Origin of the sequence: Arthrobacter sp. KBS0702 (assembly GCF_005937985.2) — a bacterium.
GTDB lineage: Bacteria > Actinomycetota > Actinomycetes > Actinomycetales > Micrococcaceae > Arthrobacter.
The window spans coordinates 1,936,753-1,993,293 of the sequence record NZ_CP042172.1 but is presented as its reverse complement, the minus strand read 5'-3'; the positions used below and the strand labels follow the sequence as shown (position 1 = coordinate 1,993,293).

The 56,541-nt window shown below is 68.3% G+C and carries 55 protein-coding genes (2 of these 55 cut by a window edge); 38 read left to right on the top strand and 17 right to left on the bottom strand.

Annotation, left to right across the window (positions count from 1 at the left end; translation table 11 throughout):
• Positions 1–25: the 5' end (the start) of a DUF2177 family protein gene (locus FFF93_RS09145; RefSeq protein ID WP_138769187.1), read on the bottom strand. It extends 359 nt beyond the left edge of the window; only the first 25 of its 384 coding nucleotides appear in the window; the start codon lies at positions 23–25; its stop codon lies off the left edge, out of view.
• Positions 26–41: 16 nt separating this feature from the next.
• Between FFF93_RS09145 and FFF93_RS09140 the strand changes: the two genes are divergently transcribed.
• Entirely contained in the window at positions 42–791 is a 750-nt protein-coding gene (locus FFF93_RS09140; RefSeq protein WP_138770455.1) for a lipoyl protein ligase domain-containing protein, read from the top strand.
• 16 nt (positions 792–807) lie between these two features.
• Here FFF93_RS09140 and FFF93_RS09135 read toward each other — a convergent pair whose 3' ends face one another.
• The 4 genes from FFF93_RS09135 to FFF93_RS09120 form a co-directional block, all read right to left on the bottom strand.
• Positions 808–1,314, bottom strand: coding sequence for a DinB family protein (locus FFF93_RS09135; RefSeq protein WP_138769188.1), 507 nt, complete (start codon positions 1,312–1,314; stop codon positions 808–810).
• A gap of 35 nt (positions 1,315–1,349) precedes the next feature.
• On the bottom strand, positions 1,350–1,997 hold the full coding sequence (locus tag FFF93_RS09130) for an MBL fold metallo-hydrolase (protein WP_138769189.1): 648 nt from the start codon (positions 1,995–1,997) through the stop codon (positions 1,350–1,352).
• Positions 1,994–3,079, bottom strand: coding sequence for an S-(hydroxymethyl)mycothiol dehydrogenase (locus FFF93_RS09125; RefSeq protein WP_138769190.1), 1,086 nt, complete (start codon positions 3,077–3,079; stop codon positions 1,994–1,996). Before FFF93_RS09125 ends, FFF93_RS09130 begins: the two co-directional genes overlap by 4 nt.
• Before the next feature lie 111 nt (positions 3,080–3,190).
• Positions 3,191–3,448, bottom strand: coding sequence for a mycoredoxin (locus tag FFF93_RS09120; protein WP_138769191.1), 258 nt, complete (start codon positions 3,446–3,448; stop codon positions 3,191–3,193).
• 196 nt (positions 3,449–3,644) lie between these two features.
• Here FFF93_RS09120 and FFF93_RS09115 point away from each other — a divergent pair, with 196 nt between their 5' ends.
• Positions 3,645–4,385: an SOS response-associated peptidase gene (locus FFF93_RS09115; RefSeq protein ID WP_261375420.1), complete on the top strand. Its 741-nt coding sequence runs from the start codon at positions 3,645–3,647 to the stop codon at positions 4,383–4,385.
• A gap of 8 nt (positions 4,386–4,393) precedes the next feature.
• Here the strand turns inward: FFF93_RS09115 and FFF93_RS09110 are convergent, their stop codons facing one another.
• Positions 4,394–4,816 carry a VOC family protein gene (locus FFF93_RS09110; RefSeq protein ID WP_138769193.1) on the bottom strand — a complete coding sequence of 141 codons (423 nt, stop codon included), beginning with the start codon at positions 4,814–4,816 and terminating at the stop codon, positions 4,394–4,396.
• Positions 4,817–4,830: 14 nt separating this feature from the next.
• On the opposite strand from FFF93_RS09110, the gene FFF93_RS09105 reads away from it, so the two are divergent.
• Positions 4,831–5,157 carry a chorismate mutase gene (locus FFF93_RS09105; RefSeq protein WP_138770456.1) on the top strand — a complete coding sequence of 109 codons (327 nt, stop codon included), beginning with the start codon at positions 4,831–4,833 and terminating at the stop codon, positions 5,155–5,157.
• 15 nt (positions 5,158–5,172) lie between these two features.
• Here the strand turns inward: FFF93_RS09105 and FFF93_RS09100 are convergent, their stop codons facing one another.
• Positions 5,173–5,559, bottom strand: coding sequence for a hypothetical protein (locus FFF93_RS09100; protein ID WP_138769194.1), 387 nt, complete (start codon positions 5,557–5,559; stop codon positions 5,173–5,175).
• A 171-nt stretch (positions 5,560–5,730) separates the two neighbouring features.
• Between FFF93_RS09100 and FFF93_RS09095 the strand changes: the two genes are divergently transcribed.
• The 6 genes from FFF93_RS09095 to pdxS all read left to right on the top strand — a co-directional run bounded on the left by FFF93_RS09095 (position 5,731) and on the right by pdxS (position 14,039).
• Positions 5,731–6,060, top strand: a complete 330-nt coding sequence (locus FFF93_RS09095) for a DUF6504 family protein (RefSeq protein WP_138769195.1) — start codon at positions 5,731–5,733, stop codon at positions 6,058–6,060.
• Complete coding sequence (locus FFF93_RS09090; protein WP_138769196.1) at positions 6,057–9,566, top strand: DNA polymerase III subunit alpha; 3,510 nt, start codon at positions 6,057–6,059, stop codon at positions 9,564–9,566. Before FFF93_RS09095 ends, FFF93_RS09090 begins: the two co-directional genes overlap by 4 nt.
• A 125-nt stretch (positions 9,567–9,691) precedes the next feature.
• Positions 9,692–11,698 carry a threonine--tRNA ligase gene (thrS, locus tag FFF93_RS09085; RefSeq protein WP_138769197.1) on the top strand — a complete coding sequence of 669 codons (2,007 nt, stop codon included), beginning with the start codon at positions 9,692–9,694 and terminating at the stop codon, positions 11,696–11,698.
• A gap of 13 nt (positions 11,699–11,711) precedes the next feature.
• On the top strand, positions 11,712–12,326 hold the full coding sequence (locus FFF93_RS09080; RefSeq protein ID WP_138769198.1) for an HIT domain-containing protein: 615 nt from the start codon (positions 11,712–11,714) through the stop codon (positions 12,324–12,326).
• Positions 12,316–12,954 (top strand): phosphatidylinositol phosphate synthase, encoded by a 639-nt coding sequence (gene pgsA, locus FFF93_RS09075; RefSeq protein ID WP_138769199.1) that lies wholly within the window; start codon positions 12,316–12,318, stop codon positions 12,952–12,954. The genes FFF93_RS09080 and pgsA overlap by 11 nt, the downstream gene beginning before the upstream one ends.
• 158 nt (positions 12,955–13,112) lie before the next feature.
• Positions 13,113–14,039 carry a pyridoxal 5'-phosphate synthase lyase subunit PdxS gene (gene pdxS / locus FFF93_RS09070; RefSeq protein ID WP_138769200.1) on the top strand — a complete coding sequence of 309 codons (927 nt, stop codon included), beginning with the start codon at positions 13,113–13,115 and terminating at the stop codon, positions 14,037–14,039.
• 209 nt (positions 14,040–14,248) lie between these two features.
• Here pdxS and FFF93_RS09065 read toward each other — a convergent pair whose 3' ends face one another.
• Positions 14,249–16,261, bottom strand: coding sequence for a M3 family metallopeptidase (locus FFF93_RS09065; RefSeq protein ID WP_138769201.1), 2,013 nt, complete (start codon positions 16,259–16,261; stop codon positions 14,249–14,251).
• 82 nt (positions 16,262–16,343) lie between these two features.
• Between FFF93_RS09065 and FFF93_RS09060 the strand changes: the two genes are divergently transcribed.
• Both FFF93_RS09060 and FFF93_RS09055 read left to right on the top strand, forming a co-directional pair.
• Entirely contained in the window at positions 16,344–17,711 is a 1,368-nt protein-coding gene (locus FFF93_RS09060; protein WP_261375036.1) for a CapA family protein, read from the top strand.
• Positions 17,712–17,713: 2 nt separating this feature from the next.
• Complete coding sequence (locus FFF93_RS09055) at positions 17,714–18,577, top strand: alpha/beta fold hydrolase (protein WP_186372120.1); 864 nt, start codon at positions 17,714–17,716, stop codon at positions 18,575–18,577.
• 17 nt (positions 18,578–18,594) lie between these two features.
• On the opposite strand, the gene FFF93_RS09050 is transcribed toward FFF93_RS09055, so the two are convergent.
• From FFF93_RS09050 to FFF93_RS09040, 3 genes are all read right to left on the bottom strand, one after another.
• Complete coding sequence (locus tag FFF93_RS09050) at positions 18,595–19,074, bottom strand: GNAT family N-acetyltransferase (protein ID WP_138769202.1); 480 nt, start codon at positions 19,072–19,074, stop codon at positions 18,595–18,597.
• A gap of 10 nt (positions 19,075–19,084) precedes the next feature.
• The gene (locus FFF93_RS09045) at positions 19,085–19,762 is read right to left on the bottom strand and encodes a type 1 glutamine amidotransferase (protein ID WP_261375418.1); all 678 of its coding nucleotides are present in this window, start codon (positions 19,760–19,762) and stop codon (positions 19,085–19,087) included.
• Between the two features lie 116 nt (positions 19,763–19,878).
• Positions 19,879–21,183: a Mur ligase family protein gene (locus tag FFF93_RS09040; RefSeq protein ID WP_138769203.1), complete on the bottom strand. Its 1,305-nt coding sequence runs from the start codon at positions 21,181–21,183 to the stop codon at positions 19,879–19,881.
• 92 nt (positions 21,184–21,275) lie between these two features.
• Between FFF93_RS09040 and pdxT the strand changes: the two genes are divergently transcribed.
• The 9 genes from pdxT to FFF93_RS08995 all read left to right on the top strand — a co-directional run bounded on the left by pdxT (position 21,276) and on the right by FFF93_RS08995 (position 31,276).
• Positions 21,276–21,977, top strand: coding sequence for a pyridoxal 5'-phosphate synthase glutaminase subunit PdxT (pdxT, locus tag FFF93_RS09035; RefSeq protein ID WP_138769204.1), 702 nt, complete (start codon positions 21,276–21,278; stop codon positions 21,975–21,977).
• Positions 21,978–21,980: 3 nt separating this feature from the next.
• The gene (locus tag FFF93_RS09030) at positions 21,981–22,736 is read left to right on the top strand and encodes a YebC/PmpR family DNA-binding transcriptional regulator (RefSeq protein WP_138769205.1); all 756 of its coding nucleotides are present in this window, start codon (positions 21,981–21,983) and stop codon (positions 22,734–22,736) included.
• The gene (ruvC, locus tag FFF93_RS09025; protein WP_138769206.1) at positions 22,733–23,311 is read left to right on the top strand and encodes a crossover junction endodeoxyribonuclease RuvC; all 579 of its coding nucleotides are present in this window, start codon (positions 22,733–22,735) and stop codon (positions 23,309–23,311) included. Before FFF93_RS09030 ends, ruvC begins: the two co-directional genes overlap by 4 nt.
• 132 nt (positions 23,312–23,443) lie before the next feature.
• Positions 23,444–24,097, top strand: a complete 654-nt coding sequence (ruvA, locus tag FFF93_RS09020; protein ID WP_138769207.1) for a Holliday junction branch migration protein RuvA — start codon at positions 23,444–23,446, stop codon at positions 24,095–24,097.
• On the top strand, positions 24,090–25,211 hold the full coding sequence (gene ruvB, locus FFF93_RS09015) for a Holliday junction branch migration DNA helicase RuvB (protein ID WP_138769208.1): 1,122 nt from the start codon (positions 24,090–24,092) through the stop codon (positions 25,209–25,211). Before ruvA ends, ruvB begins: the two co-directional genes overlap by 8 nt.
• Positions 25,212–25,434: 223 nt before the next feature.
• The gene (yajC, locus tag FFF93_RS09010) at positions 25,435–25,863 is read left to right on the top strand and encodes a preprotein translocase subunit YajC (protein WP_138769209.1); all 429 of its coding nucleotides are present in this window, start codon (positions 25,435–25,437) and stop codon (positions 25,861–25,863) included.
• Between the two features lie 107 nt (positions 25,864–25,970).
• Complete coding sequence (gene secD, locus FFF93_RS09005) at positions 25,971–27,731, top strand: protein translocase subunit SecD (RefSeq protein WP_138769210.1); 1,761 nt, start codon at positions 25,971–25,973, stop codon at positions 27,729–27,731.
• Positions 27,732–28,739: a protein translocase subunit SecF gene (gene secF, locus FFF93_RS09000; protein WP_138769211.1), complete on the top strand. Its 1,008-nt coding sequence runs from the start codon at positions 27,732–27,734 to the stop codon at positions 28,737–28,739.
• 143 nt (positions 28,740–28,882) lie between these two features.
• On the top strand, positions 28,883–31,276 hold the full coding sequence (locus tag FFF93_RS08995) for a RelA/SpoT family protein (RefSeq protein WP_395858380.1): 2,394 nt from the start codon (positions 28,883–28,885) through the stop codon (positions 31,274–31,276).
• On the opposite strand, the gene FFF93_RS08990 is transcribed toward FFF93_RS08995, so the two are convergent.
• From FFF93_RS08990 to FFF93_RS08980, 3 genes are all read right to left on the bottom strand, one after another.
• The gene (locus FFF93_RS08990) at positions 31,273–31,908 is read right to left on the bottom strand and encodes a type IV toxin-antitoxin system AbiEi family antitoxin (protein ID WP_222424616.1); all 636 of its coding nucleotides are present in this window, start codon (positions 31,906–31,908) and stop codon (positions 31,273–31,275) included. The genes FFF93_RS08995 and FFF93_RS08990 overlap by 4 nt on opposite strands.
• 191 nt (positions 31,909–32,099) lie before the next feature.
• On the bottom strand, positions 32,100–33,704 hold the full coding sequence (locus tag FFF93_RS08985) for a DUF349 domain-containing protein (RefSeq protein WP_138769214.1): 1,605 nt from the start codon (positions 33,702–33,704) through the stop codon (positions 32,100–32,102).
• 61 nt (positions 33,705–33,765) lie between these two features.
• A complete protein-coding gene (locus tag FFF93_RS08980; RefSeq protein WP_138769215.1) occupies positions 33,766–34,572 on the bottom strand; it encodes a peptidylprolyl isomerase in 807 nt (268 codons plus the stop codon).
• 237 nt (positions 34,573–34,809) lie between these two features.
• Between FFF93_RS08980 and hisS the strand changes: the two genes are divergently transcribed.
• Positions 34,810–36,156, top strand: coding sequence for a histidine--tRNA ligase (gene hisS / locus FFF93_RS08975; protein ID WP_138769216.1), 1,347 nt, complete (start codon positions 34,810–34,812; stop codon positions 36,154–36,156).
• Between the two features lie 12 nt (positions 36,157–36,168).
• On the opposite strand, the gene FFF93_RS08970 is transcribed toward hisS, so the two are convergent.
• On the bottom strand, positions 36,169–37,443 hold the full coding sequence (locus FFF93_RS08970; RefSeq protein ID WP_138769217.1) for an APC family permease: 1,275 nt from the start codon (positions 37,441–37,443) through the stop codon (positions 36,169–36,171).
• A 96-nt stretch (positions 37,444–37,539) separates the two neighbouring features.
• Here FFF93_RS08970 and aspS point away from each other — a divergent pair, with 96 nt between their 5' ends.
• On the top strand, positions 37,540–39,321 hold the full coding sequence (gene aspS, locus FFF93_RS08965) for an aspartate--tRNA ligase (protein WP_138769218.1): 1,782 nt from the start codon (positions 37,540–37,542) through the stop codon (positions 39,319–39,321).
• A gap of 130 nt (positions 39,322–39,451) precedes the next feature.
• Positions 39,452–40,210 (top strand): N-acetyltransferase, encoded by a 759-nt coding sequence (locus FFF93_RS08960; protein ID WP_138769219.1) that lies wholly within the window; start codon positions 39,452–39,454, stop codon positions 40,208–40,210.
• 105 nt (positions 40,211–40,315) lie between these two features.
• Here the strand turns inward: FFF93_RS08960 and FFF93_RS08955 are convergent, their stop codons facing one another.
• Positions 40,316–40,963: an acVLRF1 family peptidyl-tRNA hydrolase gene (locus FFF93_RS08955; protein WP_138769220.1), complete on the bottom strand. Its 648-nt coding sequence runs from the start codon at positions 40,961–40,963 to the stop codon at positions 40,316–40,318.
• 78 nt (positions 40,964–41,041) lie between these two features.
• Here FFF93_RS08955 and FFF93_RS08950 point away from each other — a divergent pair, with 78 nt between their 5' ends.
• The 14 genes from FFF93_RS08950 to nusB all read left to right on the top strand — a co-directional run bounded on the left by FFF93_RS08950 (position 41,042) and on the right by nusB (position 54,667).
• Positions 41,042–42,475 (top strand): replication-associated recombination protein A, encoded by a 1,434-nt coding sequence (locus tag FFF93_RS08950; RefSeq protein ID WP_138769221.1) that lies wholly within the window; start codon positions 41,042–41,044, stop codon positions 42,473–42,475.
• A 181-nt stretch (positions 42,476–42,656) separates the two neighbouring features.
• Positions 42,657–43,283, top strand: a complete 627-nt coding sequence (rpsD, locus tag FFF93_RS08945) for a 30S ribosomal protein S4 (RefSeq protein WP_138769222.1) — start codon at positions 42,657–42,659, stop codon at positions 43,281–43,283.
• A 147-nt stretch (positions 43,284–43,430) separates the two neighbouring features.
• On the top strand, positions 43,431–43,805 hold the full coding sequence (locus tag FFF93_RS08940; protein ID WP_138769223.1) for a DUF948 domain-containing protein: 375 nt from the start codon (positions 43,431–43,433) through the stop codon (positions 43,803–43,805).
• 20 nt (positions 43,806–43,825) lie between these two features.
• Complete coding sequence (locus tag FFF93_RS08935) at positions 43,826–44,080, top strand: DUF6167 family protein (protein ID WP_261375034.1); 255 nt, start codon at positions 43,826–43,828, stop codon at positions 44,078–44,080.
• 147 nt (positions 44,081–44,227) lie between these two features.
• Positions 44,228–46,906 carry an alanine--tRNA ligase gene (gene alaS / locus FFF93_RS08930; RefSeq protein WP_138769224.1) on the top strand — a complete coding sequence of 893 codons (2,679 nt, stop codon included), beginning with the start codon at positions 44,228–44,230 and terminating at the stop codon, positions 46,904–46,906.
• A gap of 7 nt (positions 46,907–46,913) precedes the next feature.
• Positions 46,914–47,528, top strand: a complete 615-nt coding sequence (gene ruvX, locus FFF93_RS08925; protein WP_138769225.1) for a Holliday junction resolvase RuvX — start codon at positions 46,914–46,916, stop codon at positions 47,526–47,528.
• A complete protein-coding gene (mltG, locus tag FFF93_RS08920; protein ID WP_138769226.1) occupies positions 47,509–49,188 on the top strand; it encodes an endolytic transglycosylase MltG in 1,680 nt (559 codons plus the stop codon). Before ruvX ends, mltG begins: the two co-directional genes overlap by 20 nt.
• Positions 49,185–50,057: a shikimate dehydrogenase gene (locus FFF93_RS08915; protein WP_138769227.1), complete on the top strand. Its 873-nt coding sequence runs from the start codon at positions 49,185–49,187 to the stop codon at positions 50,055–50,057. Before mltG ends, FFF93_RS08915 begins: the two co-directional genes overlap by 4 nt.
• 26 nt (positions 50,058–50,083) lie before the next feature.
• Positions 50,084–51,283: a chorismate synthase gene (gene aroC / locus FFF93_RS08910; protein WP_138769228.1), complete on the top strand. Its 1,200-nt coding sequence runs from the start codon at positions 50,084–50,086 to the stop codon at positions 51,281–51,283.
• Positions 51,284–51,342: 59 nt separating this feature from the next.
• Positions 51,343–51,942, top strand: coding sequence for a shikimate kinase (locus FFF93_RS08905; protein ID WP_138770461.1), 600 nt, complete (start codon positions 51,343–51,345; stop codon positions 51,940–51,942).
• Positions 51,939–53,030 carry a 3-dehydroquinate synthase gene (aroB, locus tag FFF93_RS08900; RefSeq protein ID WP_138769229.1) on the top strand — a complete coding sequence of 364 codons (1,092 nt, stop codon included), beginning with the start codon at positions 51,939–51,941 and terminating at the stop codon, positions 53,028–53,030. The genes FFF93_RS08905 and aroB overlap by 4 nt, the downstream gene beginning before the upstream one ends.
• A complete protein-coding gene (locus FFF93_RS08895) occupies positions 53,030–53,548 on the top strand; it encodes a tetratricopeptide repeat protein (protein ID WP_138769230.1) in 519 nt (172 codons plus the stop codon). Before aroB ends, FFF93_RS08895 begins: the two co-directional genes overlap by 1 nt.
• A gap of 145 nt (positions 53,549–53,693) precedes the next feature.
• On the top strand, positions 53,694–54,257 hold the full coding sequence (efp, locus tag FFF93_RS08890) for an elongation factor P (protein ID WP_138769231.1): 564 nt from the start codon (positions 53,694–53,696) through the stop codon (positions 54,255–54,257).
• On the top strand, positions 54,257–54,667 hold the full coding sequence (gene nusB, locus FFF93_RS08885) for a transcription antitermination factor NusB (protein ID WP_138769232.1): 411 nt from the start codon (positions 54,257–54,259) through the stop codon (positions 54,665–54,667). Before efp ends, nusB begins: the two co-directional genes overlap by 1 nt.
• Before the next feature lie 113 nt (positions 54,668–54,780).
• On the opposite strand, the gene FFF93_RS08880 is transcribed toward nusB, so the two are convergent.
• A complete protein-coding gene (locus FFF93_RS08880) occupies positions 54,781–56,070 on the bottom strand; it encodes a PrsW family intramembrane metalloprotease (RefSeq protein WP_138769233.1) in 1,290 nt (429 codons plus the stop codon).
• Between the two features lie 168 nt (positions 56,071–56,238).
• On the opposite strand from FFF93_RS08880, the gene pyrR reads away from it, so the two are divergent.
• A protein-coding gene (gene pyrR, locus FFF93_RS08875) for a bifunctional pyr operon transcriptional regulator/uracil phosphoribosyltransferase PyrR (RefSeq protein ID WP_138769234.1) crosses the window boundary here: on the top strand, positions 56,239–56,541 show its beginning. The gene runs 306 nt beyond the window's last position; only the first 303 of its 609 coding nucleotides appear in the window; the start codon lies at positions 56,239–56,241; the stop codon falls past the right edge of the window.

Sequence of the window (56,541 nt, the reverse complement as noted above, 5' to 3'; positions counted from 1 at the left end):
CCACCAGGAATTGCAGAATGACCATAAGGGAGCATAACAACATGCAGCAGGCGGCGGCCGGACCCCGGACCCTGACGGTGTTCCGGCAGGAGCACTCACTCGGCGCCGCGGAAGACCTGGACTTCGCCCTGGAGTTGCTGCAGCGGGTGAAGACGGGCGCGCTGGGGCCCATGCTGCGCCTTTACCGGCCCGCGCCGACCGTGGCTTTCGGACAGCGGGACACGCACCTGCCGGGCTACGACGCCGCGGCGCAGGCCTGCCGCGAGCTCGGGTTCGAGCCGCTGGTCCGGAAGGCCGGCGGGCGGGCCGCCGCCTACCACGAGGGCACCCTGGTGATCGACCACCTGGAGCCGGACGCCGATGCGATCGCCGGGGCCAAGGGGCGGTTCTCCTTTTTCGGCGAGCTGCTGGCGCAGGCATTGCGCGACGCCGGGGTCCAGGCGGGCGTCGGGGAGATCCCCGGCGAGTACTGCCCGGGGGAGTTCAGCGTCCACGGCACCGACGCCGCCGACGCGTCGCACCAGCTCAAGCTCATCGGCACCGCCCAGCGCGTGGTCGCCGGCGGCTGGCTGTTCAGTTCGGTGATCATCGTGGAGAATTCCGCGCCGATCCGGGCAGTGCTCGAGGCCAGCTACGCGGCCCTTGGGCTGGAGTGGGATCCCGCGACAGCGGGTGCGGTCAACGATCTGGTCCCGCACCTGGACGTGGACGCCATCGAGACGGCCGTGCTGGGCGCCTACGGCCGCTATGCCTCTCTCAACGACGGCGACTTCGGCAGCCTCCGGGCCTAGCGCCTGGCCGGCGGGCTCAGCGGGTGGTGCGTGCCGCGAGGAGTTGCTCGCGCAGAATGTCGGCGTGCCCGCAGTGCTGGGCGAGTTCGCGCAGCATGTGCAGGTAGACCCAGCGCAACGGCAGCGGTCCGCGGCGGTTCCCGGTGACAAGATCGTCCAGCCCGAGGTGTTCGGTCCGGCTGCGGGACTCCGCGCACGCCCGCCGGTAGGCGGCCTGGACGCCGGCGATGGTGTCGCCGTCGGCCAGGATGAAGGATTCGTCCGGCGTCGTCGGAATGCCGATCTCCTGTCGGCTCCGGCGGGTGAGGGCTTCGTCGAACCAGACCTTCTCCACGAACGTAGCGTGCTTGACCAGGCCCAGCAGCGTCGTTCGGGAGGGGACCAGGGAAGCCCGCGCCTCCGGCTCGCTTAGCCCGTCAAGGCAGTCGTGCAGGGCGGCCCGGTGCTCGTCGAGGAAGGCGTCGAACTGCGCCTTCGGGTCCGCCGTGAAGATGCCTGGGTCCATGCTGGGAGACGTGCTCATGGGCCGACAGCCTAGTACGCGGGAGCGGGACGGCGTCAGTGGCCGCGCGCGATCCAGTCCGCAAGCTGGGGGGCCTCGGCGCCGATCGTCGTGGTGTCCCCGTGCCCGGTGCGCACCACCGTGTCCGCGGGCAGTGTGAGCAGCCGGGCCTTGATCGACTCGATGATGGTGGGGAAGTCGCTGAAGGAACGTCCGGTGGCGCCGGGGCCGCCCTGGAACAGCGTGTCGCCGGTGAAGACCGTGCCTTCGCTTTCCAGCTGGAAGCTGACCGAGCCGGGGGAATGCCCCGGCGTGTGCAGCGCCACCAGGCGGGCGCCGGCGACGTCGAACGTGTCGCCGTCTTCGATCGCGCGGTCCGGCTCGGTCCCGGGGAAGACCCGGTCCCAGAGCATCCAGTCGTCCCGGTGCAGGTAGACCGGAGCGTTGACCAGGCCGCGGAATGCGCCCACCGCGGCGATATGGTCGTCGTGGCCGTGGGTGAGCAGGATGGCCTTGACGGTCCGGCCGGAGACGGCGGCCGCGATGGCACCGGCGTCGTGGGCCGGGTCGATCACGACGCATTCCTGATCGTTGCCGACGATCCAGACGTTGTTGTCGACGTCCCAGGTGCCGCCGTCGAGCGAGAACGTCCCTGAGGTGACCAGTTGCTCGATCCGGAGCCCGTCCACCGAGGTGCCGCTCACAGCTCAACCACCGAGCGCAGCACCGAGCCGGAGTGCATTTTCTCGAAGGCTTCCTCGATCTGGTCGATCGTGATGCGCTCGGTGACGAACGCGTCCAGATCCAGCCGGCCCTGCCGGTAGAGGTCGATCAGCATGGGGAAGTCGCGGGACGGAAGGCAGTCGCCGTACCAGGAGGACTTCAGTGAGCCGCCGCGGCCGAACACGTCCAGCAGCGGCAGTTCCAGGGTCATCTCCGGGCTGGGGACGCCCACCAGCACGACCGTGCCGGCGAGGTCGCGGGCGTAGAAGGCCTGCTTGTACGTCTCGGGCCGTCCCACGGCGTCGATCACGACGTCGGCGCCGAAGCCGCCGGTCAGTTCGCGGATCGCCTCGACCGGGTCGACGGCGGAGGAGTCCACCGTGTGGGTGGCGCCGAGTTCCTTGGCGCGTTCGAGCTTCTTGGCGTCGATGTCCACCGCGATCACGGTGGTGGCGCCGGCGAGCGCGGCACCGGCGACGGCCGCCACGCCCACCCCGCCGCAACCGATCACGGCGACGGAATCGCCGCGCTGGACGTTGCCGGTGTTGATGGCGGCGCCGAGGCCGGCCATCACGCCGCAGCCGAGCAGGCCGATGGCGGCGGGGTCGGCGGCGGGGTCCACCTTGGTGCACTGCCCGGCGGCGACGAGGGTCTTCTCGGCGAAGGCGCCGATGCCGAGGGCGGCGGTGAGTTCGGTGCCGTCCTCAAGGGTCATCTTCTGCGCGGCGTTGTGCGTGTTGAAGCAGTACTGCGGTTCGCCGCGGCGGCAGGCGCGGCACTCGCCGCAGACGGCGCGCCAGTTCAGCACCACCCGGTCACCGGGGGCCACCTCGGTGACGCCGGGGCCGACGGCGCTGACCACACCGGTGGCCTCATGGCCGAGCAGGAACGGGAAGTCGTCGTTGATGGCTCCCTGCTTGTAGTGCAGGTCGGTGTGGCAGACGCCGCAGGTGAGGATGTCCACCAGCGCCTCTCCGGGTCCGGGATCCGGGACCAGGATGGTCTCGAGGGTGACGGGGGCGTTCTTGGAACGGACGACGGCGCCCTTGACTTTGTGGACCATGGGGTGGCTCCTTTCATCACCGCTTCCGTCGGGGGAAACGGCGCAGCGCGGGCTCCTGGGGTTAGCCGGGAGTCCGCGCCGCACGTGGTGTGGTGGTGTGTCCTGAGAAGCTTAGGCCGCGAGGCGGGTCTTGACCTCGGCCGCGGAGGGGTTGGTGGCCGCGGTGCCGTCCGGGAAGAGCACCGTGGGCACGGTGCGGTTGCCGCCGTTGAGCTTCTCCACGAGTTCGGCGGTGCCTTCGACTTCCTCGATGTTGATCTCGGTGTACCCGATGCCCTGGGCATCAAGCTGCTTCTTCAACCGGTTGCAGTAGCCGCACCAGGTGGTCGAAAACATGGTGATGGTGCCGGAATCGGGGGTGAAGTCCACGAAATTCTCCTCAAAGCTGGTTGACGGCGCTGGCTGACGGTGATGAGTGACAGCGCCCGTTGCCGACAAAAGTCGTACGTCATCTGCCATAACCGTAACCCGGGAGCCGCTATTCCCGCAGGGCGCGACCCGGCGACGGGCGGATGACAAGGAATTGGGCCGGTGGCATGCTGGTGCCATGTGTGGACGCTACGTGATGGCCCGGGCCGTCGGGGACCTGCTGGCCGAATTCGACGCCGAACTCGAGGAGGAGGTGGTCATCCCCCCGTCGTGGAACGTCGCCCCTACCGCGGACGTACCGATCCTCCTCGAGCGGCTGGTGGACGGCGAGTCGTCCGCCCGGCGGGTGCGGCAGCTGCACCTTGCGCGCTGGGGACTGGTGCCGTCCTGGGCCAAGGACCCCGGCATCGGCTCGAAGATGATCAACGCGCGCAGTGAGAGCGTGCTGGAGAAACCCGCGTTCCGCAAGGCCACCCGCACCCGGCGCTGCGCCGTACCGGCGGACGGCTACTACGAGTGGAAGGGCGAAGGCCGCGGCAAGCAGCCGTACTACGTGCACCCGAAGGACGGCAGCCCGGTGGTCTTTGCGGGCCTTTATGAATGGTGGAAGGACCCGTCCAAAGCCGAGGGGGATCCGGAGCGCTGGTTGCTCTCGACGTCGATCCTGACCACCGACTCCCCGCCGGAGGGCTACGCCGGCGGCATGCTCGCCGAGCTGACGGCCCTGCATGACCGGGTTCCGCTGCCCATGGACCGGGAGACGATGGCGATGTGGCTGGATCCGCGGGCCGATGACGCCGCCGGCCTCGTGGGGCTGGTGCGGGCCGGCGCGCACGATGTCGCGGAGGGCTGGACGATCGACGCCGTCGGTACCGCCGTCGGAAACGTGAAGAAAGATTCCCCGGAACTGATCCAGCCCGTGGGGAGCCTGTTCTAGGGGATGCCCTAGACCGTGACCCTGCCGGCGGCGTCGACGGTCCAGGTGGGGTTGAAAGCGACCTCCCAGCGGAAACCGTCCGGGTCGGCGAAGTAGCCGGTGTAGCCGCCCCATGGCTGGGTCTTGGGCGCCGCAACAATGACGGCGCCCGCGGCCTCCGCCTGGCGCATCGCCTGGTCCACCTCCTCGGCGCTGCCCACGTTGTGGCTCAGGGTGATGCAGGGGACACCGGCCGGGGCGTCGGTCCCCGCCTCGGCCTGCATCTGTCCGGCGTCCCAGAGTGAAAGGATGAGCCCGTGGTTGGCCTGCAGGAAGACCACCTCGCCCGGCACCTCTCGGTGCACCGGCCAGCCGAGGCCCTCGGCATAGAAACGGCGTGAGGCGTCAACACTGCGGACGCCCAATGAGATGAAGTCGACTCGTGGTTGCATCGTTCGATACTGTCATGCACATGTCCACAAATCACGGAGACGACAAAGACGCCCAGGCCGACAAGGAACAGCTCGCCGCCGTGCGGGTGGCTGTCGACGAAGTGGACGAGCAGATCGTCGCACTGATCGGCCGGCGCGAACGGCTGATCCGGATTGCCGGGACGCTCAAGGCAGACAGCGCCGAAGTCCGCGCCCCGGGCCGCGTGGAGCGGGTCCTCGAACACGTCAAGGCCACGGCGGAGCAGAAAGACATTGACCCGGAGATCGTCGAACAGACCTACCGGGCGATGATCGACGCCTTCATCCGGCTGGAACTGGACGTCTACAAAGCCTCCAGCTAGGGCTGGCCGACCCGGCTAGAGCGACTCCTCGACGGGCACATTGGCCTGGTACTCCCTGCCCTCGCAATCGCTGTACGCCGTCATCAGGTGGCCCTTGGTCAGCCCCATCACCGTGCTGATGGGGAAGTTCCCGGTGATGGTATTGCCGGAGTGCTCCACGCCCTTGAGGTCAAAGTTCTCCTCCGTGCCGTCATGGCTGAAGCAGAAAAAGGACACGGCCTCGCCGTTCATGAACTCGATTTCCATCCGGCGCTGGTGCGAATGGTCAGGAGTGGCGGCCACGAGCCCGACCACGTAGGCACCGGAACTAGGAATGTTCCCGTCTATATCGAACTTCGCCACCAAGGTTGAATCCTTGGCGGCGATGCTTACGTGCTTCAGGAGTGCGCTGTGGGAGCTCATGGCTCAATCCTGCTACCTGCGCCTGCGTCCGTCCACCCCCGATCTATGTTTTGTCCCCGGCCCGGCGTAGACTGGAAGTGTTCGAAGATATATTCGAATAAAGGCTTGTTTACCTACGCTTGTTTACCTACGTGGGTTCTCGCCTGGGGTCAGCACTTTCCGGGAGGCGTTATGGGGATGTTCAGCGAGTCCGTGGACGTCGCCTGCACCCCGGAGGGCCAGCCAGAGTCCCTTGTCTGGGCAGGGCAACACTTCGAGGTCTGCGCCGAACCGGTCCGCTGGTTCGAGCGGCGCCAGTGGTGGGCAGAGGAACAGCGGGCGCCGCTGGGAGGCGGACCGGGGCTGGTTGACCACGAAATCTGGCGCGTCCAAGTCCGGGACGCAGAAAGTCCGGCGCGGACCCTCACCCTTGACCTGAGCCGGCACGTAGGCAGCGGGCGCTGGCGGCTGCTGCGGATCCACGATGCCCTGCCCCATCTCCGGAAACCCGAATCGGCATGAGCTTCACCCATCTACACGTCTCCACCGCATTCAGCGCCCACTACGGGGTGTCCTGGCCGGAAGAACTGGCCGCTGCCGCTGCCGCGGACGGTGCCACGGCGCTCGCCTGCACGGACCGCGACGGGCTCTACGGCACGGTCAAGCACCTGAAAGCCTGCATGGCGGCGGGCCTGGACCCGGTGGTCGGGGTGGACCTTGCGGTCTACGACGACGACGGCGACCTCCGCACCCAGGTCGGGGGACGCGTCGTCGTGCTGGCGCACGGGCAGAACAACGGCGCAGGGTACCGGGCGCTGTGCCGGCTGGTCTCCGACGCCCACGCACGCACCACCGGCAAGGCCGGGGGAGCGGTGCCCGTGGCCGTGACCCGGGCGGAGCTGGCCTCGCGCACCATGGATCCGCAGACCCTCAAGCCGGTCCTGACTGTCCTGCTCGGCCCGGACTCCGACGTCGGGCGTTCCATGGGCGGGCGGCGCTACCTTCGCCCCCGCACCCTGTTCAAACGCTGGCTGGAGGCCATGCCGGCCGGAACCCTCGCCGCCGAGGTCGTCTCGCAGCTCAGCCCGCCCGGCGAACCGCTGAGCACGGCCCACGCCGTGCGGATGCTCAAACTCGCAGCGGAACACGCTGTTCCCGCGGTGCTGACCAACGCCGTACGGTACTGTGCCGAGGACGGCGCCGCGACGGCGGACGTGCTGGACTCCGCCCGGGCGCTGAAGTCCCTGCCGGAGCTCTCCGCCGCACCGCAGCTGCAACCCAACGGACAGGGCTGGCTGAAATCCTCCGCCCAGATGCTGCAGCTGGGCAAGGAAATCATGCACACCGCCGGGTACGGCGCCGCGGACCTGAAAAGCCTGTTGGCGCACACCGAGGCGCTCGCGGACCGGTGCCGGATGGATCCGGTCACCGACATGGGCTGGAAGCAGCCCGTGGTTCCGGAAGCCTCAGTGATCGGGATTGCGGGGGACCCGCTCGTGGAGCTCACGCAGCGCTGCGAGGCGGGGATCAGCCGTCGCTTCCCCGGAATCACCGGGAAACCGGCGGAAGAGATGCGCGCCCGGCTGGAGCATGAGCTGCGGATCATCGACAGCCTGGGCTTCGCCTCCTATTTCCTCACCGTCGCCGAGGTCTCCCGGATGATCCTTGAGATGGGGGTCCGGGCGGCAGCCCGCGGCTCCGGCGCGTCCAGCCTGGTCAACTACCTGATCGACGTCAGCCAGGTGAACCCGCTGCAGCACGACCTGATCTTCGAACGCTTCCTGTCCCGGGACCGCGCCACCCTGCCGGATATCGACATCGACGTCGAAAGCGCCGAACGGCACAACGTCTACCGCAAGATCTTCGAGCGCTTCGGCTCCGAACGCGTCACGCTGATGAGCATGCAGAACGGCTACCGCGCCCGCGGGGCCGTCCGCGACGCCGGCCTGGCCCTGGGCATGGACGGCGGCGACATCGACGAGATCGCCAAGCAGCTGTGGCGGTTTTCGGCCCGGAACTTCCGCGAGGCCCTCGTGGAGAAACCGGAGCTGAAGGAATTCGCCGGCCGGGTGGAGCAGCGGGACTTCACCGAAAACCAGCAGCTGGACCTCCTGGTGGACCTCACGGAGCGGCTGGACCGGCTGCCGCGCCACATTTCGATGCACCCGTGCGGGGTGATCCTGGGCGATGCCACCCTGCTGGACCGCACCCCCGTGCAGCCCAGCGGCCTGGGACTCCCGATGAGCCAGTTCGACAAGCACGACATGGACCCGATGGGCATGCTCAAACTCGACGTCCTGGGTGTCCGCATGCAGAGCGCCATGGCCTTCGCGGTCCGTGAGGTGATCCGGCTGCACCCCTCCAAGGCCGAGGTGGTGGCTGCCGGCCGCCACCAAACCGGGCCGGGCGGCACCGGCCCGGATTACATCGCCGCGGACGGGACGATCGACCTCAACGCCGTCCCGCTCGACGACGAACCCACTTATGAGCTGATCCGCAGCACCCACACCCTGGGCTGTTTCCAGATCGAATCCCCGGGCCAGCGGGAACTGATCGGAAAGCTGGCGCCCCGGGAATTCAACGACCTCATCATCGACATCTCCCTGTTCCGGCCCGGTCCGATGAAGTCGGACATGGTCCGGCCCTTCCTGGAGCACCGGCACGGCTTCGCGCCTGAGGTCTACCCGCACCCGGACCTCAAACCGGTGCTCAAGGAGACCCACGGCGTGACCGTCTTCCACGAGCAGATCCTCAAGACCTTCGACGTCATGACCGGCTGCGGGCTGGCCCGGGCCGACGAATTCCGGCGTGCGCTCGGCAACGAGGTGCTCGAAGCGAAGGTGGAGGAATTCTTCCGCCGCGAAGCCCGGACCCGGAACTACACGCCCGAGGTGGTGGACAAGGTCTGGGGGACCCTGAAGGCTTTCGGCAGCTTCGGTTTCTGCAAGGCCCACGGCGCCGCCTTCGCCGTGCCCACCTACCAGTCTGCCTGGCTCAAGACCCACCACCCCGAGGCCTTCCTGGCCGGGCTCTGGGAACATGACCCCGGCATGTACCCCAAACGCCTGCTGGTGGCAGAGGCCCGACGGCTGGGAATTCCCATCCTGCCGCTGGACATCAACCGCAGCCAGGCCGAATACCGGGTGGAGCGGGTGGAAACCGGACCGGACCGGGGCAAGCTCGGCATCCGGCTGAGCATCAACGGCATCTTCGGGCTCTCCGGCGCCGAGCTGAAGCGGATCGTGGCCGGCCAGCCCTACGACTCCCTCGCGGACCTGCGCGCCCGCTCCCGGATCAGCAAACCGAGCATCCAGCGCCTGGCCCAGCTGGGGGCCTTCGACTCGCTGCACCGTTCGTCCGGCGGAACGGCCAACCGGGCAGACCTGGTCCAGCACCTGCAGCAGCTGCAGGGCAGGCCGCAGCGCAAGGGCGCCGAGGTCATCGAGGGGCAGCTGGCCTTGCCGCTGGGCGACGTCGAGCTCAGGAACCTCAAGGGCGGCCTGCCGGCCCCCACGCTGGTGGAGACCGTCCGGGCGGAACTGGACCTGATGGCCCTGGATGTCAGCGGACACCTAATGGCCAGCCACCGGCCGCTGCTGGACCGGCTGGGCGTCACGACGGCGGATAAGCTACTGGGTCTGCGCAACGGCACGGAAGTGCTGGTGGCCGGGGTGCGGGTGGCCACCCAGACCCCGCCGATGCGTGGCGGCCGCCGCGTGGTGTTCATCAGCATCGACGACGGCACCGGGTGCGTGGATTCGGTCTTCTTCCACGAGGCGCAGGAGCAGTCCGGTCCGCTGCTCTTCGGTACCCGGCTGCTGCTGATCCGCGGAACCACCCGCCGGACCGGGCCGCGCGGGATCAGCATCAGTGCCTCGATGGCCTGGGATCTCAGCCGCCCCGAGACGCTGCCGTTCCCTGCCCCGGCGGCGGGGGCAACCGGCGCCGCCGAGCCCTCGGAGACCCCGGCGCCAGGCCCGCTGGACGGGATCGGCCGGAACCTGGCCATCACCGGGATGGGCGGCTGACCGGGGGCCGACCGCCCGCGGGCCGCGTTGGTTGGCCCATCCGGAACCCGATAGCATGGACGAGGCTGGCTGTGGTCCCCGTACGCCACAAGCTACGAAGCCTTAACTTTGAATAGGAGACACCCGTGTCAGATGCCCAGCAGATCACCCTCATCGTCGACGGCGAAGAGACCAAGGTGACTACCGGGACCACCGGCGCGGAACTCTTTTTTGAGCGCCGCGACGTCGTTGTGGCCCGCGTCAACGGCGAGCTCAAGGACCTGGACCAGCCGCTGCCCGAGGGCGCCACGATCGAGGGCGTCACCATCGAGTCGCCGGACGGCCTCAACGTGCTGCGCCACTCCACCGCCCACGTGATGGCCCAGGCCGTGCAGCAACTGCGCCCCGACGCGAAACTCGGCATCGGCCCGTACATCACCGACGGCTTCTACTTCGACTTCGACGTCGAGGAACCGTTTACCCCGGACGACCTGAAGACCCTGGAAAAGATGATGCAGAAGATCATCAACCAGAACCAGAAGTTCGTCCGCCGGGTCGTTTCCGAGGACGAGGCGCGCGAGGTGATGAAGGACGAGCCGTACAAGCTCGAACTGATCGGCCTCAAGGGTGCCGGCTCCGACGCGGACGGCTCCTCCGTGGAGGTCGGCGCCGGCGAACTGAGCATCTACGACAACGTGGAGCGCAAGGACGGCACCACTCTCTGGTGCGACCTGTGCCGCGGCCCGCACCTTCCCAACACCAAGCTGATCTCCAACGCCTTCGCCCTGACACGCTCCTCCGCGGCCTACTGGCGCGGCAGCGAGAAGAACAAGCAGCTGCAGCGCATCTACGGCACCGCGTGGCCCACCAAGGAGGCCCTGAAGGCGTACCAGGAGCGGATCGCCGAGGCCGAGCGCCGCGACCACCGCAAACTCGGCGCCGAGCTGGACCTGTTCTCCTTCCCGGACGAGCTGGGCTCCGGCCTGCCGGTGTTCCATCCCAAGGGCGGCATCATCCGCAAGGCCATGGAGGACTACTCCCGGCAGCGCCACGTCGACGCCGGCTACGAGTTCGTCTACACCCCGCACATCACCAAGGGCCACCTCTACGAAGTCTCCGGCCACCTGGACTGGTACCGCGAGGGCATGTTCCCCCCGATGCACATCGACGCGGAACTCAATGAGGACGGAACGGTCCGCAAGCCCGGCCAGGACTACTACCTGAAGCCGATGAACTGCCCCATGCACAACCTGATTTTCCGCTCCCGCGGCCGCTCCTACCGCGAACTGCCGCTCCGGCTCTTCGAATTCGGCTCGGTGTACCGCTACGAGAAGTCCGGCGTCGTGCACGGCCTCACCCGCGTCCGGGGCATGACCCAGGACGACGCCCACATCTACTGCACCCGTGAGCAGATGAAGGACGAGCTCACCAAGACGCTCAACTTCGTCCTCGGCCTGCTCAAGGACTACGGCCTGGAAGACTTCTACCTGGAACTCTCCACCAAGGACCCGGAGAAGTTCGTGGGCTCGGACGAGGCCTGGGAGGAGGCCACCCAGACCCTTGCGGAGGTCGCGCAGGAGTCCGGCCTGGAGCTCGTCCCGGATCCGGGCGGAGCCGCGTTCTACGGTCCCAAGATCTCGGTGCAGGCCCGTGACGCCATCGGCCGGACCTGGCAGATGTCCACCATCCAGCTCGACTTCAACCTGCCGGAGCGCTTCGAACTCGAGTTCCAGGCCGCCGACGGCACCCGCCAGCGCCCCGTCATGATCCACCGCGCCCTCTTCGGCTCGATCGAACGGTTTATGGGTGTCCTGACCGAACACTACGCGGGGGCGTTTCCGGCGTGGCTGGCCCCGGTCCAGGTGGTCGGCATCCCCGTGGCCGAGGCCTTCAACGACTACATGTTCGACGTCGTCGACCAGCTCAAGGCCGCCGGCATCCGTGCCGAGGTGGACATCTCCTCGGACCGTTTCCCGAAGAAGATCCGCACCGCCAGCAAGGACAAAATCCCGTTCGTGCTGATCGCCGGGGGAGACGACGCCGAGGCCGGTGCCGTGTCCTTCCGGTTCCGTGATGGCAGCCAAGACAACGGCGTGCCCGTGGCCGAGGCCGTCCGCCGGATCGTCGACGCCGTCCGCAACCGGACCAGCTAGCGGGGAGCGGCACGTGCAGGAGACCACAGGCGCTGTCCCGGGCTATCCGGGCGACGAAAGCATCACCGACGACTTTGACCTGGCCGGCGTGCCGGACGCGTTCCAGCGCCTGTGGACTCCGCACCGCATGGCGTACATCAAGGGCGGCCAGCACCAGTTCAAGAATCCGGACGACTGCCCCTTCTGCGTCGCGCCCGAGCGCGAGGACGATGATTCCCTGATCGTCTACCGCGGCCGGACCAGCTACGTCGTGCTCAACCTCTTCCCCTACAACCCCGGCCACCTGCTGGTCTGCCCCTACCGGCACATCCCCGACTACACGGACCTGACCGTGGAGGAAACCGCCGAATTCGCGGAGCTGACCCAGACGGCCATGCGCGTGCTGCGCAAGGTCGCCAACCCCACCGGCTTCAACCTCGGCATGAACCAGGGCGTGACGGGCGGCGCCGGCGTCGCAGGCCACCTGCACCAGCACGTGGTACCGCGCTGGGGCGGGGACGGCAACTTCTTCCCGATCATCGCGCAAACCAAGGCCATCACGCAGACGCTCGGCGAGGTCCGCCAGCAGGTCGCCGAGGCCTGGCCGGAGCCGAGCGGGACCGAGCCCGGGGCGACGGATGCTGAATAAGCACGCCCGCGGCTTCTTCACCGCGCTCTTCTCCCCGCTGGCCCGCTGGCTGCTGCGGATCGGGGTGTCCCCGGACGCCGTCACGATCGTGGGCACCGCCGGCGTCGTGGTCGGCGCCCTCGTGTTCTACCCGCTCGGCCAGCTCTGGTGGGGGACGCTGTTCATCACCGCGTTCATCTTTTCCGACGTCATCGACGGCATCATGGCCCGGATGCAGGAACGCGGCGGACGTTGGGGCAACTTCCTGGACTCCACCCTGGACCGCGTGGCCGACGGGGCGCTGTTCGCCGGCGTCGCCATCTGGTTCTTCACCGGCGGCGCCGACACCCCCATCGCGATCGCCGCCGTCGTCTGCCTCGTGCTGGGCATGGTGGTCTCCTACGCCCGGGCCAAGGCCGAGGCGCTCGGCTACCACGCGAACGTGGGCGTCGCGGAGCGCGCCGAACGGCTGGTGTCCGTGCTGGTCGTCACCGGCCTCACCGGCGTCGGGCTTCCCACCGTGGTCCTCTTCGCCACCCTCTGCCTGCTTGGCCTCGCCAGTTTCGTGACCGTGGTGCAGCGCATCGCCGCCGTGCACCGGCAGTCGCTGGAGGAGAACCAGGACACCGCCACCGAACAGGCCGCCTGAGCCTGTAACCGAAATTCAAGCGGACCGCGGCAGGGGACTAGTATTAGCCTTACCGGCCAATGGTTCCCGGTAATCCGGTGTGTGCGAGCCGTGCGAGATTGTCATCTGCGTGCCGTCCGCGCCCCGGTGAGGTCATCTATCTACCCATAGGGGTTTTTGTGTCTACACCTGATGTAAGCAGCGAAGCCGGCGCGTCCGCGAAGAACGTTACGGGCAGCAGCCGCGTCAAGCGCGGCATGGCGGAGATGCTCAAGGGCGGCGTCATCATGGACGTCGTCAACGTCGAGCAGGCCCGCATCGCCGAGGACGCCGGTGCCGTGGCCGTGATGGCGCTGGAACGCGTCCCCGCCGACATCCGCGCCCAGGGCGGCGTGTCCCGCATGAGCGACCCGGACATGATCGACAAGATCATCGACGCCGTCTCCGTGCCGGTCATGGCCAAGGCCCGCATCGGCCACTTCGTCGAAGCCCAGGTCCTGCAGTCCCTCGGCGTCGACTACATCGACGAGTCCGAGGTTCTCACCCCGGCCGACTACACCAACCACATCGACAAGTGGAAGTTCACCGTTCCCTTCGTCTGTGGCGCCACGAACCTCGGCGAAGCGCTCCGCCGCATCAACGAGGGCGCGGCCATGATCCGTTCCAAGGGTGAGGCCGGCACCGGGGATGTCTCCAACGCCACCACCCACATGCGCCAGATCCGCGCCGAAATCCTGAAGCTGGCAGCCCTGCCCGAGGACGAGCTCTACGTCGCCGCCAAGGAACTGCAGGCCCCGTACGAACTGGTCAAGGAAGTTGCCACCACCGGCAAGCTCCCCGTGGTGCTGTTCACCGCCGGCGGCATCGCCACCCCGGCCGACGCGGCCATGATGATGCAGCTCGGCGCCGACGGAGTCTTCGTCGGCTCCGGCATCTTCAAGTCCGGCAACCCGGCCCAGCGTGCCGCCGCCGTCGTGAAGGCCACCACCTTCTTCGACGACCCGGAAGAAATCGCCAAGGCCTCGCGCGGCCTGGGCGAGGCAATGGTTGGCATCAACGTCGACGAGATCCCGCAGCCGCACCGCCTCGCCGAGCGCGGCTGGTAATTCGCGTATTTGTGGGCGCGTGACGGCGCGATCCTCTGCCGTTCGACTGCTTCTCCACAGACTCGGCGCCAAGGCGCCTCGTCCATGGAGCCTCTGCAGTCTCTCTTATTAAGCCAAGAGAGTTAGGCGCGGTTCGCACCGGGCACTAACGACGACGCCGGCCCGTCACCTCTCCAGGTGGCGGGCCGGCGTCGTTTGCGTTCTGGGGGTCAGTCGAGGCCGCGGCGCTTCAGGAGCGGTTCGAGCTGGGCATCGCGGCCGCGGAAGGCGCGGAAGGATTCCAGCGGGTCGCGGCTATTGCCCCGGGAGAGCAGTTCGGCCCGGAAGAAGTCGCCGTTCGCGCGGTTGAGGCCGCCGTTCTCCTTGAACCATTCGACCGTTTCGGCATCGAGCACCTCGCTCCAGATGTAGGAGTAGTACCCGGCCGCGTACCAGCCGCCGGCGAAGATGTGCTGGAAGTAACCGGTGCGGTAGCGCGGCGGGATGAGGCTGTGCGCCACCCCGGCCGCGGCCAGGGCCTTGGCCTCGAACTCTAGCGCGTCCTCCGGGATGTCCGTGCCGTCGAGCACGTGCCAGGCGAGGTCCAGGAGGGCCGCGCCGAGGTATTCGGTGGTGCCGAAGCCCTCGCCCCACAGGGCCGCCGCGTTGAGCTTGTCCACGGCGTCCTGCGGCAGCGGCTCCCCGGTGGTGTGGTGCCGGGCGTAGTTGGCCAGCACCTCGGGCCACATGATCCACATCTCGTTGACCTGCGAGGGGTACTCGACGAAGTCGCGCGGCACGGAAGTTCCGGCGAACCGCGGGTAGGTGACCGAGGAGAACAGCCCGTGCAGGGCGTGGCCGAATTCGTGGAAGGTGGTCCGCAGCTCGTCCAGGGTCAGCAGCGTGGGTTCGCCGGCCGGCGGCTTGGAGATGTTGAGGTTGTTGATCACCACGGGACGGGTGTTCAGCAGTCCGGACTGCTCTACGAGCGAGTTCATCCAGGCTCCGCCGCGCTTGGAATCCCGCGTGTAGTAGTCGCCCAGGAACAGGCCGAGGTCGGTGCCGTCGGAGTTCTTCACTTCCCAGACCCGGACGTCCGGGTGGTAGCCCGCCAGGTCGGTGCGTTCGTGGAAGGTGATGCCGTAGAGGGCGTTGGCGGCGAAGAACACGCCGTCGTTCAGGACGCGGTCCAGCTCAAAGTACGGCCGCAGGGCCTGTTCGTCCACGGAATACCGTTCACGCTTGACCCGGGCCGAGTAGAAGGCCCAGTCCCAGGCCTCAAGCGGGTGTCCGGCAACCTCGGCCAGGGCTTCCGCCTCGGCGTCGGCGTTCCGGACGGCCGCCGGGGCCAGCCGGTTCATCATGGCCTGCACGGCTTCGAAGTCGGGGGCGGTCTGCTGGTCCACGCTGAGCTCGGCAAAATTGGCGAAGCCGAGCAGCCGGGCTTTTTCGGCGCGGAGCCGCACCATGTCCTTCACCAGGTCCAGCACATCGAGGCTGCCGCCGCCGCTGCCGCGTCCGATCGACGCTTCATAGAGCCGACGCCGCACCTCCCGGTTCTCCAGGGCCGCCAGGGCCGGCTGGTTGCTGGGCTGGATCAGGGTGAGCAGGAACTTGCCCTCATGCCCGGCGGTGCGCGCGGCTTCGGCGGCGCTGGCGACGTCGTCCGCGGGGAGGCCTGCGAGCTCCGCGGCGTCGTCCAGGAGCAGCGAGGCGGACTTCATGCCTTCCTTGACCCGCTGGCCGAACTCGGTCCCCAGGGTGGACAGCTCGGCGTTGATGGCTTTGAGTCGTTCCTGGCCCGGATCGTCGAGCTGGATGCCTGACTGGCGGAACTCCTTGAGGTACTCGTCCACCAGCCGGCTTGATTCGGCGTCGAGCCGGTCGGTGTTGATGGCGGCGAAACGCTCGAACAGGCCCCGGTTCAGGTACACAGCGTCCTGGTGGGCCGAGAAGCGCGGGGAGAGGCGGGTCTCCAGCTCGCGGATTTCGTCCGAGGCGTCCGCAGAGACCAGCGTGAAGAAGGACGCGGCGGCCCGCTGCAGCAGCTGCCCGGAGCGTTCCATGGCCATCGCCGTGTTCTCGAAGGTCGCCGGTTCAGGGTCCTCCACGATCGACTGGATCTCGGCGAGGTGTTCGGCCAGGCCGGCTTCGACCGCTTCGGCGTAGTGCCGGACCTCGATGTCCGCGAAGGGCGGCAGTCCGTAGGGCAGGGGGCTGGGGCTCAGGAGGGGATTGGTCATGAAATGACTCTTTCATGTAAGGCCGGAGTTCTCAATGAATCCCTGAGCGTGTTGTGATCCGGACCACCGTAGGATTGCCGTCATGGGGACTCTTTGCTCGCTGTTGCACCGATGGCTGCGCGGACCACTTTCCGGCCAGCGGATCGGGCGTATCCGTCGGTACCCGGGGATCCGGCGGTTCGGCGCGGCGGCGGCCGCACTGGCGCTCGTCGCGTCCGTGGCCTCGTGCGGAGTCTGGGCAGAGAGTTCGGCCGGAAGCCAGGGGCAAGCCGGGGGATCCGGGCCGGCCCCGGCGGCCTCCGCGGGAAGTTCCGCGCCGGGGTCCACGCCCGGGACGGCGCCCGGCACGGCTGTCCCGACGTCGACGTCGACGCCGACGCCGACGCCGACGCCGGGGAAAGGCCCGGCCTGCGCCGCTGTCCGCTGCACCTCCGTCCTGATGACCGGCGACATGCTGGTCCACGCCCAGCTCTGGGACCAGGGCCGGGCCGACGCCCTCGCCACCGGTGCCAAGGGCCTTGACTTCGCTCCGCTCCTGGCGGGCCAGCGCCGGTACATCGAGAAGAGCGACCTGGCAATCTGCCACCAGGAAACCCCGGTGGCCACCCCCGCCGGGCCCTTCTCGGCATATCCCTCGTTCAACGTCCCCCCGCAGATCGCCGCCGCCGTCCGGCAGACGGGTTACCAGGCCTGCACCACCGCGAGCAACCACACGATTGACCGCGGCACCGCGGGGCTGGTCCGCACGCTGGATGCCCTCGATGCTGCCGGGCTGCAGCACACCGGCTCCTACCGCAGCGCGGCCGACGCCCAGGGGGTCATGATCCTGCAGACCGCGGCGGCAAAGGTTGCCGTGATCGAGGGCACCTACGGCTTGAACGGACAGGTCCCGGAGGCTGCGTGGCAGGTGGACATGCTCGACCCCGGCGCCATGATCGCGAAGGCCCGCAAGGCGAGGTCCCTCGGTGCCGACATCGTGCTGGGTGCGATGCACGCCGGGGACGAGTATGCGAGCGTGCCCAACGCCGAACAACAGCGCGTCGCGCACGCCCTCGCGGACAGCGGCCAGTTCACCATGGTCTACGGCCACCACACCCACTCGGTGCTGCCGATTGAACGCTACAAGGGGACCTGGATTGTCTACGGCCTCGGCAACGGGATCACCGAGCTCTCGCCGAGCTACGTGGTGAACAACGAGGGACTGCTGGTCCGGGCCCAGTTCAGCCAGGATGCCGCCGGCACCTGGACCGCGTCCGACCTGGCCTGGGCGCCGTCGGTGATTGTCCGCGGACCCTACCGCTGGTGTTCGGTCGCCGCCGACGCCCCGCAGGGACTCTGCGCCGGGGCCGCCGCGGACGCGGCCACCAGGCTGCGGACCAAGACCGTGGTCGAAGCGATGGGAGCGGCCGCGGCGGGCGCCCACGAACTGCTGATCACGAAGGAGCGGTAGCCATGGACACCTTGATGGAACGACGGCGGAGCGTCGCGGCGCGCGGGGCCGAGCTGGCCGTGTTCGAATACGGCCGGCAGCCGGGCCCGGACGTGCCGACCCTGGTGTTCGTCCACGGCTATCCGGACGACCACCGGGTGTTCCTGCCGGCCATCCGGGAGCTCGTGCCGACGCACCACGTGGTCGCCTATGACACGCGCAACGCCGGCGCGTCCGCCGTCGTGGGCAGCCCGGGTGACTTCACGCTGGCAGCGCTGGTGGACGACCTGTTCGCCGTCCTCGCGGACGCCGGCGCCGGCCCGGTCCACCTGGTGGGTCATGACTGGGGGTCGATCCAGTGCTGGGCAGCGGTGCAGGACCCTCGAGCCGCCGCCCTGATCCGCCGGTATACGAGCATCTCCGGCCCGGACCTGCGTCACTTCTCGCGCTGGGTGCGCGCACGGATCCGTAACCCGCGTGCCTGGCGTCAACTGGCCGGGCAGCTGATGCGCAGCTGGTACATCGGCGCCTTCCTGGCACCGGTGCTGCCCGAGGCCGCCTGGCGGCTGTACCTCACCCGCCGTTACGAGCAACTGGCCAAACGCGACGTCGGGAACGACCCGGTCCGCGGACTGGCGCTCTACCGGGCCAACTTCGGTGCCGGCCGGAACCGGGCCGCCAAGCCGGCCGCACCTGCCAGGGTCACCATGCCGGTGCAGGTGGTGGTGCCGGCCAGGGACCCGTTCCTCTCCCCGGATCTGGTGGAGGGCCTGGAAGACTGGGTGGAGGACCTGACCGTAGTGACGGTGGACAACGGCCACTGGTGGCCGGCAACCCGTCCCGCGGAGTTGGCCAGGCTGCTCCGGAACAGCGACGCCGGCGCCTGAGGCCTGCGGCGCTGCCGTCAGCCGGGCAGGCTGTCCGGCAGGCTGCGGGCCATGAACACGCTGTTGGGATCCGGCTGGTAGCCGGCAAACGGCGGGCACGGGACAAATCCGTGCCGTGCGTAGAGCCTCCGCGCCGGGTCGAAGAACTGCTGCGACCCGGTCTCAAGGAGCAAGCGGCGGTAACCGCGCTGTCCGGCCTCGTCCAGGATCCGGCCCAGGAGCAGGGCGGCAACGCCGCGACCGCGCGCGGGCCGCGCTGTCCGCATCGACTTGATCTCGCCTTCGCCCGCTCCGAGGTCCCTCAGCGCCCCGCAGCCGAGCAGCACCCCGCCGTCGCCGCGGGCCGTCCAGAAGGTGATGTCCGGGCCGGCCAGTGCCCCGTGGTCGAGGGCGTGCACACTTTCGGCCGGCGACGTCGCGAACATGTCCGCCAGGTGCTCATCCAGGAGGCGCCGGACGTCGGGGCGTGCGGGGCTGTCGCGGGCGATCAGGGTCATGCGCCGTGCCTTAGCGGGGGCGGCGGGCCGCGTGCTCCCGCGCCAGTGCGGCGTAGGAGTCGTCCGGGGTGCCGGGCACGAAGGTGCCGTATTTGCGCTCCACGGCCGTCTTGATCAGGAAGTCAGCCAGCGCCGGGTTCTTGGGCAGCAGCGAGCCGTGCAAGTAGCTGGCCACGATGTTGCGGTAGCGTGCGCCCTCCTGGCCGTCGCTGCTGTTGTTGCCGGTGCCCTTGGCGGTGGTGCCCAGGGGCTCGACGCCTGGGCCCAGCGTGGTCTGGCCGCTGTGGTTCTCGTAGCCCAGCACGGTGCCGAACTCGGCTGAGGCCACCGAGACGTTGCCGATCAACCGTTCGTCCGTGCCGTGCGTCTCCACATCCAGGATGCCAATGCCCGGGATGACCGAGCCGGTCCTGGTCTTGAAGAACTTCCCGAACAGCTGGTAAAGCCCGCAGATCACGAGCATCGGCGTGCCGTCCTCGGCCAGCTCCTTGAGGACCGTCTCCCGCGAGAGCAGGTCGTCCTGGATGACCAGCTGGCCGCTGTCCTGTCCGCCGCCGCCCACGATCAGGTCGACGTCCGCCGGGAAGTCGTCGCCGACGTTGTACTCGAGCAGTTCGGGGGTGTAGCCGTGCCAGCGCAGCCGCTGGGCGAGGACCAGCGCATTGCCCCAGTCGCCGTAGATGTTCATGTCCCGCGGATAGAGCTGCAGCACCCGGATGGTTCCCTTGCTGGGCGCTGCGGTTTCTTCGGGCGGCAGAACATGGCCGAAGGAGAGCTCGTGCGGGGTTTCGGGGGACGCGGGGGTCATGAGACCACCTCCACTGTGGTGATTTTGGACAGCTCGCGGCGGATGGCCAGCATGGCCGTGTAAGTGCAGAAAATCCGCTTGGGCTTGTCTTTCGCTCCGCGGATGAACGCGGCCAGGGCGGGTGCGATGTCCGTGTCGACGGCACCGATCGCGACGTCGTCGTACTGCAGCCGCAACGCCATGTCGTACGCGCGGGAGCCGGTGAGCTGGTCCACGCCGCCGTCGCGGAGGGTGTCGAATTCCACGTCCCAGAGCCAGGACATGTCCCGGCCGTCCGCGTAGTTGTCGTTGATCGCGATCATCGTGGCGTAGCCGGCGGCCGGGAAGGACTTCAGGCCGAGCCGGAAGCCGCTGGGGTTCTTGACCAGGACAAGTTCCAGCGGCAGGCCATCGACCACAAGGCTCTCCCCTCGGCCGAAGGCAGGCGCGACGTTGGCGAGGGCCGCCAGCAGGCCGGCGTGGTCGGTACCGGTGCCGCGGGCGCCCGTGATGGCCCGGGCCAGGGTCAGCGCGGCCGCGGCGTTGAAGATGTTGTAGACGCCGCGCAGCTTCATCCCGGTGCTGACCGTTGCGCCGTCGTACTCAAAGTCGGCGTCGTCCGCGCCCACCCGGCGGAGGACGACGTCGGCACCCGGCTTGGCGGGGGCCGGCGGCACCGGGCTGCCCGGGGCGGCGCGCATTTCGTCGTCATTGGGGAAGGTGCTGAGCAGCGAATCGTCGAGGCCGAAATAGCGGACCTCGGGGCCGTTGACCGTGGCTGTATCGAGGGTGGCCGCGATTCGGGCCACTCGCGGGTCCTCGCGGTTCAGCACGACGGTGCCGGTGGTCTTGGCCGCGATGTGCTGGAGGAGTTCGGCGGTCTTGTCGATCTCGCCAAAGCGGTCCAGCTGGTCGCGGAGGACATTGAGCAGCAGGCAGTAGCGCGGCGGGACCTTGTTGACGAAGTGCACGGCGTGGGCCTCGTCCAGTTCAAGGACGGCGACGTCGGCGTCGAGCCGGCCGCGCCAGTCCACCTCGCCCAGCAGCGCCGCGGCCACGCCGCGGGTGAAGTTGCTGCCGGTGCGGTTGGTGAAGACCTTCAGGCCCTGGCTTTCCAGCAGCTCCACGACCATCTTGGTGGTGGTGGTCTTGCCGTTCGTGCCGCTGACGACGGCGACACCCAGGGGCAGCGTGGACAGCGTCCGTTGCATGAAGCCGGGGTCGATTTTTTCGACCACCAGGCCGGGGAGAGCGGAGCCTCCGCCTCGGAGCCGGGAGACCCGGCGGACGAGTTTGCCGAGCGGAACGCTGAAGTAGAGCATGCTTTGTAATATATCCCAGCGGCGGCATGGAAGCCGGTCCCGGGGCACGCCCCGGTGCGCCTCCGCGGACCCCGGCGCACTATGCTGGCAGCATGACCACCCCCCTTACTTCGCCCGCTTCCCGCGTGGGATCGGGCCTGCGGATCGGCGTCCTGGCGCTCCAGGGCGACTTCCGTGAACACCTGCACGCCGTGGAATCCGCCGGCGCCGCCGGCATTGGTGTCCGCCGCCCCGCCGAGCTGGACGGACTTGATGGCCTCATCATTCCCGGCGGGGAATCGACGACCATCGACAAGCTCGCCCGGGTCTTTGACCTCCGGGATCCGTTGCGGGAACGCATCCGGGCAGGGCTTCCTGTCTACGGCTCCTGCGCCGGGATGATCCTGCTGGCCGAAGAGATCGCCGACCCCGCGACCGACCTCGCCGGAAACCCGCAGCAGACCTTCGGCGGCCTGGACATCACGGTGCGCCGCAACGCGTTCGGCCGCCAGCGCGAGTCGTTCGAGACAGACCTGGATTTCAAGGGGCTGGAGTTCAGCTCGGACGGTGGCGCAGTGGCCCCGGTGCACGCGGTGTTTATCCGCGGACCCTGGGTGGAACGCGTCGGAGCCGGCGTCGAAGTGCTGGCCCAGGTGGAACCGTCCAAGGCCGGCCACCCGGAATCCCTCGACGGGACGGCTAGAATTGTTGCAGTGCGTTCCGGCAAGCTGCTGGCCACCTCCTTCCACCCGGAAGTCACGGGGGAGAAGCGCGTGCATGAACTGTTTATTCGAATGATCAGAGGAGAAGCGTAAAGCATGTCAGGCCACTCCAAATGGGCGACGACCAAGCACAAGAAGGCCATCCTGGACAGCCGCCGGGCCAAGTCGTTCGCCAAGCTGATCAAGAACATCGAAGTTGCCGCGCGCATGGGCGGACCCGACCTCGCCGGCAACCCCAGCCTCGAACTTGCCGTCACCAAGGCCAAAAAGACCTCGGTCCCCGCTGACAACATTGACCGCGCCATCAAGCGCGGCGCCGGCCTCACCGGCGAGGTCGTGGACTACACCGAGATCATGTACGAATGCCGCGGCCCGCAGGGCTCGGCCCTGCTGATCGAGTGCCTCACGGACAACAAGAACCGTGCAGCCTCCGAGGTCCGGCTCGCCATCTCCCGCAACGGCGGCACCATCGCCGACCCCGGCTCCGTCAGCTACCTCTTCTCCCGCAAGGGTGTCGTCTCGCTGCCCAAGAACGGCCTGACCGAGGACGACGTGCTGATGGCCGTCCTCGACGCCGGCGCGGAAGAAGTCAAGGACAACGGCGACAGCTTCGAGATCCACTCCGAGCCGACCGACCTGCAGGCCATCCGCGACGCGCTCAAGGAAGCCGGGATCGACTACGACACCGACGAAGCCGAATTCGTGCCCTCCATGCAGGTGCCGCTGGACCTCGACGCCGCCAAGAAGTTCATGAAGCTCGTGGACGCCCTCGAAGAGCTCGACGACGTGCAGAACGTGTACAGCAACGCCGACCTCAGCGACGAAGTGCAGGCCGCACTGGAAGCCGAGTGACCCTTCGCGTCCTCGGCGTCGATCCGGGCCTCACCCGCTGCGGGATCGGCGTCGTGGACGTCGAGAAGAACCGCCGGGCCACCATGGTGGCCTTCGGCGTCGTCGGCACTTCCCCGGAGGAGAGCCTGGACCAGCGCCTGCTGGTCATTGCCACCTCGATCGATGAGTGGCTGGACCAATATGAGCCGCAGGTCCTCGCCGTCGAACGTGTCTTCTCCCAGCTCAACGTCAGCACAGTGATGGGCGTTGCCCAGGCCTCCGGCGTGGTGATTGCCGCCGCCGCACGCCGGGGAATCCCCGTGGCGCTGCACACCCCCTCGGAGGTCAAAGCCGCCGTGACCGGCAGCGGGACCTCCAACAAGGACGCCGTCACCAAGCTGGTCACCAAGATCCTCCGGCTCGACGCCCCGCCGCGTCCGGCGGACGCCGCCGACGCCCTGGCGCTGGCCATCACGCATGCGTGGCGGGCTGGAAGCGGTGCGGCTGTGGCCACCACGGGACCGGGCAGCCAGTCCCTGACGCCCGCGCAGCGCGCCTGGGCCGACGCGGAGGCCAAAGCGCGCCGTGCGCGCTGAATGTCCCGTTAAATGTCCGGGTGCTTGCTAGGGTATTCGTAGATATGTTCGGATAGCCGGCGTTTGGAGATTGAAACCCCGCCGGCTTGACTCAGCTGGTCCAGGACCAGCTGTGAGACCAGGAGCCAGGCCTTGATCAGTTTTCTCCGCGGAACCGTAGCGCACGTCGGCCTGTCCTCGGCGGTGATCGACCTCAACGGTGCCGGCATGAGCGTCAACGCCACGCCACAGACCCTCAGCAGGCTCCGCGTCGGGGATGAAGGCAAACTGTTTACCTCCCTGATCGTGCGGGAGGACTCCCTGACGCTATTTGGCTTCTCAAGCGACGACGAACGCGAGGTCTTCGACGTGCTGCTGAGTGTCAGCGGCGTGGGGCCGCGCCTGGCGCTGGCCGTCCTGGCCGTCCACGAACCCGAAGCGATCCGTGTCGCCGCGCACTCCGGTGACGGCAAGGCGTTCACCAAGGTCCCCGGCATCGGACCCAAGGTCGCCGGCCGGATCGTGCTCGAACTGGCCGGGAAGCTGGTGCCGCACGGCACGCCGGGCAACGCGGACGGCGGCGCCCCCGCTGTGTCCGCCGAAGCCGTGTGGAAGCCGCAGGTGGTCGCTGCCATGACGAGCCTTGGCTGGTCCGAAAAGGACGCCACCGCCAGTATCGACAAGTCGCTGGCCGACTCCCCGGAACTCGCCGCGAAGGGCAATGTGGCGGAGATCCTCCGCGCCACGCTGCGCTGGCTGGGCCAGGACGGCGCGCGCGCCGGGAACCGCGTAGGCGCCCGTGGCTGAGCCGTCCCTCGTCGGCGGGGGAGAGGAACCCGAGGAGCGGGCCATCGAGGCCGCCCTCCGGCCCAAGAACCTGCACGATTTCGTCGGCCAGCACCGGGTCCGCAAGCAACTCTCCCTCGTCCTGGAGGCCTCCCGGATGCGCGGCCGCAGCGCCGACCACGTGCTGCTGTCCGGCCCGCCCGGCCTGGGCAAGACCACTCTGTCCATGATCATCGCCGCCGAGATGAACGCCCCGCTTCGGATCAGCAGCGGACCGGCGATCCAGCACGCCGGGGACCTGGCCGCCATCTTGTCCTCGCTCTCCGAGGGGGAGGTTCTCTTCCTCGATGAGATCCACCGGATGTCCCGCCCGGCCGAGGAAATGCTCTACATGGCGATGGAGGATTTCCGCGTCGACATCGTGGTCGGCAAGGGTGCCGGAGCCACCGCGATTCCGCTGGAACTGCCGCCCTTCACCCTGGTGGGCGCCACCACCCGCGCCGGGCTGCTGCCCGGGCCGCTGCGGGACCGGTTTGGTTTCACCGGGCACCTGGAGTTCTATTCCGTCGAGGAGCTTGAGCTGGTGCTGCGCCGCTCGGCGGGCCTGCTGGACCTGAAGGTGAACTCGGCCGGCTTCAGTGAGATCGCCGGCCGGTCCCGGGGCACCCCCCGGATTGCCAACCGCCTGCTGCGGCGCGTCCGGGACTGGGCTCTGGTCCACGGGGTGGAGCAGATCGACGCGCGGGCAGCCTCCGCCGCCCTCGATATGTACGAAGTGGACAAGCGCGGCCTGGACCGCCTGGACCGCGCCGTCCTCGAGGCGTTGATCACGAAGTTCGGCGGCGGGCCGGTGGGCCTCTCCACCCTCGCTATCGCCGTCGGCGAGGAAACCGAAACCGTGGAAACCGTCGCCGAGCCCTACCTGGTCCGCGAGGGCCTGCTCGGCAGGACCCCACGCGGACGGATCGCGCTGGCGCCGGCGTGGACGCACCTGGGCTTCGCGGTGCCGCCGGGCGCGTTCGGCCAGGATCCGCTAGACCTCTTCCGGGCCGGCGACGCCGACGGCGGTCCGGCCGGGTTCGCGGCTGATGCTGAGGGCGAAGTCGATCCGGAATGGATCCGTAATAGTCAATAGCACTCGCTAGTGACCTTTTCCCTTTAGACTGGTATGACGCTCGGCACGTTCGGGCCTTTGTTTCCGTGTGCGGCTCCCGCTAGCCGCCATTGGCAGGGCAGGGTTTTTGCCCCGTACCCGCCAGGATTCCTGCCAGGTTCCACGCCAGGTTGCCCCGGAACGAAGCGGACGTTGCTGTGAAACCAGCTCGCAAGTACAGAACGGAACTTTCCCCTTGGATCCAATGACAATTCTCCTGTTCGTTATGCTCGGCGTTTTCGTCTTCATGATGTTCCGCCGCAACAAGAAGACGCAGCAGCAGCAGGCGGACCTCCAGTCGAAGTTCGGCCCAGGCGTTGAGGTGATGACCAGCTTCGGCCTCTTCGGCCGCATCGTCGACATCGACGAGGCCGAGAACAAGGTTGTCCTCGAGCTGTCCCCGGGCAACACCGCCACCGTGCACCGCCAGGCCGTCACCAAGATCGTGGAACCGGTCGTCGCCGCCGAGGAGCCCACGGTCGTTCCCGACGACGCGTCTTCGCTGACCCTCGGTAAGTCCGACGCGGTGGACACCGCCGGCGAGGGCACCGCCGTCGCCGGTGACGCGTCCCGCAACGAAACGCCGGACGAAACCCTGCGCCGCCTGAACGACGACGGCAAAAAAGACAGCTAGTCTGCCTCCTGAGCTATCCCGCGGAGCTTCAGTGCGCGGGCATCCGCCGGTGCGGGCCCGACGAGGGCGCACCGGCGGTTCCTCCGTAAACAATAGAAAGATCGACAATGGCACGAACTGGCCCCAAAAACTCAGCCCGCAGGGTGCTGGTCTGGCTTGGCGTAATGCTCGCCGTCCTGACGGCCGTCCTGGCCGGCGGCACCATGGCCGGGCAAGCGAGCTGGGCTCCCAAGCTGGCCCTGGACCTTGAAGGCGGCACCCAGATGATCCTGGCGCCCAAGGTGGAGGGCGGTTCGGGCATCAACGAAGAACAGCTCAACCAGGCCGTGGCGATCATCCGCCAGCGCGTGGACGGCTCGGGTGTCGCGGAAGCGGAAATCAGCACCCAGTCCGGCCGCAACGTCGTCGTCAGCCTTCCCGGCACTCCGTCCAAGGAGACCCGTGCGCTGATCCAGGCGTCCGCGGACATGAACTTCCGCCCGGTCATCCAGGCCGGTGACGGTGCGGCCGTCCCCGTCGAGGCGCGCACCCCGGAGGACAAGCTGCCCAAGCCGACCGCCGCCCCTGCGAACAGCAGCGACGAGAACTGGGTCACCGCGGATGTCTACAAGAAGTTTGAGGCGCTCGACTGCGTCAACCCTGCCCAGGACAAGCAGGAGCGCTCGGATCCGGCCAAGCCGCTGGTGACCTGCGAACCGGCCTCCGACGGCCGGCCCGCGATCAAGTACATCCTTGGCCCGGTCGAGGTCAAGGGTTCGAACATCAAGACCTCCTCCTTCCAGCTGCAGCGCGGCGCCCAGGGTGCCGTCACCAATGAGTGGGCCGTCGATATCCAGTTCGACGACGAGGGCACGGCCAAGTTCAAGACCATCACCGAGCGGCTGAACAAGTTCTATGTTGCCGCCGGCGGCCAGAGCGGCTCGGATCCAAAGTCGCAGTTCGCGATTGTCCTTGACGACCAGGTCATTTCCGCGCCGCGGTCCCAGGCCGTCATCACCGATGGCCGCCCGCAGATCACCGGCGGCTTCACCGAGAAGTCCGCCAAGGCACTCTCCGACCAGCTCCGCTTTGGCGCCCTGCCCATCAGTTTCGAGATCCAGAGTGACCAGCAGATCTCGGCCACCCTTGGCGGGGAGCAGCTCCGGATGGGTATGCTCGCTGGCCTGATCGGCCTGCTGCTGGTTGTGGTCTACTCCCTGTTCCAGTACCGGGCCCTGGGCTTCGTCACCGTCGCCTCGCTCGTGGTCGCCGGTGCGCTGACCTACCTGGCCATCGCCATCCTCGGCTGGACCGAGAACTACCGCCTCTCGCTGGCCGGCGTCGCCGGCATCATCGTGGCGATCGGCCAGACGGCGGACTCGTTCATCGTCTACTTCGAGCGCATCCGTGACGAACTCCGCGAAGGCCGAGGCCTGATCTCGGCGGTGGAGAACGGCTGGAAGCGCGCCAAGCGGACCGTCCTTGCGTCCAAGGCCGTCAACTTGCTGGCAGCCCTCGTGCTGTACTTCGTGGCGGTAGGCAACGTCCGCGGCTTCGCCTTCACCCTGGGCCTGACCGCGATCGCCGACCTGATCGTCGTCTTTATGTTCACCCACCCGACCCTGCAGGTGCTGGCCCGGACCAAGTTCTTCGGTGAGGGGCACAAGTTCTCGGGCCTCGACCCGAAGCGGCTCGGCGCCGTGCCGCTGTACCGGGGTGCCGGACGGATCCGCACACCGGAAGACAAGCCCGTTCCGGCGCCGCGCGCCAAGAACACCGGTGCTGCGGCCGAGGCCGAACGCCGGATGACCATTGCAGAACGACGCCTCGCGGAAAAGCAGGAGCAGCTTGCTGGCTCCTCCAAGAGCGCGTCCAAGGAAGGCAAGTAAATGGCCAGCTTCGCCACTTTCGGTAACGACCTCTACACGGGCAAGCGCTCCTACGACTTCGTCGGTTCCAAGAAAATCTGGTTCCTGATCGCCGCCGTCGCCGTCGCGCTGTCCATCCTGCTGCCGGTCGCCAAAGGCGGGTTCAACCTCGGCATCGAGTTCCGCGGCGGCTCCGAGTTCACGGTGTCCAACGTCAAGGACCGCGACGCCGGCCTCGGCGAGAAGGCCGTCCAGGACGTCGTCTCCGGCAGCCTGCCGCGCGTCGCGAATGTCGCTGGCAACACCATGCGGATCCAGACGGACAAGCTCAACGACGAAGAGGTACTCAAGGTCAAGGAGGGCCTCACCAAGGCCTACGGCGTGACCGACAACGAGGTGACCTCGACGTTCGTCGGTCCGACCTGGGGCGCGGACGTGACCAAGCAGGCCCTGCTGGGCCTTGCGATCTTCGTCGGCCTTGCCGCGGTGTTGATGGCGCTGTACTTCCGGACCTGGAAGATGTCGCTGTCCGCCCTTGCCGGCATGGCCGCGACGATGTTCGTCACCGCCGGGGTGTATTCGCTCAGTGACTTCGAGGTAACGCCGTCGGCCATCATCGGCTTCCTCACCGTGCTCAGCTACTCGCTGTATGACACCGTGGTGGTCTTCGACAAGATCCGCGAAAACACCTCGGAGCTGCAGTCGTCCACCCGGCGCACCTTTGCCGAGGAGGTCAACCTCGCCGTCAACCAGACCTTGGTGCGGTCCATCAACACCATGATGGTCGCCATCCTGCCAGTCGGCGCCATCCTCTTCATCGGCGCCGGACTGCTGGGCGCGGGTACGCTGCGGGACCTCTCGCTGGCGCTGTTCGTGGGTATCCTGATCGGCACGGCGGCGACCATCTTCGTCGCCGCCCCGCTGTACGCCTGGCTGCGCCAGGGCGAGCCTGACCTGGTCAAGCAGGCCAAGCGCGTCGAGCAGCGGCGGGCCGAAAACGCCGCCAAGACGGCCCCGGCCACTGCCTAGCCGCCACGTCCTGCCCTACCCGCCCGACGGGCCGGAGAACGTCCCCGACGTTCCCCGGCCCGTCGGTCGTTGGGCGCCGGTTACAAAAGTATCCTGCCGCGGGAATAGACTTGAATTATTAACGGGTCGTGAGAGGTGCTTCATTGGAAGAACGTTCGACGCCGGTGCCTGTAGCTCCGGCGGATAAGGCTGACGGCCAGGGGTCACAAACTGGCTTGGCGGCTCCCGGACGCCCTGATGCGGCCGTGCCCGTGGACAACTCCGGAACCCGCCCCACCTTCCCGGGGCGCCGGGAACGCACCCGCTCCAGGCTCGCGCGCCTGACCGGCCGCGGAACGCCCTCTTATTCGCCCATCCTGGAGCCGCTGCTGCGCACCGTGCGCGCCAACAACCCCAAGGACGACTTCGAGCTCATCCAGCGCGCGTTTGTGGTGGCGGAACGCTGCCACCGCGGACAAAAGCGCAAGAGCGGCGATCCCTACATCACGCACCCGGTAGCTGTCGCCACCATCCTGGCCGAGCTGGGCCTGAGCGGAACGACGCTGGCCGCGGCGCTGCTGCACGACACCGTGGAGGACACCTCCTACACGCTGGAGGACCTGAAGGGCGAGTTCGGCCCCGAAGTCGCCATGCTGGTGGACGGCGTCACGAAGCTGGACAAGGTCAGTTTCGGCGAGGCGGCCCAGTCCGAGACCGTCCGCAAGATGGTCGTGGCCATGGCCAAGGACATCCGGGTCCTCATGATCAAGCTCGCCGACCGGCTGCACAATGCGCGCACCTGGCGCTTCGTCTCTGCCGAATCCTCGGCCCGCAAGGCGCGGGAAACCCTCGAGATCTTCGCCCCGCTCGCCCACCGGCTGGGCATGAACACGATCAAGTGGGAACTGGAAGACCTCTCCTTCGCCGCGCTGTACCCCAAGGTGTACGAGGAAATCGTGCGGATGGTGGGGGACCGGACGCCGGAGCGGGAAAAGAACCTCGCCGTCATCCGCAACCAGATCACCGAAGACCTGCGGGCGGCCAAGATCAAGGCCACCATCACCGGCCGGCCCAAGCACTATTACTCGATCTACCAGAAGATGATCGTCCGCGATAAGGACTTCGACGACATCAACGACCTGATGGGCGTGCGCGTGCTCGTCGACTCGGTGCGGGACTGCTACGCCGCATTGGGCGCCATGCACTCACGCTGGAACCCGCTTCCGGGCCGGTTCAAGGACTACATCGCGATGCCGAAGTTCAACATGTACCAGTCGCTGCACACCACGGTGATCGGCCCGGGCGGCAAGCCGGTGGAGATCCAGATCCGGACCCACGAGATGCACCGCCGCGCCGAGTACGGCGTCGCGGCGCACTGGAAGTACAAGGACCAGCCCAACCGGACCGCAGCCGGGCCGGGAAGCCCGCGCGACGGCGATATGGGCTGGCTGCGGTCGCTGGTGGACTGGCAGCAGGAAACCTCGGACCCGGGCGAGTTCCTCGATTCGCTGCGCTTCGAGATCAACGCGCGGGAGGTCTTTGTCTTCACCCCCAAGGGCGAGGTGATGGCCCTTCCTGCCGGATCGACGCCGGTGGACTTCGCCTATGCGGTCCACACCGAGGTGGGCCACCGGACCATCGGTGCACGCGTCAACGGCAAGCTCGTTCCGCTCAACAGCGAACTGAACCACGGCGACTGGGTGGAGATCTTCACTTCGAAGGCCGAGGGCGCCGGTCCCAGCCAGGACTGGCAGCACTTCGTCAAGAGCGCCCGGGCACGCAACAAGATCCGGCAGTGGTTCAGCAAGGAACGCCGCGAAGAGGCAATCGACCGCGGCAAGGAACTGCTGACCAAGGCGATGCGCAAGCAGAACCTTCCGCTGCAGCGCCTGATGACCCACGACGCCCTCGCCGCCATTGCTGAAGACTTCAAGTACACGGACATCTCCGGGCTCTATGCAGGGGTGGGCGACGGGCACACCTCGGCCCAGTCCGTGATGGAACGGCTGGTCGAGAGCCTCGGCGGCAATGACACGCCCGAGGACGACCTGACCGAGGTCTCGATCCCCACCCAGGTCACCAAGACCAGATACTCCGACTCTGGTGTTGTGGTCCGCGGCGTCGACGACGTCTGGGTGAAACTGGCACGCTGCTGCACCCCGGTGCCGCCGGACCCGATCCTGGGCTTCGTGACCCGCGGCTCCGGAGTCTCGGTGCACCGGACCGACTGCACCAACGTCTCCGGCCTGATGGACCAGCCGGACCGGATCGTCGAGGTCGAGTGGGCGCCGACGCAGTCCAGCGTGTTCCTGGTGGAAATCCAGGTCGAGGCGCTGGACCGCAAGTCGCTGCTCTCCGACGTCACCCGCGTCTTGTCGGAAAACCACGTGAACATCCTGGCCGCGAGCGTACACACCTCCACGGACCGGGTGGCGATCTCCAAGTTCGCCTTCGAGATGGGTGATCCGAAGTACCTCAGCCACGTGCTCAGCGCCGTGCGGCGCATTGACGGCGTCTTCGACGTCTACCGCACCACCGGCAACCGCCGCCGCAGCTAGCCGCGCCCCGCGTTGTTGCGGCCCTGCCCGGAGGGGAGGGCCGCAAGCTTGGCCAGCGCCTCCTTCTTGAACGGCAACCGCGGGCTCGCTTGGACAGCCCGGACGAGCAGCCGCAGCGGCACGTCGAGCTCCGGGGCGGCGAGGAGGGCTCCCAGGGCGGGCAGGGCACGCTCGGAATCCACATGCAGGGCAATGTCCACCGCCGTCCGCAGCGGACTGGACACCATAAGGCCGCCGAGGCTGACGACGTCGAACGGTCCCAGCCTCACTTCGTGGAAGCTGCAGCCTCGGGTGGCCCTGAGGCTGGAGACCCGCCGGCAGGCGTCCACGAGCAAAGCGATCCGGTCCGGCTCCGGGGCACACCCGTAGATCCAGGCTGCCGTCATCCGTCCTGCGACAACCCGTTGCCTGATGGGCGGCGGGATGGTGCAGGCCGCGGCCCGGGCCCGCAGTTGAGGGGTGGACGCGGCGCCGGGCGGGAGATAGCCGCGCTGCGAGAGCCGCGTCAGCACGCCGTCGGCAGCCATGGCCTGGAGTTCGGCCCAGGAGAACAGCGACCCGGGGGAGTAGAGCACCTCCGGCGGCGCTCCGGTGGGCTCGTGCGAAGCCTGGCGGGCAGCGGGTCCGGACACAGCGGGACCGGAAGCGGGGAGACCGGAAGCGGGTAGACCGGAAGCAGGGAAGCCGGGCAGGGGGGCCATCCAGCCATCGTGCCGCTTTGTCCGGAATGCGGAACAGGCCCCGCGCCGGTCATGTGGATAACCGGGGCGGGGCCTGTTCCGGCCGGCCGTGAAGGCCGGCGGCAGATGCTCTGCGGCTGGGGCTAGGAGAGCTCGCTGGCGGAGCGCTCGAGCTGCTCCAGCCAGGCCTGGCGTGCCTCGAGGGCCTCCTTGGCCGCCTTGATCTTGCGTTCGTCGCCGGCCTTCTCCGCCTTGGCCAGGTCTTCCTTCAACCCGGTGATGGCCGACTCCAGCTGCGAGAGGGCACTGTTGGTGCGTGCCTTCGTTTCCGGGTTGGAACGCTTCCAGTTCTCATCCTCGGCGTGGCGGACCGCGTCCTCCACCTTCCGCAGGCCGGCCTCAATCCGGCCCATGTCCGCGCGCGGAACCTTGCCGGCTTCCTCCCAGCGGTCGCGGATGGACTGCAACGCCTTCTTGGCGGCGGCGAGGTCCTTGATGGGGAGCAGCTCGTTGGCTTCCACCAGCAGGGCTTCCTTCACCACGAGGTTCGCACCGTACTCCTGGTCGATCTCCTCGTTGGCTGCCTGCCGGTTCGTGAAGAAGACGTCCTGCGCGGCCCGGAACCGGGCCCAGAGCGCGTCGTCGTCCTTGCGGCTAGCGCGGGGGGAAGCCTTCCACTGGTCCATCAGGCGGCGGTACTCGCCGGCGGCGTAGCCCCAGTCGGTCGAGGACGACAGGGCCTCGGCCTCGGTGATCAGCTTCTCCTTGGCGGCCTTGGCAGCGGAGTTGTTGCTGTCCAGCTGGGAGAAGTAGGCGCGGCGGTGGCGGTCAAAGACGGTGCGGGCGGCGCGGAACCGCTTCCACAGCGCGTCCTCGTTGCTGCGGCCGAGCCGGACACCGCTCTTCTGCGCGGTTTTCCAGCTCTCGAAGAGCTCGTTCATCCGGGCGCTGGAGGTCTTCCACTGGATCTGCGCCGGGTCGTGCCCGGCGATCTCCTCGGCCTCGGCGACGATCGCCTCGCGGGCGGCCAGTTCGGCGGCCCGCACGGCGTCGTGCTCGGCCTTTTCGGCCTTTTCCAGTTCGGTGATCTGGCCGGACAGCGTGTCCAGGCGGCCCTCGGCGGCACGGAGGTCGCCCACCATGTTCCGTTCGGCCAGCTGCTCGCGCAGGTGTGTCACGGTCTTCTGCATGTCCGCGGCGGGGGCCTTGGAGGCCACGCGCTGCTCGAGCAGGACGATCTGCGCCAGGACGTCGTCGTACTTGCGGGCGAAGTAGCCCAGCGCCTCGTCATCACTGACGCCCGGGTACCGGCCGACGGCGTGTTCCTCGCCGTCAATGGTCAGGAACACCTGGCCGTCGCCCTCCACCCGGCCCCAACGTGCAGCCTCCGCAAGCGACGCCGCGCTGGAGGCGGGCGTGGCGGCCGGCGCGGCGACGGACGGTGATGCCTTCGGCCGGGCCGCAAAAGCAGCGGGCGACGGCGCCGGACGCGGCGCAGGTGCCGGTGCGGGCGCAGGTGCCGGTGCGACGGCGGGCTCCGCGGCAGGAGCGGACGGCGCCTCGACCTCGGCCGTAGCCTCCGGCTCAGCCTCAGCCGGGGCGGACGCCGGGTCCTGCACGGCTGCGGGCTCGGCTGCGGGCTCCGCCGCCGGGATCGCCTCGTTGGCCGCTTCGGTCACCGCAACCTCGGCTTCGGTCTCGTTGGCAGCTGCTGCCACTGTTTCGTCGGATTTCTGACTGTCTGTCACCGCTAGAAGTCTTTCGCTTGGAGGGAAATACCGGCACCGCGGCCACGAGGGCCCCGGCAGGTTACTTCAGAGAGAACGAGTCTATCGTGACTGGTTCCACAGGTGCGCCGTCGGTGGCGCTGGCACCCGGTTTAACGCCGGCCGCCGCGATCTTGCCCACCACGTCCAGCCCGGACGTGACCTTGCCGACCACCGTGTAGCCGCCGGCGGCATCCGCCGGGATCACAGTGTCCTTGTAGACGATGAAGAACTGGGTTCCGTTGCCGTAGGCGTTGCCGCCGGTCCGTGCGACGGCGATGGTGCCGGCCGGGTACTTGTTATCGACCGGGGTGTTCTCCAGCGGACCCCAGGTGAACGCGGGATCACTGTTGCCGTCCCCGGACTTGGAGCCGCACTGCAGCACACCGAACGAGTCGGCGGTCGTGAGCCGGTGGCAGTTGACGCCGTTGAAGAAGTTCTGGTCTGCGAGCGATTTGAACACCGCGGCCGCCTGCGGGGCCTTGGTTCCGTCAAGCTCGACGCCGACGGTGCCCCGGTTGAGCGCAAGCTCTCCGGTGAAGGTCTTTCCCGCCGCGGTTTCCGGTTTCGGAATGTTCGGGCCGTTGCTGGCGCTGGCGGAGGGCGTGGCGGACGCCGACGGGCTCTTCAGCCCGGCCTCCGCGGCCTTGAACTCGTCCTCGGTCGGGTTGCCGGAAAACACTGTCAGCTGCAGCACGATCGCCAGGACCAGGGCGGCGGCGCCGCCGGCGGTAGCGAGGACATTGTCGCGCTTCCGGCGTTTGTCCTGCTCCCGGCGCAGCTCACGCTTTGCCTCCATCTGCTGGACGCGCCGCTTGGCTTCGCGGGCGCTCCTTGAACTGGCCGCCAAAGGTCCTCCTGGGTATAGGGCCGCACCCGGGCGCGCGCCGTGGGCGCCGTCCGCTGTGCAGCGCGCAAGCTGCCGACAGCCCCGCCGGCAGCAGCCGCTTCAAAGGTGCGCATTAGAGATGCGCGCGGCAAAAAGCATAAACTGACTGCCGCACACAGTTTATGCACGACTGGCCGGTCTGCGCGCGACGCCGCGGCCGTTGTATCCGCCGTCGTAATCAGAGGAGAAAATTCCACCATGGCACGCACCGCCTCCCTGTCCGGATTCCCCGAGTGGCTTCCCGAGGAGCGGCTGGTGGAGCTGCATGTGCTGGACACCCTGCGGCGGACCTTTGAACTGCACGGCTTTTCCTCGATTGAGACACGCGCCGTGGAGACAGTCGGGCAGTTGCTTCGCAAAGGCGAAATCGACAAAGAGGTCTATGGACTAAGCCGGCTGCAGGACGACGAGGGCGCAGAGTCCCCGTCGCACAAAACAGACCCGCACGCCCTTGCCCTGCACTTCGACCTCACCGTGCCGTTCGCCCGCTACGTGGTGGAGAACGCCGGCTACCTGGCCTTTCCGTTCCGCCGCTACCAGATCCAGAAGGTCTGGCGCGGCGAGCGTCCGCAGGAGGGCCGCGCCCGCGAGTTCACCCAGGCGGACATCGACATCGTCGGCGACGGCGAGCTGCCGTTCCGCTACGACGTCGAAATCGCGCTGGTGATCGCCGAGGCCCTCAGCGCCCTGCCGATCCCGGACTTCCTGCTCCGGATCAACAACCGCAAGCTGGCCGAGGGCTTCTACAACGGCATCGGCCTGGGCGACACCGCCGGGGTGCTGCGCAGCATCGACAAGCTCGAAAAGATCGGCCCCGCCAAGGTGGCGGAACTGCTCAAGACCGAGCTCGGAGCCACCGAGGAACAGGCGCAGGCCGCGCTCAAGCTAGCCGCGATCCGCACCGGGGACACCTCGTTCGTGCAGCAGGTCCGTGCCCTCGGCGTGAGCAACGAGTTGCTGGAGGAAGGCCTGAACGAGCTGGAGCAAGTCATTGCCGCCGCCGTCCAGCGCGCCCCGGGCAAGGTGGTCGCCGACCTCAGCATCGCCCGCGGCCTGGACTACTACACCGGCACCGTGGTGGAAACCGTGCTCGTGGGCCACGAACAGCTCGGCTCGATCTGCTCCGGCGGCCGCTACGACGCGCTGGCCAGCAAGGGCAGCCGCAAGTTCCCCGGCGTCGGACTGTCGATCGGCGTGACCAGGCTGGTCTCCCGCATCCTCAGCCAGGAGCTGGCCAAGGCGTCCCGCACGGTGCCCACCGCCGTGCTGGTGGCCCTTAACAGCGATGACAGCTGGGGCGCAGCGCAGGATGTCGCCGCGCAGCTGCGCGCCCGCGGCATCTCCACCGAGGTCGCGGCGAAGGCCGAGAAATTCGGCAAGCAGATCAAGTTCGCGGACCGCCGCGGCATCCCCTTCGTCTGGTTCACCGACGACGACGGCAAGCACCAGGTCAAGGACATCCGCACCGGGGAGCAGGTCGACGCCGACCCGGCAACCTGGGCACCGGCCGAGGAAGACCTGCACGTCCGGGTCCTGAAGGCGTAGCCGCCGGCTCTCCTACCCCGCCGAGGCCCTCCTGCGCCGCAGCACAAGGAACCGGGCCGCGATCCCTGCCGCGAGCACGGCGGCCATGCCCAGCGCCGAGGCCGGCGGCAGGGTCACCGCCAGCAGCAGGCAACCGAGGAACCCCAGCACATTGAGCCAGCGCGGGGCATGCCACGGGCGCGAGCTCAGGGTGAAAGCGGCGGCATTCGTCACCGCGTAATAGACCAGGACGCCGAAACTGGAGAAGCCCACCACGGTCAGGACGTTGGTGGTCAGCAGCAGCACGATGACCGAGGCCGCGACGGTCAGTTCGGCCGTGATCGGAACGGTGTGCGCCCCGCCCACCCGGGCCAGCGGAGCGGGCAGGTCCCGTTCCCGGGCCATCGCCATCGCCGTCCGGCCCACGCCCGTAATCAGGGCCAGCAGGGCTCCGAGGCACGCTGCCGCCGCCCCGGCCTGGACCAGCGGAGCGCCGGCGCTGAGCCGTGAGCTGCTGACGGCGTCGAGCAGCGGCGCCGTCGAGCCGGCCAGTTGGGCCGCGGGAAGGTGCCACTGCAAGAGCACTGCGAGTCCCAGGTAGATCACGAAGGCCCCGCCGAGGGCGGCGAGGATGGCCCGGGGGATGGTGCGGCCGGGATCCTTGACCTCTTCGCCCAGCGTGGCGATCCGGGCGTACCCCGCAAAGGCGAAGAAGATCAGCCCGGCGGCCGGCAGCACGCCCCACACATTCTGGCCGTCGGCGGTCCCGGCCGCCGCCGCGTCGGCCGCCGGGTGAGGGCCAGTCAGCGCTGCCGCCGCCACGAACGCGATCGTGGCGAGCACCATGGCGAGCAGGACCTTGGTCAACAGCGCCGTGCGGGTAATGCCAAGCAGGTTCACTCCGGTCAGCACGACGACGGCGGCAACCGCCACCGGGGTGGCAAAGCCGGGCGCGAGGTAATGCCCGAAAGTGAGCGCCATCGCCGCGCAGGAAGCGGTCTTGCCCGTGACGAATCCCCAGCCGGCGATGAAGCCCGGCCATTCACCCAGCTGCCTGCGGCCATAGACGTAGGTCCCGCCGCTGGAGGGGTACTTGGCGGCCAACTGTGCCGACGCGACGGCGTTGCAGTAAGCCACCACGCCGGCCACGGCCACCGCGAGAGTCAGCAGCGGACCGGCCAGGGCCGCGGCCGGGGAGAACACCACGAACACTCCCGCGCCCAGCATCGAGCCCAGCCCGATCGCGGTGGAATCGACCACGCCAAGGCGGCGCTGCAGCTGTCCGGGCGGGGGCGGAGGCGTTGCCATGGCGGGTGGGGCCTTTCAAACGGGTAAACTCGAACGGGACCGTTCCCGTAGCGGTCCCATTTAACATCACCCTGTTTTCCTTCTGAAAGGCGAGCTGTGCTGCGCACCCACGACCTCGGATCCCTTCGCTCCGAGCACATTGGACAAACCGTAACCCTCGCCGGCTGGGTCGGCCGGCGTCGTGACCACGGTGGTGTCGCATTCGTGGACCTGCGCGACGCTTCGGGCGTCGCCCAGGTGGTCGTCCGCGAGGAGGAGGTCTTCCACGGCCTCCGTAACGAATTCGTGCTGCAGGTCATCGGCACCGTCGCCAAGCGCCCCGAAGGCAACGAGAACCCGGCGCTGGCCACAGGCGAGATCGAGGTCATGGCGGAGAAGGTCACCATCCTCAACACCTCCGATCCGCTGCCGTTCCAGATCGACGAGCACGTTGAAGTGGGCGAGGAAGCCCGTCTCAAGCACCGTTACCTGGACCTGCGCCGCCCGGGCCCGGCCCGCAACCTGCGCCTGCGCTCCGAGGCCAACCGGGTGGCCCGCGAACTGCTGCACCAGGACGGTTACGTTGAGATCGAGACGCCCACGCTGACGCGTTCGACGCCGGAAGGTGCCCGCGACTTCGTTGTCCCCGCCCGCCTGGCGCCGGGATCCTGGTACGCGCTCCCGCAGTCCCCGCAGCTGTTCAAGCAGCTCCTGCAGGTGGGCGGGTTCGAAAAGTACTACCAGATTGCCCGCTGCTACCGCGACGAGGACTTCCGCGCCGACCGCCAGCCGGAGTTCACCCAGCTCGACATCGAAGCCAGCTTCGTCGAGCAGGATGACATCATCACGCTCGGCGAAAGCATCGTGAAGGCGCTGTGGAAGCTGATCGACGTCGAGATCCCCACCCCGATCCAGCGCATTACCTACAACGACGCGATGGCCCGCTACGGCTCCGACAAGCCTGACCTGCGCTTCGGCCTGGAGCTCACCGAGCTGACCGAGTTCTTCAAGGACACCAACTTCGGCGTCTTCAAGGCGCCCTACGTCGGCGCCGTCGTTATGCCCGGCGGCGCCTCGCAGGCCCGCCGCGCGCTCGACGCCTGGCAGGAATGGGCCAAGCAGCGCGGCGCCAAGGGCCTGGCGTACGTCCTGTTCAAGGAAGACGGCGAACTTGCCGGCCCGGTGGCCAAGAACCTGACCGAGACCGAGCGGGCAGGCCTGGCCGACGCCGTCGGCGCCAAGCCCGGCGACTGCATCTTCTTTGCCGCCGGCGAGAAGACCCCGTCCCGAGCACTGCTTGGTGCGGCCCGCGTCGAGATCGGCCACCGCACCGGCCTGATCAACCCGAGCGACTGGGCCTTCTGCTGGGTCGTCGACGCACCGATGTTCGAACCGGCGGCAGCCGCCGTCGCGTCCGGCGACGTCGCCGTCGGCGGCGGCAAGTGGACGGCAGTGCACCACGCCTTCACCTCGCCCAAGCCCGAATTCATGGACAGCTTCGACACCGATCCGGAATCCGCGCTGGCGTACGCCTATGACATCGTGTGCAACGGCAACGAAATCGGCGGCGGCTCCATCCGTATCCACCAGGGTGACATCCAGGAGCGCGTCTTCAAGGTCATGGGCCTCTCACATGAGGACGCCCAGGAAAAGTTCGGCTTCCTGCTCGAGGGCTTCAAGTTCGGCGCGCCCCCGCACGGCGGCATCGCGTTCGGCTGGGACCGCGTGGTTTCGCTGCTCGCCGGCGTCGACTCGATCCGCGACGTCATCGCGTTCCCGAAGTCCGGCGGCGGCTATGACCCGCTGACCCAGGCGCCCGCGCCGATCACGGCCCAGCAGCGCAAGGAAGCCGGCGTCGACTTCAAGCCACAGGACAAGAAGGACGACGGCACCAAGTAGCCGGACGTGCTCCGCAGCAAAGGCTCTCCGGCATTCCGGGGGGCCTTTGCTGTCGGCTGGAAACTCACGATCAGTGGCAGGAAGGGACACCCAGTTGGAACCGCCATCCGGACCCGCGTTGGAGGCGCTAATGGACGCGGCGTGGCCCGCCGCCGACCGGGAGGAGACCGGCGGCTGGTTGCTCCGCGCCGCTTCGGGCGTGACACAGCGAGCCAACTCGGTGTGGCCCCGCAAACCGGGAGCCGGCGCCCACGCACAGCTAGCTGCGCTCCGGGCTGCCCGGCTCTGGTACCGGGCGCGCCGCCTGCCGCTGATCTTCCAGGTTTTCGACCACCCGCGCTACGCGCCGCTCAACGCCGTACTCGACGCCGAGGGGTTCACCCGCCAGTCCGAAACCCTGGTCCTGGTCCGGGACGGCGTTGCCCCTGCCGCGCGGGCCGACCGGGGTGTCGAGATTTCAACGGAGCCCTCGGGCGAATGGCTGCGGCTCTGGTGGAGCGTTGATGGCCGCGGCGACGACGCCGCCCTGGAGGTGGCCAGCGGCATCCTCACGGACTGCCCCTCGGTGTACGCCCTCGTGCGGGACGACGACGGGAACCCGGCCGCCGTCGGACGGCTTGCCCTGCCCGTCGCGGAACCTGGCAGCCCACGGTGGGGTGGTCTCTACTGCATGGCGACCCGTCCCGACGCGCGCCGGCGGGGCTACGGCACCCGGGTGCTGAACGCATTGCTGGGCGAGGGGACACGCCTGGGCCTGGCCGGCTACTGGCTGCTCGTGACGGCGGCCAACACCGGGGCTCAGGAACTCTACGACCGGGCCGGCTTCGAGGAAGCGGGCCGGTACCTGTACCGGCAGGAACGGCCCAAGCGGCACCTGACCGGCTGCTGACTGCGGATCCCTCGGGCCGTTTCGACGGTTCCCTGCGCCCTAGACGTTCACCCGCATCGACCGGGCACGGAACCGTCTAAATGGCGCGAGCGAGGGGGCCGGATCCTATGCCGGGGGATCGGTGACAACGATCCGCACCGCACAGGCGTCGGCGGCGGCCTTTTTCAAAACCGACGCCCGCGGGTCCGGGACGTCCAGGAACGGAAGCCGCACCAGAGCCGTGTAGCCCTTCAGCACGGGTTCGGCGAGGACCTGTTCGGCCAGGGTGCGGTCACCGCCGGGCACGAGGTATTCGACGCCGAGGTCGGCAAAGATCCGGGCGGCGTGTCCGGCCACGGCCTCCACCAGGGCGTCCGCCTGGTTGGCGCGACGCCGGGCGAAGCGCTGCTGGGACCAGCCGCCGGCCGCCGTGCGGGACTGCACGTGCCGCGTTCCGGTCTTGGCCGCGAGGACCCGGCCCTCGGCCACCACCGCGACCGAGTACCCGCCGCGGCGCACCAGGACCAGGCCGAGCCGCCGCGGCTGGGCGGCCAGGGACGCCAGCCGGGCTACGGAGTCCTCGCCGCGGCCAGGACGCCCGCCGTCCGGCCAGGGCGGCAGCAGCAGGGCAGTGGCGCCGTCGGCCGCCAGCAGCCGCAGGCCGCCGACGTCCGGCACCTCGTGCAGTTCCCCGTGGCTGGCGCCGAACCGTTCCACCCAGCCCGGCAGGCGGTCGCAGGAGACAAACGCCACACGGGTGTCGGGGCTGGCCATGGCGCGGATCTCCGTTGTGAGGCGTTGGGGGATTGCCGCCGTGTCAGGGCGGCCGGGAACTAGAAGTAGCCTATCTATGTGGATGATCTCTTTGGCGCAGGGCAGGACAACGCGTCCGCAAACGACGACGGCGACGCCGAAGAGCCGGGCGTCGGCAGCTCTCCGGGCGGCACCGCGGCACGTTCCGCGCCGCGCAGTCCGCTCGCCGTCCGGATGCGGCCGCGCAGCCTGGACGACGTCGTGGGCCAGCAGCACCTCCTCGGCCAGGGTTCGCCGCTGCGGCAGCTCGCGGCCGGCAGCGATGCCACCGGGCCGGCCGGGCCGAGCTCCCTGATTCTCTGGGGACCTCCCGGCACCGGCAAGACCACCCTCGCGCATGTCATCGCCAAGGGCCCGGGCCGCAAGTTCGTCGAGCTCTCCGCCATCACCGCCGGGGTGAAAGACGTCCGGCGTGTGATGGACGAGGCCCTCACCGCACGCGACCTGTACAAGACCACGACCGTGCTGTTCCTGGACGAGATCCACCGCTTCAACAAGGCCCAGCAGGACGCGCTGCTGCCCGGCGTCGAGAACCGATGGGTGGTCCTGGTCGCGGCCACCACGGAAAACCCCTCCTTCTCGGTCGTCTCCCCGCTGCTGTCCCGCTCGCTGCTGCTGACGCTGAAGCCGCTGACCGACGCCGACGTCGAAGGGCTGCTGCGGCGGGCCGCGACGGATCCGCGCGGCCTGGGCGGCAAGGTGGAGCTGGGCGACGAGGCCCTGGCCCACCTGGTCCGGCTCTCCGGCGGAGACGCGCGCCGTGCCCTGACGGCACTGGAGGCCGCGGCCGGCGTCGCGTTCGGGGACGCGGACGACGGGCCCGCCGGGGAAACTCCCGTCACGATCGAACTCAAGCACACCGAACGCGCCCTCGACGTCGCCTCGGTGCGCTACGACCGCGCCGGGGACCAGCACTACGACGTCGCCAGCGCGTTCATCAAATCCATCCGCGGATCCGACGTCGACGCCGCGCTGCACTATCTGGCCCGGATGTTGGAGGCGGGGGAGGACCCCCGGTTCGTGGCCCGCCGGATCGTGATCTCCGCGGCGGAGGACGTCGGCATGGCCGACCCCACGGCACTGCAGACCGCGGTCGCCGCGGCCCAGGCCGTGCAGCTGATCGGCATGCCGGAGGGGCGCATCATCCTGGCCGAGGCCGTCGTCCACCTTGCCACCGCACCCAAGTCCAACGCCGCGTACATGGGGATAAACCAGGCGATCGCCGACGTCCGCGCCGGCCTCGGCAACGGTATCCCGGCGCACCTGCGCGACGCCCACTATCCCGGGTCCAAGCAGTTGGGGCACGGCAAGGGCTACAAGTACGCGCACGACGCGCCCCACTCCGTGGCCACCCAGCAGTACCCGCCGGACGACCTCGTGGGCCGCAACTACTACGAACCCACCGGCAACGGCGCCGAACGCGATATCTCGACCCGGCTGGAACGGCTGCGGAAGATCATCCGGGGCAAGTGATCCTCTGGTAGGATGGATCGTTGTCTGGCAAGGCACGGACGCACAATCCACCAGTTTTCGGCAGTTCCTGCTGATGTGAGGGGTTTGCCCTGTGCCCAGTAGCAAAAGGCAGCGGTTGGCCGATGCTCTCCATCGTGGAGGCCAGTAACACTGACACACCGCAGATATTGGAAGGACACAAGTGGCTAACAACACTCGTGCTCGCCGTACCGCACGCCTCTCGCGTGCACTCGGCATCGCTCTGACCCCCAAGGCCGCCAAGTACATGGAGCGCCGCCCGTACGGCCCCGGTGAGCATGGCCGTGCCCGCAAGAAGCAGGACTCCGACTACGCCGTACGTCTGCGCGAAAAGCAGCGTCTGCGCGCCCAGTACGGCATCCGCGAAGCCCAGATGACCCGTGCCTTCGAAGAAGCACGCCGCACCAAGGGCCTGACCGGTGAAAACCTGATCGAACTGCTCGAAATGCGTCTCGACGCCCTCGTGCTGCGTGCCGGCTTCGCCCGCACCATCGCCCAGGCCCGCCAGCTGGTTGTGCACCGCCACATCCTCGTTGACGGCATCCGCGTTGACCGCCCGTCTTTCCGCGTCAGTGAGGGCCAGCTGGTCCACGTCCACAGCCGCAGCGAGACCATGCCTCCGTTCCAGGTGGCAGCAGCCGGTGCGCACCGCGACGTCCTGCCGATGGTTCCGGCCTACCTGGACGTCAAGCTCGACGCCCTGCAGGCACGCCTGGTCCGTCGCCCCAAGCGCTCCGAAATCCCCGTGACCTGCGAAGAGCAGCTCGTCGTGGAATTCTACGCACGCTAGATCCAGCGCGACACCTTACAAAGAAGCCCGTGGCAAGCGCCGCGGGCTTCTTTGTATGTAAGGTACTTGGGGGAGTTCTCCGTGTGCCGCGCCCGGCGGCCGGAGGACCATGCAGGAATCCACGTAGTTTCAAGGAGATGAACGTCTATGTCTGGTGGCGATATTGCCGGCCTGATCGCGGCCGGTGTGTTTGCACTGCTGGTCCTGCTGCTCGCCGTGCCCATCCTCAAGCTCGGCGGAGTGTTCGACGAGGTGCGCAGCAGCATCCGCTCGATCAGCGACGGCGCCACCCCGCTCATGGATGAAGTCACCGCCACCGTCTCCACCACCAACCAGCAGCTGAAGAAGGTCGACGGGATCGCGTCCAACGTCTCCGACGCTTCGGCCAACATCTCGGCGCTCTCCTCGCTCGTCGCCGCGACTGTCGGCTCCCCGCTGATCAAGGTCGCCGCGTTCAGCTACGGTGTGCGGTCCGCCTTCTCCGCCCGCAAAAAGCCCGCCACCGGCCGCCGCAGCCGCTGAGCACCCTGACAGGAACTGACATGAACAGAATCATCTGGATGGGCATCGGCGTCGCGATCGGCGTTATCGCATTCCGCAAGCTCACCGAAGCGCAGTCCACGCTCGGCCCCGAAGGCCTGAACCGGGCCGTCGGCCGGCTCGCCGACGGCGTCTACGACTTCGCCGACGCCGTCCGCGTCGGCATGCGGGAGCGGGAGACTGAACTCCGCTCCGCCCTCGGCATCGACACTGACGTCGAGACGGGCGTCGCCGGCCGGGATGTCGTCCGGCGCTAGCCGGGGGACAATTGAGGAGAAGGCGGTGCCCATGACGGCCCGCCCACGGCCGCAGGCCGGAACCAGACCGTTCCGCGGAGACGCGCGAGTGAACATAAGCACCGTGAACATCAACACAGTGGATATTGAAGGGTAAGAAACCAGGTTATGAAGTCGCAGGAGATCACCAAGCGCTGGATCGACTTTTTCGTCAGCAAGGGCCACACGGCGGTTCCCTCCGCCTCCCTGGTCTCCAGCGACCCGTCCCTGCTGTTCACCGTGGCCGGCATGGTGCCCTTCATCCCGTACCTGACCGCGCGTGAGGAGGCCCCGTACACCAGGGCCACCAGCGTGCAGAAGTGCATCCGCACCGGCGACATCGAGGAAGTCGGCAAGACCGCCCGGCACGGCACGTTCTTCCAGATGTGCGGCAACTTCTCCTTTGGCGATTACTTCAAGGAAGACGCCATCAAGTTTGCCTGGGAACTGCTCACCACCAGCGTCGACGACGGCGGCTACGGCCTGCCGCCCGAGCGGCTCTGGGTCACCGTCTACGAAGAGGACGACGAGGCCAAAGAACTCTGGCTGAAGAACACCGGCGTCCCGGCCGAGCGGATCCAGCGGATGGGCAAGGCGGACAACTACTGGTCCACCGGCCAGCCGGGTCCCGCCGGACCCTGCTCCGAGATCTACTACGACCGCGGGCCCGCGTACGGCATTGAGGGCGGCCCGCTGGCCGACGAGACCCGGTACATCGAAATCTGGAACCTCGTGTTCATGCAGTACCAGATCGACAACGTCCGCTCCAAGGTGGATTTCGACATCACCGGGGAACTGCCGAAGAAGAACATCGACACCGGCCTCGGCATGGAACGCCTCGCGATGATCCTGCAGGGCGTCGAGAACATGTACGAGACTGACCAGGTCCGCCCCGTGATCGACAAGGCCGCCGCGCTCACCGGCAAGGAGTACACCTCCGCCGAGACGCCCGAGGACCCGCACCACACGGACGACGTGCGCATGCGCGTCGTGGCCGACCACATCCGCTCGGCCCTGATGCTGATCGCCGACGGCGTCACCCCCTCCAACGAGGGCCGCGGCTACGTGCTGCGCCGCCTGATCCGCCGTGCCGTGCGCTCCATGCGCCTGCTCGGCGTCGAGAAGGCCTGCCTGCCCGAGCTGCTGCCTGCCTCCCGTGACGCCATGAAGGGCGTCTACCCGGTGGTGGAGACCGATTTCGACCGGATCAGCCGGATTGCCTACGCCGAAGAGAAGGCGTTCCTGCGCACCATCGCCTCCGGCACCGCCCGCCTCGAGGACGCCGTCAAGGAATCAAAGGCCGCCGGGCAGCCGCTTTCCGGCGCCGATGCCTTCGCCCTGCATGACACCTACGGCTTCCCGATCGACCTCACGCTGGAAATGGCCGAGGAGGCCGGGCTCAAGGTCGACGAGCCCGAGTTCCGCAAACTCATGCTGGAACAGCGCCAGCGCGCGCAGGCCGATGCCAAGGGCAAGAAGGGCGCACACGCGGACCTCAGTGCCTTCCAGGAGCTGCTGGCCGCGGGTGAGACGGTCTTCACCGGCTACACCGAGCTCGCCGGCGAGTCCAAGGTCCGCGGCATCCTGGCCGGCGGCCGGAAGGTCTCCCAGGCGTCCACCGGCGAGGAAATCGAACTCGTCCTCGCCGAGACCCCGTTCTACGCCGAGGCCGGCGGCCAGGCGGCAGACACTGGCCTGATCACCGGTGACGGCTTCGTCGTCGAGGTCCTGGACGTCCAGCGCCCCATCAAGGGACTGAGCGTGCACAAGGCCATCGTCCGCGAAGGCGAAATCGGCGCGGACTCGCTGGTTTTGGCGGCCGTGGACCGGGAACGCCGGCACGCCGCCGAGCAGGCGCACACCGGCACGCACATCGTGCACGCCGCCCTGCACCAGATCCTCGGCCCGGAAGCCCTGCAGCGCGGTTCCTTCAACAAGGCCGGCTACCTCCGCTTCGACTTCGCCTGGGGCGAGGGCCTCAGCGCCGCGACCCGCTCCGAAATCGAAGAAGTCTCCAACATCGCCATCCGGAATAACTTCCAGGTGGAGACCAAGGTGATGGGCCTCGCCGAAGCCAAGGCCCTCGGCGCCATGGCACTGTTCGGCGAGAACTACGGCAACGAGGTCCGCGTCGTCGAGATCGACGGCGCGTGGTCGCGCGAACTCTGCGGCGGCACGCACGTGTCCAACACCTCACTGATCGGCAGCCTGTCCCTGCTCGGCGAGCAGTCCGTCGGGTCGGGAAACCGCCGCGTCGAGGCCTTCGTCGGCATGGACGCGTTCCGCCACCTCGCCGCCGAGCGGGCCCTCGTGACCGAACTCACCGAGATGCTCAAGGTTCCCTCCGGCCTGCTCACCGAGCGGATCGCCGGCACCCTGGCGAAGCTCAAGGCGACCGAGAAGGAGCTTGAGCGGCTGCGCAAGGAACAGCTCACCGCCGCAGCCGCCCAGCTGGTGGGCACGGCCAAGGACGCTGCCGGCGTCAAGGTCATCGCCCACGACGCCGGTGCGGTCAGTGGCGCCGATGACCTCCGCGGCCTCGCCCTGGACCTGCGGACCCGGCTCGGCTCGGAGGCCGCCGCCGTGGCGGTGGCCGGCGTCAGCAATGACCGTCCCGTCATCCTGATCGCCACCAACGAGGCCGCCCGCGCCGCGGGGGTTAAGGCCGGCGCCCTGGTCCGCCTCGCAGCTGGCATCCTCGGCGGCGGCGGCGGCGGCAAGGACGACGTCGCCCAGGGCGGCGGCACGGACGCCTCCAAGGTCGGCGCGGCCCTCGCGGCTGTCGTGGACGCCATCACCAAGCGCTAGCCCACGAATGACTGACTCTGCCGTTCCCGGCGCCTACCCCCAGGGTGTGAAACTTGGGGTAGACGTCGGCACCGTGCGGGTGGGCGTCGCGGTCTGTGACCGGGACGGCATCCTCGCCACACCGCTGCGGACGCTGGACCGCAACGCGAAGAAAAACACCGATGTGGCGATCCTCGCGAAGCTGGCCGTCGAGCTGGGCGCAGTGGAGATTTTTGTCGGCCTGCCGCGCACGATGAAAGGCGAGGAGCACGCTTCCGCACGAATGGCCACCGAGTATGCCAAGCTACTGATCGGTAAACTATTCGAGGCCGGATCCGAGGTGCCAGTGAGGTTGGTTGACGAGCGGCTGAGCTCCGTGACAGCCCACCGCAACCTGCACCAAGCTGGCATGAGCAGCAGGGACCACCGTAAAGTAGTGGATCAGGTTGCGGCAGCAGGTATCCTGCAGCATGCGATCGATATGCAAAAGGCCAGGGGAACGGATGTAGGTAGCCGCGTCAGCGCGGACCTCCCTCCGGGGCCGACCGGAAGCGGCGACCGAGCCGCCCCGGCAGTAAACACGCATTCTGCACAACGCATTCTGCACAAAACGGAAGGCTACAGTGAGCCCGGTCAACAATGACAACTCCTCTGGTGTTGCCAACAGCGGAGCCGGCCGTCCGCTGACGCGCAAGGAAATCAGGGCGCAGGAAAAGTCCCTGGCCACTCAGGGCCACGACGTCATCCCGCCCCAGGCTTTCGAGACCGGCCGCGAAGCGCCCGAGGCGCAGGCTTCCCCGGCTCACGACGGGGCCCGCGAAACCGCCGCCGGCCCTGAACTGCCGGAGGCCGCGCCGACGGTCCACGAACCGGTGCACGAGGAACCCCTCCACGAAGAGCCCGTTCGCCAGCCGGTTTACCAGGAACCCGTGCCCGTGCCCGTGCCCGCCCACGAGGAGCCGGCCCACCAGGCCGCCGAGGAGCCTGTCCACGAGGAGCCTGTCCACCACGAGCCCGCGCACGAGGAGCTCGTCCATGAGTATTCCGGCGGCATGTCCCGCGAAGAAACTCTGCGCCGCGCCGACGAACTGCAGTACGGCTACGATTCCCACCACCCGGCGGACTACGCCCCGGCCTACGCTGCGCACCCCGACGACGAGGGCCACCACGCGTACGACGACGACGACGCCGACCACACACTGCTGGCCGGAGCCGCGTCCATCCCCACCGCCAAGGGTCCGTCCAAGAAGGTCCGCCGGCGCCGCCGCTTCCTCGCCCTGGTCCTGACCCTGACCATCTTTGTGGTCGCGATCGTCGTCGGTGCCCAGTTCATCAAGCCCCTGCTCGGCGGCGACACCGTTGCCGACTACCCGGGCCCGGGCACCGGCGAAGTGACCATCACTATTCCGGCGGGTGCCGGCCCCAAGTCCGTCGCCGCCGACCTGCAGTCCAAGAAGGTCATTGCCAACTCGGATTCCTTCATCAAGCAGTTCGCCGCCTCCGGCGGGGCGCTAAGCCCCGGCACGTTCACGATGCGCAAGGAAATGAGCAACGCGGACGCCGTGGCCGCCCTGCTGAACAAGGACCAGGGCAAGGTCATGTACTTCGCGCTGAGCGCCGGCATGCGCATCGGCGAATCACTGCAGGCAATTTCGGAAGGCACCGGGGTTTCGGTGTCGGAACTGAAGGCGCTCAGCGATTCGCCGGCCCAGTTCGGCGTTCCCGCCAAGGCCAAGAACCTCGAAGGCTTCCTGTTCCCCGGTGAGTACCGTTTCCCGGTCGGGACCACCGCCAAGGACGTGCTGACGAAGCTCGTTGGAAGCACGCTCGACGAGCTCAAGTCCCAGGGGGTCACCGATCCCGCCAAGCAGTACGACGTCGTCACGGTGGCCAGCATCGTTCAGGCCGAGGGCGGCCAGGCCGAATACGGGGACGTGGCCGGTGCCATCTACAACCGGCTCAAGCCCAACAACACCGAGACGAACGGCCTGATCCAGTCCGACGCCACGGTGACCTACGGGCTGGGAATCCGGAGCTTCCACATTGACGAGAAGCAAAAGGCGGACAAGTCCAACCCGTACAACACCTACGCCAACGTCGGCTTGCCGGCGGGCCCCATCGGCTCGCCGGGCAAGACGGCCATCGACGCTGCCGCCAAGCCCAAGACCAACGACTACCTCTACTGGGTGACCATCAACCTGGACACCAAGGAGACGAAGTTCGCGAAGACCCTGGCGGAGCACAACGTCAATGTGGCAAAGTACAACGCCTGGTGCGACGCCAACCCCAACCGCTGCGTATGACCCTGCGGGCTGCCGTCCTCGGCCATCCCATCAGCCACTCGAAGTCCCCGGCCCTGCACCGTGCCGCCTATGCCGTGCTCGGCGCCGATCTGGCGTATGAGGCCATCGACGTGACCGTCGACGCGCTCCCCGACTTTATGGCCGGGGTGCGCGGGGATGGGCGCTGGCGCGGGCTGTCCGTGACCATGCCGCTCAAGAGTGCGATGGCCGCCGAGGTGGATGAGATCCGCGGCGTGGCCCGCCAACTGGGCGTCATCAACACCGTGGCCTTCGAAGCCGGCCCGGCCACCGCCCGGCTGATCGGCTACAACACCGACGTCGCCGGGATCGTAAACGCCCTCCGCTACGCCGGAGTGCCTGCGGAGCCGTCCGCTGCGATCCTCGGCGGCGGCGGAACGGCGGCGGCCGCCGTGGCCGCCCTGAAGGAACTCGGCGCCCCGTCCGCGGCGGTTTTCGTCCGGGACGTCGGCCGCGCCGCCGAAGCGCGGGCAGCGGCCGCCGCCGTCGGACTGGCCGTGGAGGTGTTGCCGCTGGCCGCTGCCGGGCCGGTGCTGGCGGCCGCCGACGTCGTGGTCAGTACCTTCCCGCCCCGTGCCGCGGACCCGCTGGCAGCGGAGCTCGCCGTAACACTCGTCCCTAAAAGCGGCACGGCCGGCAGGGTGCTCCTGGATGTCGCCTACGATCCGTGGCCCAGCCGGATCGCGGCGGCCTGGACGGAAGCGGGCGGCAGAGTGGTGCCGGGCCTCGAGATGCTGCTCTACCAGGCGGTCGAGCAGGTGCGCCTCTTCACCGGCTTCGCAGGCCCCCTCCCGGCCGAAGTCATAGATGTGATGTGTGACGCAGTCGGGGCGCCCCGACGGGTGTTCTAAGTGCCATGCATGGCAGGATGGATCGTATGTTGCGTTGGTTGACTGCCGGAGAATCCCATGGCCCGGCCCTGGTCGGAATTATCGAAGGCGTCCCCGCCGGTGTTGAGCTCACCAGCACCCGGATCGTCGAGGCGCTGGCCCGCCGGCGGCTCGGCTACGGCCGCGGTGCCCGGATGAAGTTCGAACAAGACGTTGTCACGGTGCTCGGCGGCGTCCGCCACGGGCTGACCCAGGGCGGTCCCGTCGCCATCCAGGTCGGAAACACCGAATGGCCCAAGTGGGAGCAGATCATGTCTGCCGACCCGGTGGCCCCCGAGGTCCTCGCCGACCAGGCCCGCAACGCTCCGCTCACCCGGCCGCGCCCGGGCCACGCCGACTTCACCGGCATGCAGAAGTACGGCTTCGACGAGGCCAGGCCGGTGCTGGAGCGCGCCAGCGCCCGCGAAACCGCAACCCGCGTCGCCCTCGGGGCCGTCGCCGCCGCCTTCCTCGAGCAGCTCGGCATCAAACTGGTCTCCCACACGGTCTCCATCGCCAGCGTGTCCGTCCCGGAAGGCCGGCCGTTGCCGGTACCGGACAACGTGCTGGCCCTCGACGCCGACCCGCTGCGCTGCTTCGACCGCGAAACCTCCGACGCCATGGTCGCCGAGGTGGACGTGGCCCACAAGGAAGGCGAAACCCTCGGCGGGGTCGTCGAAGTCCTCGCCTACGGGCTGCCCCCGGGACTGGGCAGCTACGTCCACTGGGACCGGCGCCTCGACTCGCGCCTGGCCGCAGCCCTGATGGGCATCCAGGCGATCAAGGGCGTCGAAGTCGGGGACGGCTTCCTCACCGCCGCGCGCCGCGGCTCCGCCGCCCACGACGAAATCGTCAAGGACGCGGACGGCCGGATCATCCGCACGTCCAACCGCGCCGGCGGGATCGAGGGCGGCATGAGCATCGGCGACGTGCTCCGCGTCCGCGCTGCCATGAAGCCCATCGCGACGGTGCCGCGTGCCCTCAAGACCGTTGACGTCAGCACCGGGGAGGCCGCCAAGGCCCACCACCAGCGCTCGGATGTCTGTGCGGTACCGGCCGCCGGCGTCGTGGCCGAGGCCATGGTGGCCCTGGTCCTCGCCGAGGCCGTCACGGAAAAGTTCGGCGGCGACTCCGTGCAGGAGACCGCCCGCAATATCAAGGGTTACCTGGACAACATTCCGGCTTCCCTGGACTCGATCGGGCACTAGTGCCACCGCACAAAAACATCCGTAAGCCACAGAACCGTCCGGTCGTGCTGATCGGCCCGATGGCGGTCGGCAAGTCCGCGATCGGGCAGCAACTGGCCCAGCACCTCGGCGCCCGCTTCGTGGACACCGACGCCGACGTCGTGGCCCAGCACGGGACCATCGCGGAGATTTTCGCCGGCCGGGGGGAGTGTGCCTTCCGCGAGCTGGAGGCCCGCGCCGTTGCGCACGCCATCGAGGAGGCGGTCGGCAGCAACGCCGCAGGCACCAACGCCGCAGGCACCCACGCCGCAGGCACCCACGCCGCAGGCACCAACACCGTCATCTCCCTTGGCGGCGGTGCGGTGCTGGATTCGGGAACCCAGCAGCTGCTCGCCGGCTGCACCGTGGTCTACCTCGAATGCGATGCCGACACCGTCTCCGAACGGATCGCCCGGAACTCCGGGCGCCCGCTCCTGGCCGGGGATGCGATGGAGCGCTGGCGCGCGCTGTTCGCCACCCGCCAGCCGATCTACGAACGGCTCGCCGACCTGGTACTCGACGTCCGGAGCGGTTCCGTCCCGGACCTCGCGCACCGGCTTGAAGATGCGCTGGAGCAGCTCGCTGCCGCACACGCCGCACCCGCTCCCGCCCCAGCAGCGACAAAGGAAGTTGAAAAGTGAACAACGAATCAACCGTCATCAAAGTCACCGGGCAGACCCCGGGGGAGAACTACGACGTCGTCGTCGGCCGCGGGCTGCTGGCCGGGCTTCCCGGGCTGCTGGGCGAGCGCGTCAAGCGCGTCCTGGTCATCCACCCGCGCGCGCTGCGGCTCACCGGCGACGCGGTCCGGGAAGAACTGTCCACCGCCGGCTTCACGGCACTGACGGCCGAAATCCCCGACGCCGAAGAGGGCAAGCACATCGAGGTGGCCTCGTTCTGCTGGCAGGTGCTGGGCCAGAACGATTTCACCCGCTCCGACGCGATCGTCGCCGTCGGCGGGGGAGCGGTGACCGACCTCGCCGGCTTCGTCGCCGCGACCTGGCTGCGCGGCGTCAAGGTCATCCACATGCCCACGAGCCTGCTCGGCATGGTGGACGCCGCCGTCGGCGGCAAGACCGGCATCAACACCGCCGAGGGCAAAAACCTCGTGGGCGTCTTCCACCCGCCGGCCGGCGTCCTCGCGGACCTGGACACACTGGACACGCTGCCGAAGAACGAAATGATCTCCGGCATGGCCGAGGTCATCAAATGCGGTTTCATCGCGGACCCGGCCATCCTCGAGCTCATCGAGAAGGACCCCGCCGCCGTGTCCGATCCCCGCTCGGACACCCTGCGGGAATTGATCGAACGCGCCATCGCGGTCAAGGCCCGGGTGGTCTCCGAGGACCTGAAGGAAACCGGGCAGCGGGAGATCCTCAACTACGGCCACACCCTGGGCCACGCGATCGAACTCGCCGAACGCTACTCCTGGCGCCACGGCGCCGCCGTCTCGGTGGGCATGATGTTCGCCGCCGAACTGGCCCGCAGCGTGGGCCGGCTCAGCGACGCCGACGCCGACCGGCACCGGGACATCCTGGAAAGCCTCGGCCTGCCCATCAGCTACCGCCGCGACCGCTGGCAGGCCCTGCTGGACGGCATGCGGCGGGACAAGAAGTCCCGCGGCGACCTGCTGCGCTTCGTGGTCCTCGACGGCGTCGGGCGCCCGGGCATCCTGGACGTCCCGGACACCTCGCTATTGTTCGCGGCCTACCAGGAGATCGCGTCCTGATGGTCAGCGACAGCGCCGGCACCAGCGAGTGGCCCGACGGCGGGTTCCCCGGCATCCGGATCAACCCGAAGACCCTCATGCCGCAACTCGTCAATGAGGAGGCCTGCGCCGCCGCGCTGGCCGCCTCCACCGACCCCACCGACCGGATCTTCGTGCGCCTCGTGGAGGGGCACCCGGGGGAGGCCGCCGAACTGCTGGCCGAGGCCCGGTACAAGGACCCCGACTCTTTCCGGCTGCGGATGTTCGAGGCCGAGGTCCTGCGCGTATCGCACCGCTTCGACCGCGCCGTCGAACTCTACCGCCAGCTCCTCGCCGAGGCGCAGGGCACTCCGGAGGAGGCAACCGTCCGGCAGCACCTGGGCCGCTCGCACTTCGCCGCCGGCAACATTGCCGCCGCCGTCGAATCCTTCGCCAAGGCGCTGGACCTGCGCGTGGCGGGCGCCGCGGACGCGTCGCTGATCTACTCGTCGACGGTGGCGCTGCAGCGCGCCCGGGACGTGCTGGACCTGGCCTGCTAGCGGCCCGTACGGCAGCGGTCCGGCAAAACCGGTAGAATAGGTCTTGGATTTTTGATAAATACGCGCTGGCAGGCCCGATCGGCAAGCCTGCCTGGCATAAGCGGCTGGCAGCTAGAACCAGTCCACGAGGAAACCTGAGGATACTGTGGCAACGACTAACGACATCAAGAACGGAACCGTGCTGAAGCTTGAGGGCCAGCTCTGGAACATCATCGAGTTCCAGCACGTCAAGCCCGGCAAGGGTGGCGCGTTCGTGCGGACCAAGATGCGCAACGTGATGTCCGGCAAGGTCGTCGACAAGACCTTCAACGCCGGACTCAAGATCGAGACCGCCACTGTTGACCGCCGCGACTACCAGTACCTGTACCAGGACGGCGCCGACTACGTGTTCATGGACACTTCGGACTTCGACCAGCTCACCGTGCCCGCCGCCACCGTCGGCGACGCCACCAACTTCATGCTCGAGAACCAGATGGTGAACATCGCCATCCACGAGGGCAACCCGCTCTACATCGAACTGCCGCCGAGCGTCGTGCTGGAAATCACCTACACCGAACCGGGCCTGCAGGGCGACCGCTCCTCGGCCGGAACCAAGCCCGCCACGCTCGAGACCGGCTACGAGATCCAGGTGCCGCTGTTCGTCGAGAACAACACCAAGGTCAAGGTCGACACCCGCGACGGCAGCTACCTTGGCCGGGTCAACGACTAGTGAGCGCACGCGGTAAGGCCCGTAACCGGGCCCTGGATGTTCTCTTCGAAGCGGAGCAGCGATCCACTTCGGCATTCGATGTGCTGCGTTCCCGTCGCGAACAGACGGACCAGATCATCAACCCGTACACCCTGGAAATCGTCGAGGGAGTCGTGTCCCACCAGACGGCCATCGACGAGTTCCTGGAAACCTACTCGCAGGGCTGGTCGCTCGAGCGGATGCCGTCGGTGGACCGCATCATCCTGCGGATCGGCACCTGGGAACTGCTCTACAACGACGACGTCCCGGACGGCGTGGCGGTGAGCGAGGCCGTAGCACTGGCCAAGACGCTCTCGACGGACGAGTCGCCGCAGTTCATCAACGGCCTGCTGGGCCGCCTGCAGCAGCTCAAGCCGTCGCTGCTGGCCTGACAACCGGCTGGCTGCACAAACCACAGCCAAGGGCCGGTGCCCGCCTCACGGCGGACACCGGCCCTTTGCGTTTCCGCCCTCACATTCCGTCCGGCGCGGCCGCGCGAAGGTCCTCAGCGCAGCACAGCGTCGCGCAGGGCGCGGATCTCCGCGAGCTGCTGCTGCTCATCGAGTTGGTGCGCCGGAACGTCCCGGCCGCTGAGGATCCGCTGGCGGATGAAGGCCAGCCGGGTGGCGGCGTGCAGGAACGCCTTCATCTGCTGGGCCCGGCCTATCGACCTGGCCCAGCGCCGTGCCGAGCGGCGCCCCGCAGGGGTTGCCAGCATGGTCACCTCCGGTCCGGTGAACCAGCCGGCCGCGGCGTACTCCTGGAGCCGTTGACGGGTCAGCCGGCGCTCTGCGACGCGCAACAGGACTACCACCAGCACCGCGAGCAGGAAGATCGGCACCTGGACCAGGAGGTACTGCGCGAAGAAATCCTGACCCATGGAGTTCCAGCCGCTGTGCAGGAGCATGGCCGGGACCAGCCCCACCGGAAACGCGACGAGGGTCAGCCCGAAGTGCCAGCGGCGAGCGGCCAGGCCCAGGATGAGGCCGGTGCTCCCGGTGAAGATGGCGTGCGCGAAGGGCGACATCACACCGCGGAGGAAAAAGACGACGGCCAGATCGGTGCCCGGGGTGCTGGACCCCGCGATGGCCCGGCCGAAATACAGGATGTTCTCTGTGAAGGCGAAACCGCCGGCAATGGTAAATGCGAAAACGACGCCGTCAACCGGCCCGTCGAACTGCTTGCGGGCGAAGACCAGCAGCAGTAACAGCCCGAGCGATTTCGCGAACTCCTCGACCACCGGCGCCTGGACGGTGACGGCGAAAGTCCGGTAATCCAGTCCGGACGCCGGGCCCGCGGCGAGCGAGAAGACCGGCTGGATCAGCATCGTCACGGCAACCGAGACGAGCGCGCCCCAGGCGAAGGCGAAGAGCAGCAGCCGTTTCGGCTCGGGTTCCCAGCGGTCGATGTAGCGGACGGCCAGCAGGACCGAGCCGAGCGGCAGCAGCGAGGCGACGAACCCCACCACGAAGCCGCCGGGCCCGGTGTTCTCCAGCAGATAGGGCAGCACCAGGAACAGGCTCACGAAGGCGAGCAGGCCGCCCCCCAGCACCAACGCCGCCACCCCGGCCGAGGCGCGTGCCCGCGGCGCGGTGGCCGCCGGCGGCAGCACCGGCTGCGCCCGCGTGAAACCGTCCGGCCGGTTGCCCGGGGGCAGCTGCAACGGTGCGTGGCCGGGGCCGGGCGCCGGCCGATAGTGCTGCGGCTGGACCTGGCCGAGCCAGCTGGGGTTTGCCTGCTGCGGGGACCGGACGTCCGGGTCCCGCCGGCCCGGCGGGGGTTCGAAGCTCGTCATGGCACGAGCCTATGGGCCCCGCGCCGGCCGGCCCAAGACGCGGGGCCGCGGATGTGACGCACGCCGCCCCGTCCGAGGCCGGACGGCGGCTGCCCGTGTGGTAATTTGAAAGAGCAAATGATCCTTTTTTAATTCCGTCCCGTGAGGCGGGGAAAGGGGAGACGAGCGTTGACTTCTGTTCCAGAAGCACCGGTTCCGGCCAAGGTCCAGCTCAGCAGGGTTGTCCTCAACCAGGCTGACATCGACCGTGCACTCACTCGTATCGCCCATGAGATTCTTGAGTCCAACAAGGGCTCCCAGGACCTGGTCCTGCTGGGCATCCCGCGCCGGGGTTACCCGCTCGCCGTGCGTCTGGCCGCCAAGATCGCCGCCGCAGATCCCAGCGTGGACCCGGCCGCCATCGTGGGCCAGCTGGATGTCACCATGTTCCGCGACGACCTCTCGCACCAGCCCACCAGGCCGCCGTACCCC

Excerpts from the sequence above, each read along its gene's own strand:
- FFF93_RS09135 (WP_138769188.1), bottom strand. The coding sequence starts at position 1,314 with ATGAGCACGTCTCCCAGCATGGACCCAGGCATCTTCACGGCGGACCCG.
- FFF93_RS09040 (WP_138769203.1), bottom strand. The coding sequence starts at position 21,183 with ATGCTCTACTTCAGCGTTCCGCTCGGCAAACTCGTCCGCCGGGTCTCC.
- aroC (WP_138769228.1), top strand. The coding sequence starts at position 50,084 with ATGTTGCGTTGGTTGACTGCCGGAGAATCCCATGGCCCGGCCCTGGTC.
- FFF93_RS09100 (WP_138769194.1), bottom strand. The coding sequence starts at position 5,559 with ATGAGCTCCCACAGCGCACTCCTGAAGCACGTAAGCATCGCCGCCAAG.
- FFF93_RS09065 (WP_138769201.1), bottom strand. The coding sequence starts at position 16,261 with ATGACCAATCCCCTCCTGAGCCCCAGCCCCCTGCCCTACGGACTGCCG.
- FFF93_RS09115 (WP_261375420.1), top strand. The coding sequence starts at position 3,645 with ATGGCCCGGGCCGTCGGGGACCTGCTGGCCGAATTCGACGCCGAACTC.
- ruvX (WP_138769225.1), top strand. The coding sequence starts at position 46,914 with ATGACTGACTCTGCCGTTCCCGGCGCCTACCCCCAGGGTGTGAAACTT.
- FFF93_RS08880 (WP_138769233.1), bottom strand. The coding sequence starts at position 56,070 with ATGACGAGCTTCGAACCCCCGCCGGGCCGGCGGGACCCGGACGTCCGG.
- FFF93_RS08915 (WP_138769227.1), top strand. The coding sequence starts at position 49,185 with ATGACCCTGCGGGCTGCCGTCCTCGGCCATCCCATCAGCCACTCGAAG.
- FFF93_RS09105 (WP_138770456.1), top strand. The coding sequence starts at position 4,831 with ATGCACATGTCCACAAATCACGGAGACGACAAAGACGCCCAGGCCGAC.
- FFF93_RS08960 (WP_138769219.1), top strand. The coding sequence starts at position 39,452 with ATGGACGCGGCGTGGCCCGCCGCCGACCGGGAGGAGACCGGCGGCTGG.
- yajC (WP_138769209.1), top strand. The coding sequence starts at position 25,435 with ATGACAATTCTCCTGTTCGTTATGCTCGGCGTTTTCGTCTTCATGATG.
- FFF93_RS09050 (WP_138769202.1), bottom strand. The coding sequence starts at position 19,074 with ATGACCCTGATCGCCCGCGACAGCCCCGCACGCCCCGACGTCCGGCGC.
- alaS (WP_138769224.1), top strand. The coding sequence starts at position 44,228 with ATGAAGTCGCAGGAGATCACCAAGCGCTGGATCGACTTTTTCGTCAGC.
- FFF93_RS08895 (WP_138769230.1), top strand. The coding sequence starts at position 53,030 with ATGGTCAGCGACAGCGCCGGCACCAGCGAGTGGCCCGACGGCGGGTTC.
- FFF93_RS09140 (WP_138770455.1), top strand. The coding sequence starts at position 42 with ATGCAGCAGGCGGCGGCCGGACCCCGGACCCTGACGGTGTTCCGGCAG.
- FFF93_RS08970 (WP_138769217.1), bottom strand. The coding sequence starts at position 37,443 with ATGGCAACGCCTCCGCCCCCGCCCGGACAGCTGCAGCGCCGCCTTGGC.
- FFF93_RS09055 (WP_186372120.1), top strand. The coding sequence starts at position 17,714 with ATGGACACCTTGATGGAACGACGGCGGAGCGTCGCGGCGCGCGGGGCC.
- FFF93_RS08905 (WP_138770461.1), top strand. The coding sequence starts at position 51,343 with ATGGCGGTCGGCAAGTCCGCGATCGGGCAGCAACTGGCCCAGCACCTC.
- FFF93_RS08935 (WP_261375034.1), top strand. The coding sequence starts at position 43,826 with ATGAACAGAATCATCTGGATGGGCATCGGCGTCGCGATCGGCGTTATC.
- FFF93_RS09125 (WP_138769190.1), bottom strand. The coding sequence starts at position 3,079 with ATGGTCCACAAAGTCAAGGGCGCCGTCGTCCGTTCCAAGAACGCCCCC.
- secD (WP_138769210.1), top strand. The coding sequence starts at position 25,971 with ATGGCACGAACTGGCCCCAAAAACTCAGCCCGCAGGGTGCTGGTCTGG.
- FFF93_RS09090 (WP_138769196.1), top strand. The coding sequence starts at position 6,057 with ATGAGCTTCACCCATCTACACGTCTCCACCGCATTCAGCGCCCACTAC.
- FFF93_RS08955 (WP_138769220.1), bottom strand. The coding sequence starts at position 40,963 with ATGGCCAGCCCCGACACCCGTGTGGCGTTTGTCTCCTGCGACCGCCTG.
- hisS (WP_138769216.1), top strand. The coding sequence starts at position 34,810 with ATGGCACGCACCGCCTCCCTGTCCGGATTCCCCGAGTGGCTTCCCGAG.
- secF (WP_138769211.1), top strand. The coding sequence starts at position 27,732 with ATGGCCAGCTTCGCCACTTTCGGTAACGACCTCTACACGGGCAAGCGC.
- pgsA (WP_138769199.1), top strand. The coding sequence starts at position 12,316 with ATGCTGAATAAGCACGCCCGCGGCTTCTTCACCGCGCTCTTCTCCCCG.
- FFF93_RS09110 (WP_138769193.1), bottom strand. The coding sequence starts at position 4,816 with ATGCAACCACGAGTCGACTTCATCTCATTGGGCGTCCGCAGTGTTGAC.
- FFF93_RS09045 (WP_261375418.1), bottom strand. The coding sequence starts at position 19,762 with ATGAACATCTACGGCGACTGGGGCAATGCGCTGGTCCTCGCCCAGCGG.
- FFF93_RS08940 (WP_138769223.1), top strand. The coding sequence starts at position 43,431 with ATGTCTGGTGGCGATATTGCCGGCCTGATCGCGGCCGGTGTGTTTGCA.
- FFF93_RS09030 (WP_138769205.1), top strand. The coding sequence starts at position 21,981 with ATGTCAGGCCACTCCAAATGGGCGACGACCAAGCACAAGAAGGCCATC.
- FFF93_RS09095 (WP_138769195.1), top strand. The coding sequence starts at position 5,731 with ATGGGGATGTTCAGCGAGTCCGTGGACGTCGCCTGCACCCCGGAGGGC.
- FFF93_RS09060 (WP_261375036.1), top strand. The coding sequence starts at position 16,344 with ATGGGGACTCTTTGCTCGCTGTTGCACCGATGGCTGCGCGGACCACTT.
- pdxT (WP_138769204.1), top strand. The coding sequence starts at position 21,276 with ATGACCACCCCCCTTACTTCGCCCGCTTCCCGCGTGGGATCGGGCCTG.